The sequence below is a fragment of the Lutimonas vermicola genome (assembly GCF_038433205.1).
Taxonomy (GTDB): Bacteria; Bacteroidota; Bacteroidia; order Flavobacteriales; family Flavobacteriaceae; genus Lutimonas; species Lutimonas vermicola.
The window spans coordinates 57,672-115,342 of sequence record NZ_JBCDNA010000003.1; the positions used below are offsets into that span (position 1 = coordinate 57,672).

The 57,671-nt window shown below is 36.8% G+C and carries 54 protein-coding genes and 1 other RNA gene (1 of these 55 only partly in view); 38 read left to right on the forward strand and 17 right to left on the reverse strand.

Features of this window, described 5'->3' with window-relative positions; genetic code table 11:
• Positions 1-224 carry the end of a thioredoxin-like domain-containing protein gene (locus tag AABB81_RS12190; protein ID WP_342160826.1) on the forward strand. 1,123 nt of this gene lie to the left of the window's left edge, so only the last 224 of its 1,347 coding nucleotides appear in the window; the start codon falls outside the window, past its left edge; it ends in the stop codon at positions 222-224.
• A gap of 41 nt (positions 225-265) precedes the next feature.
• Here the strand turns inward: AABB81_RS12190 and AABB81_RS12195 are convergent, their stop codons facing one another.
• Both AABB81_RS12195 and AABB81_RS12200 read right to left on the reverse strand, forming a co-directional pair.
• Positions 266-625 carry a YraN family protein gene (locus tag AABB81_RS12195; protein WP_342160827.1) on the reverse strand — a complete coding sequence of 120 codons (360 nt, stop codon included), beginning with the start codon at positions 623-625 and terminating at the stop codon, positions 266-268.
• A 3-nt stretch (positions 626-628) separates the two neighbouring features.
• Positions 629-1,642 carry a S66 peptidase family protein gene (locus AABB81_RS12200; RefSeq protein ID WP_342160828.1) on the reverse strand — a complete coding sequence of 338 codons (1,014 nt, stop codon included), beginning with the start codon at positions 1,640-1,642 and terminating at the stop codon, positions 629-631.
• A 141-nt stretch (positions 1,643-1,783) separates the two neighbouring features.
• Between AABB81_RS12200 and metG the strand changes: the two genes are divergently transcribed.
• The 5 genes from metG to AABB81_RS12225 all read left to right on the forward strand — a co-directional run bounded on the left by metG (position 1,784) and on the right by AABB81_RS12225 (position 8,546).
• On the forward strand, positions 1,784-3,841 hold the full coding sequence (metG, locus tag AABB81_RS12205; protein ID WP_342160829.1) for a methionine--tRNA ligase: 2,058 nt from the start codon (positions 1,784-1,786) through the stop codon (positions 3,839-3,841).
• Between the two features lie 144 nt (positions 3,842-3,985).
• On the forward strand, positions 3,986-4,549 hold the full coding sequence (locus AABB81_RS12210; RefSeq protein WP_342160830.1) for an RNA polymerase sigma factor: 564 nt from the start codon (positions 3,986-3,988) through the stop codon (positions 4,547-4,549).
• Entirely contained in the window at positions 4,536-5,237 is a 702-nt protein-coding gene (locus tag AABB81_RS12215) for a hypothetical protein (RefSeq protein ID WP_342160831.1), read from the forward strand. Before AABB81_RS12210 ends, AABB81_RS12215 begins: the two co-directional genes overlap by 14 nt.
• A gap of 18 nt (positions 5,238-5,255) precedes the next feature.
• Positions 5,256-6,314 carry a porin family protein gene (locus AABB81_RS12220; protein ID WP_342160832.1) on the forward strand — a complete coding sequence of 353 codons (1,059 nt, stop codon included), beginning with the start codon at positions 5,256-5,258 and terminating at the stop codon, positions 6,312-6,314.
• Positions 6,315-6,419: 105 nt separating this feature from the next.
• Complete coding sequence (locus AABB81_RS12225; RefSeq protein ID WP_342160833.1) at positions 6,420-8,546, forward strand: Tex family protein; 2,127 nt, start codon at positions 6,420-6,422, stop codon at positions 8,544-8,546.
• A 7-nt stretch (positions 8,547-8,553) separates the two neighbouring features.
• Here the strand turns inward: AABB81_RS12225 and AABB81_RS12230 are convergent, their stop codons facing one another.
• The gene (locus AABB81_RS12230) at positions 8,554-9,249 is read right to left on the reverse strand and encodes an aspartate/glutamate racemase family protein (RefSeq protein ID WP_342160834.1); all 696 of its coding nucleotides are present in this window, start codon (positions 9,247-9,249) and stop codon (positions 8,554-8,556) included.
• Between the two features lie 22 nt (positions 9,250-9,271).
• Positions 9,272-10,342, reverse strand: a complete 1,071-nt coding sequence (locus tag AABB81_RS12235) for an alkane 1-monooxygenase (protein WP_342160835.1) — start codon at positions 10,340-10,342, stop codon at positions 9,272-9,274.
• Between the two features lie 142 nt (positions 10,343-10,484).
• Here AABB81_RS12235 and AABB81_RS12240 point away from each other — a divergent pair, with 142 nt between their 5' ends.
• The gene (locus AABB81_RS12240; RefSeq protein ID WP_342160836.1) at positions 10,485-10,973 is read left to right on the forward strand and encodes a transposase; all 489 of its coding nucleotides are present in this window, start codon (positions 10,485-10,487) and stop codon (positions 10,971-10,973) included.
• 17 nt (positions 10,974-10,990) lie between these two features.
• Here AABB81_RS12240 and AABB81_RS12245 read toward each other — a convergent pair whose 3' ends face one another.
• The 3 genes from AABB81_RS12245 to AABB81_RS12255 all read right to left on the reverse strand — a co-directional run bounded on the left by AABB81_RS12245 (position 10,991) and on the right by AABB81_RS12255 (position 12,446).
• Entirely contained in the window at positions 10,991-11,413 is a 423-nt protein-coding gene (locus AABB81_RS12245; protein ID WP_342160837.1) for a secondary thiamine-phosphate synthase enzyme YjbQ, read from the reverse strand.
• Positions 11,414-11,677: 264 nt separating this feature from the next.
• The gene (locus tag AABB81_RS12250) at positions 11,678-12,052 is read right to left on the reverse strand and encodes a four helix bundle protein (protein ID WP_342160838.1); all 375 of its coding nucleotides are present in this window, start codon (positions 12,050-12,052) and stop codon (positions 11,678-11,680) included.
• 55 nt (positions 12,053-12,107) lie between these two features.
• Positions 12,108-12,446 (reverse strand): single-stranded DNA-binding protein, encoded by a 339-nt coding sequence (locus tag AABB81_RS12255; RefSeq protein WP_342160839.1) that lies wholly within the window; start codon positions 12,444-12,446, stop codon positions 12,108-12,110.
• Positions 12,447-12,642: 196 nt separating this feature from the next.
• Between AABB81_RS12255 and AABB81_RS12260 the strand changes: the two genes are divergently transcribed.
• The 5 genes from AABB81_RS12260 to AABB81_RS12280 all read left to right on the forward strand — a co-directional run bounded on the left by AABB81_RS12260 (position 12,643) and on the right by AABB81_RS12280 (position 18,240).
• Positions 12,643-12,993 carry a hypothetical protein gene (locus AABB81_RS12260; RefSeq protein ID WP_342160840.1) on the forward strand — a complete coding sequence of 117 codons (351 nt, stop codon included), beginning with the start codon at positions 12,643-12,645 and terminating at the stop codon, positions 12,991-12,993.
• Between the two features lie 78 nt (positions 12,994-13,071).
• Positions 13,072-14,331, forward strand: coding sequence for a carboxypeptidase-like regulatory domain-containing protein (locus AABB81_RS12265; RefSeq protein ID WP_342160841.1), 1,260 nt, complete (start codon positions 13,072-13,074; stop codon positions 14,329-14,331).
• Between the two features lie 212 nt (positions 14,332-14,543).
• Positions 14,544-15,731: a phosphoglycerate kinase gene (locus AABB81_RS12270; RefSeq protein ID WP_342160842.1), complete on the forward strand. Its 1,188-nt coding sequence runs from the start codon at positions 14,544-14,546 to the stop codon at positions 15,729-15,731.
• 95 nt (positions 15,732-15,826) lie between these two features.
• A complete protein-coding gene (locus AABB81_RS12275) occupies positions 15,827-16,864 on the forward strand; it encodes an aldo/keto reductase (protein WP_342160843.1) in 1,038 nt (345 codons plus the stop codon).
• Between the two features lie 38 nt (positions 16,865-16,902).
• Positions 16,903-18,240: an alpha-L-fucosidase gene (locus AABB81_RS12280; protein WP_342160844.1), complete on the forward strand. Its 1,338-nt coding sequence runs from the start codon at positions 16,903-16,905 to the stop codon at positions 18,238-18,240.
• 1 nt (position 18,241) lies between these two features.
• On the opposite strand, the gene AABB81_RS12285 is transcribed toward AABB81_RS12280, so the two are convergent.
• From AABB81_RS12285 to AABB81_RS12295, 3 genes are all read right to left on the reverse strand, one after another.
• Positions 18,242-18,625: a RidA family protein gene (locus AABB81_RS12285; RefSeq protein WP_342160845.1), complete on the reverse strand. Its 384-nt coding sequence runs from the start codon at positions 18,623-18,625 to the stop codon at positions 18,242-18,244.
• A 35-nt stretch (positions 18,626-18,660) separates the two neighbouring features.
• Positions 18,661-19,629, reverse strand: coding sequence for a tryptophan--tRNA ligase (gene trpS, locus AABB81_RS12290; RefSeq protein WP_342160846.1), 969 nt, complete (start codon positions 19,627-19,629; stop codon positions 18,661-18,663).
• 116 nt (positions 19,630-19,745) lie between these two features.
• Entirely contained in the window at positions 19,746-19,991 is a 246-nt protein-coding gene (locus tag AABB81_RS12295; RefSeq protein ID WP_342160847.1) for a GlsB/YeaQ/YmgE family stress response membrane protein, read from the reverse strand.
• Between the two features lie 114 nt (positions 19,992-20,105).
• Between AABB81_RS12295 and trhA the strand changes: the two genes are divergently transcribed.
• Complete coding sequence (gene trhA / locus AABB81_RS12300) at positions 20,106-20,756, forward strand: PAQR family membrane homeostasis protein TrhA (RefSeq protein WP_342160848.1); 651 nt, start codon at positions 20,106-20,108, stop codon at positions 20,754-20,756.
• 1 nt (position 20,757) lies between these two features.
• Here the strand turns inward: trhA and AABB81_RS12305 are convergent, their stop codons facing one another.
• The gene (locus tag AABB81_RS12305) at positions 20,758-21,915 is read right to left on the reverse strand and encodes a DNA polymerase III subunit (protein WP_342160849.1); all 1,158 of its coding nucleotides are present in this window, start codon (positions 21,913-21,915) and stop codon (positions 20,758-20,760) included.
• 174 nt (positions 21,916-22,089) lie between these two features.
• Between AABB81_RS12305 and AABB81_RS12310 the strand changes: the two genes are divergently transcribed.
• The 6 genes from AABB81_RS12310 to AABB81_RS12335 all read left to right on the forward strand — a co-directional run bounded on the left by AABB81_RS12310 (position 22,090) and on the right by AABB81_RS12335 (position 29,217).
• Positions 22,090-22,320: a ferredoxin gene (locus tag AABB81_RS12310; RefSeq protein ID WP_342160850.1), complete on the forward strand. Its 231-nt coding sequence runs from the start codon at positions 22,090-22,092 to the stop codon at positions 22,318-22,320.
• 187 nt (positions 22,321-22,507) lie between these two features.
• Positions 22,508-23,686 (forward strand): PSP1 domain-containing protein, encoded by a 1,179-nt coding sequence (locus tag AABB81_RS12315; RefSeq protein ID WP_342160851.1) that lies wholly within the window; start codon positions 22,508-22,510, stop codon positions 23,684-23,686.
• Between the two features lie 17 nt (positions 23,687-23,703).
• Positions 23,704-24,204 (forward strand): gliding motility lipoprotein GldH, encoded by a 501-nt coding sequence (locus tag AABB81_RS12320; protein WP_342160852.1) that lies wholly within the window; start codon positions 23,704-23,706, stop codon positions 24,202-24,204.
• Positions 24,204-26,501 (forward strand): penicillin-binding protein 1A, encoded by a 2,298-nt coding sequence (locus tag AABB81_RS12325; protein ID WP_342160853.1) that lies wholly within the window; start codon positions 24,204-24,206, stop codon positions 26,499-26,501. Before AABB81_RS12320 ends, AABB81_RS12325 begins: the two co-directional genes overlap by 1 nt.
• Positions 26,502-26,503: 2 nt before the next feature.
• On the forward strand, positions 26,504-28,321 hold the full coding sequence (locus tag AABB81_RS12330; protein ID WP_342160854.1) for an AMP-binding protein: 1,818 nt from the start codon (positions 26,504-26,506) through the stop codon (positions 28,319-28,321).
• Positions 28,322-28,452: 131 nt separating this feature from the next.
• The gene (locus AABB81_RS12335; RefSeq protein WP_342160855.1) at positions 28,453-29,217 is read left to right on the forward strand and encodes an exodeoxyribonuclease III; all 765 of its coding nucleotides are present in this window, start codon (positions 28,453-28,455) and stop codon (positions 29,215-29,217) included.
• Here AABB81_RS12335 and rlmN read toward each other — a convergent pair.
• The gene (gene rlmN, locus AABB81_RS12340) at positions 29,214-30,257 is read right to left on the reverse strand and encodes a dual-specificity RNA methyltransferase RlmN (protein WP_342160856.1); all 1,044 of its coding nucleotides are present in this window, start codon (positions 30,255-30,257) and stop codon (positions 29,214-29,216) included. The genes AABB81_RS12335 and rlmN overlap by 4 nt on opposite strands.
• Before the next feature lie 70 nt (positions 30,258-30,327).
• Complete coding sequence (gene queA / locus AABB81_RS12345) at positions 30,328-31,377, reverse strand: tRNA preQ1(34) S-adenosylmethionine ribosyltransferase-isomerase QueA (protein ID WP_342160857.1); 1,050 nt, start codon at positions 31,375-31,377, stop codon at positions 30,328-30,330.
• A 138-nt stretch (positions 31,378-31,515) separates the two neighbouring features.
• Here queA and ubiE point away from each other — a divergent pair, with 138 nt between their 5' ends.
• Together ubiE and porT are read left to right on the forward strand one after the other, a co-directional pair.
• Positions 31,516-32,244, forward strand: a complete 729-nt coding sequence (ubiE, locus tag AABB81_RS12350; protein ID WP_342160858.1) for a bifunctional demethylmenaquinone methyltransferase/2-methoxy-6-polyprenyl-1,4-benzoquinol methylase UbiE — start codon at positions 31,516-31,518, stop codon at positions 32,242-32,244.
• Positions 32,231-33,043 carry a type IX secretion/gliding motility protein PorT/SprT gene (gene porT / locus AABB81_RS12355; protein ID WP_342160859.1) on the forward strand — a complete coding sequence of 271 codons (813 nt, stop codon included), beginning with the start codon at positions 32,231-32,233 and terminating at the stop codon, positions 33,041-33,043. The genes ubiE and porT overlap by 14 nt, the downstream gene beginning before the upstream one ends.
• An 82-nt stretch (positions 33,044-33,125) precedes the next feature.
• Here porT and AABB81_RS12360 read toward each other — a convergent pair whose 3' ends face one another.
• Positions 33,126-35,672 carry an adenosylcobalamin-dependent ribonucleoside-diphosphate reductase gene (locus AABB81_RS12360; RefSeq protein WP_342160860.1) on the reverse strand — a complete coding sequence of 849 codons (2,547 nt, stop codon included), beginning with the start codon at positions 35,670-35,672 and terminating at the stop codon, positions 33,126-33,128.
• Positions 35,673-35,896: 224 nt separating this feature from the next.
• Between AABB81_RS12360 and AABB81_RS12365 the strand changes: the two genes are divergently transcribed.
• Entirely contained in the window at positions 35,897-36,433 is a 537-nt protein-coding gene (locus AABB81_RS12365; protein ID WP_342160861.1) for a hypothetical protein, read from the forward strand.
• A gap of 44 nt (positions 36,434-36,477) precedes the next feature.
• On the opposite strand, the gene AABB81_RS12370 is transcribed toward AABB81_RS12365, so the two are convergent.
• Positions 36,478-37,683 carry an NAD(P)-dependent oxidoreductase gene (locus AABB81_RS12370; RefSeq protein WP_342160862.1) on the reverse strand — a complete coding sequence of 402 codons (1,206 nt, stop codon included), beginning with the start codon at positions 37,681-37,683 and terminating at the stop codon, positions 36,478-36,480.
• 146 nt (positions 37,684-37,829) lie between these two features.
• Between AABB81_RS12370 and ssrA the strand changes: the two genes are divergently transcribed.
• The 12 genes from ssrA to AABB81_RS12430 all read left to right on the forward strand — a co-directional run bounded on the left by ssrA (position 37,830) and on the right by AABB81_RS12430 (position 51,300).
• Positions 37,830-38,225: a transfer-messenger RNA gene (gene ssrA / locus AABB81_RS12375) on the forward strand.
• A 263-nt stretch (positions 38,226-38,488) separates the two neighbouring features.
• On the forward strand, positions 38,489-39,742 hold the full coding sequence (locus AABB81_RS12380) for a site-specific integrase (protein WP_342160863.1): 1,254 nt from the start codon (positions 38,489-38,491) through the stop codon (positions 39,740-39,742).
• A 211-nt stretch (positions 39,743-39,953) separates the two neighbouring features.
• A complete protein-coding gene (locus tag AABB81_RS12385; RefSeq protein ID WP_342160864.1) occupies positions 39,954-40,214 on the forward strand; it encodes a helix-turn-helix domain-containing protein in 261 nt (86 codons plus the stop codon).
• Between the two features lie 44 nt (positions 40,215-40,258).
• Positions 40,259-41,551, forward strand: coding sequence for a hypothetical protein (locus tag AABB81_RS12390; protein ID WP_342160865.1), 1,293 nt, complete (start codon positions 40,259-40,261; stop codon positions 41,549-41,551).
• Between the two features lie 6 nt (positions 41,552-41,557).
• Entirely contained in the window at positions 41,558-42,172 is a 615-nt protein-coding gene (locus AABB81_RS12395; RefSeq protein ID WP_342160866.1) for a hypothetical protein, read from the forward strand.
• Between the two features lie 50 nt (positions 42,173-42,222).
• A complete protein-coding gene (locus AABB81_RS12400) occupies positions 42,223-43,098 on the forward strand; it encodes an Abi family protein (RefSeq protein ID WP_342160867.1) in 876 nt (291 codons plus the stop codon).
• Between the two features lie 295 nt (positions 43,099-43,393).
• Positions 43,394-44,962 (forward strand): type I restriction-modification system subunit M, encoded by a 1,569-nt coding sequence (locus tag AABB81_RS12405; protein ID WP_342160868.1) that lies wholly within the window; start codon positions 43,394-43,396, stop codon positions 44,960-44,962.
• A complete protein-coding gene (locus AABB81_RS12410) occupies positions 44,946-46,184 on the forward strand; it encodes a restriction endonuclease subunit S (protein WP_342160869.1) in 1,239 nt (412 codons plus the stop codon). The genes AABB81_RS12405 and AABB81_RS12410 overlap by 17 nt, the downstream gene beginning before the upstream one ends.
• A complete protein-coding gene (locus tag AABB81_RS12415; protein WP_342160870.1) occupies positions 46,181-49,324 on the forward strand; it encodes a type I restriction endonuclease subunit R in 3,144 nt (1,047 codons plus the stop codon). Before AABB81_RS12410 ends, AABB81_RS12415 begins: the two co-directional genes overlap by 4 nt.
• A 113-nt stretch (positions 49,325-49,437) precedes the next feature.
• Positions 49,438-49,878 carry a hypothetical protein gene (locus AABB81_RS12420; RefSeq protein WP_342160871.1) on the forward strand — a complete coding sequence of 147 codons (441 nt, stop codon included), beginning with the start codon at positions 49,438-49,440 and terminating at the stop codon, positions 49,876-49,878.
• 1 nt (position 49,879) lies between these two features.
• Positions 49,880-50,296 (forward strand): hypothetical protein, encoded by a 417-nt coding sequence (locus tag AABB81_RS12425; RefSeq protein ID WP_342160872.1) that lies wholly within the window; start codon positions 49,880-49,882, stop codon positions 50,294-50,296.
• Between the two features lie 575 nt (positions 50,297-50,871).
• Positions 50,872-51,300, forward strand: coding sequence for a JAB domain-containing protein (locus tag AABB81_RS12430; protein WP_342160873.1), 429 nt, complete (start codon positions 50,872-50,874; stop codon positions 51,298-51,300).
• A 124-nt stretch (positions 51,301-51,424) separates the two neighbouring features.
• On the opposite strand, the gene AABB81_RS12435 is transcribed toward AABB81_RS12430, so the two are convergent.
• Positions 51,425-51,964 carry a hypothetical protein gene (locus AABB81_RS12435; RefSeq protein ID WP_342160874.1) on the reverse strand — a complete coding sequence of 180 codons (540 nt, stop codon included), beginning with the start codon at positions 51,962-51,964 and terminating at the stop codon, positions 51,425-51,427.
• Between the two features lie 48 nt (positions 51,965-52,012).
• Entirely contained in the window at positions 52,013-52,504 is a 492-nt protein-coding gene (locus AABB81_RS12440; protein WP_342160875.1) for a hypothetical protein, read from the reverse strand.
• Positions 52,505-52,810: 306 nt separating this feature from the next.
• Here AABB81_RS12440 and AABB81_RS12445 point away from each other — a divergent pair, with 306 nt between their 5' ends.
• The 4 genes from AABB81_RS12445 (at position 52,811) to AABB81_RS12460 (ending at position 57,243) form a co-directional block, all read left to right on the forward strand.
• Entirely contained in the window at positions 52,811-53,512 is a 702-nt protein-coding gene (locus AABB81_RS12445) for a hypothetical protein (RefSeq protein WP_342160876.1), read from the forward strand.
• Positions 53,513-53,524: 12 nt separating this feature from the next.
• Positions 53,525-53,860 (forward strand): hypothetical protein, encoded by a 336-nt coding sequence (locus tag AABB81_RS12450; protein WP_342160877.1) that lies wholly within the window; start codon positions 53,525-53,527, stop codon positions 53,858-53,860.
• A gap of 61 nt (positions 53,861-53,921) precedes the next feature.
• Positions 53,922-55,523, forward strand: coding sequence for a hypothetical protein (locus AABB81_RS12455; protein WP_342160878.1), 1,602 nt, complete (start codon positions 53,922-53,924; stop codon positions 55,521-55,523).
• Positions 55,524-56,016: 493 nt separating this feature from the next.
• The gene (locus tag AABB81_RS12460) at positions 56,017-57,243 is read left to right on the forward strand and encodes a S8 family peptidase (RefSeq protein WP_342160879.1); all 1,227 of its coding nucleotides are present in this window, start codon (positions 56,017-56,019) and stop codon (positions 57,241-57,243) included.
• Positions 57,244-57,671 lie beyond the last annotated feature (428 nt).

The window sequence follows — 57,671 nt, forward strand, 5'->3', positions numbered from 1 at the left end:
TTGTTGCTGTCGGCCTTGAAGATGAAAAGGGAAGTTGGGAAGCCATGACCGGGAATTATAATGAATTTATCAATATTCTTGATCTTGACAAATGGTCGAGCCAAAAAGTAAAAGATTATGGTGTTACGGCAATTCCTACTTATTTTGTTTTGGATATAGATAAAAAGATTCTCGCTAAACCCCTTGATTTTGAGGAATTAAAATCAATGTTCGAAACAAGATAGAATAAGTCTGGCGTTTCAAGTTTATTCGTCTAAAGAGAAAGTCAGAAATGATAGAATGCATCTTCCAAATGAATGATGCTGGTATCCAGGTCTTTTTTCACAATACCTATGACATCAAATCGCACTTCCACATCCAGATCTTCGGTTTGCACATAATGGTCTATGGCCTTTGTTAGCAATTTTATCTTGTGATCCCGAACAAAATCCTGAGGTTCACCAAAGAAATTACTGGATCTGGTCTTCACCTCCACAACTGCCAGAATATCATCCTTTTGCGCAATAATATCCACTTCAGCCTTTTGAAACCGCCAGTTTTTTTCTCTTATCGAAAAACCTTTTTTAACAAGGTAATCCAGGGCCAATTGCTCCCCCAGTATACCCAATTCATTATGAGAAGCCATATTTTACCTAAATCTAATTCTGGCCTTTGTTTTGGTTACCTTCATATCGACATAACTTCCCAATAACAAAGATCTGTTATCATCCACGTGACCTGCAGGAAAATCGAATACAATGGGAAAATCGGTTCCTTCAGCAGCTTCAAGAACAATTTCTTCAAGGGATTTTCCAAAAGGGTTGCCCTTATTCGGTTTTAGTTTGAATTGCCCTACTATGATACCTGCACAGTTCTCAAAATAACCGGCTCTTTTTAAACTGATCATCATGCGGTCTATATGATACAGAGCCTCTCCAACGTCTTCAATAAACAATATCTTTCTGTTCATGTTCAGATTAGTGTCAGAAGCCAGCATACTGTAAACAATTGACAGGTTACCTCCTACTAATTGTCCTGAACTTTCACCCTGTCTGTTAAACTTTGACGAGTTTAATTTGTAACGCAATTTCTTTCCGAATAATGTTTGATAAAGGCTTTGAATGGATTCCTTTTGAACAGGGTCCTCCAGGTCAAGTGTCAAAGGCATCTGAGCATGAATTGACTGATATCCTAATTCGTGCAGTTTGTTATGCAAGACAGTAATATCAGAATATCCTATCACCCATTTTGGATGCTGCATGAATTTTGAAAAGTCCAGGTCGTCAACTATTCTGACCGAACCATAACCTCCCCTGGCAGCCCAAATAGCCTTGATACTTGGGTCGTCCAATGCCTTTTGGAGATCTTCCAGCCTTTCTTCATCTGTCCCCGCAAAACTGTTGTCCTGCGACAGCAAATGATTCCCGAAAAAAACAACCAAACCCCAATGATTTGCCAACTCTATCCCGGGATCAACTGCCGATCTCTCCCTTATTTTTCCGGCAGGGGAGAGAATAATAATTGTATCTCCCTTTTTTAGATATGCCGGTCTTATAAGATCTCTTGTAATGATTTCCTGTTCATCATTTTGAGCCTGAGAATTATAACTAAATATCAAAAATATGAGCAGGAAAACCAAGTGTGTATTTAATTTGAAAAGCATCTTGAATTTTTTGTTAAAAATAGAATTTAAATTCTATTTTTTGCTCGTCAGGTTTCAAGTATAGTGTAAAGCCCTGATAAATGAAAATAAAGGATGACATGTTTTCCCTTTTTCTTACTTTTGTGGTCTTAATTACTATACATGCAAGATCCTAAGAGATATACAATAACTGCCGCTTTACCCTATACAAACGGACCTGTTCACATAGGTCATTTGGCAGGTGTATATGTGCCCGCCGACATCTATGCCAGATACCTTCGCCTTAACGGAAAGGATGTAGCATTTGTTTGCGGATCTGATGAACATGGAGTGCCGATCACCCTTAAGGCTAAAGCCGAAGGGATTTCACCACAACAGGTTGTGGATAAGTACCATAAAATCATCAAAACATCGTTTAAGGAATTTGGAATTAGTTTTGATAATTACTCCCGGACTTCGGCTCCGGTGCATCATGAGACAGCTTCTGACTTTTTTAAAGACCTCTACGATCACGGGAAGTTTATCGAAGAGACTTCAGCACAACTTTATGATGAAGACGCCAAACAGTTTTTGGCGGACAGGTTTATCATTGGGACCTGCCCAAAATGTGGTTATGAAGAAAGTTACGGGGATCAATGTGAAAATTGCGGAACAAGTCACAATGCCCAGGACCTGATCAATCCCAAATCTGTCATTACCGGAAATGTCCCTTCCCTTAAAGAAACAAAACACTGGTATCTACCTTTGAATGAATATCAAGACTGGTTAGGTGAATGGATCTTAAAAGGACATAAAAATGATTGGAAAACCAATGTCCTCGGCCAGGTGAAATCATGGCTTGATGATGGCCTGAAGCCAAGAGCTGTAACGAGAGATCTTGACTGGGGAATTCCGGTTCCTTTAAAAGGTGCAGAAGGAAAGGTTTTATACGTTTGGTTTGACGCTCCCATCGGCTATATTTCATCGACCAAGGAATGGGCAGAAAGAACCGGGAAAAACTGGGAACCCTACTGGAAAGATAAAGACACACAACTCATCCATTTTATAGGTAAAGACAATATCGTTTTTCACTGTATCATCTTTCCTGCCATGTTAAAGGCACAGGGGAGTTATATTCTTCCTGAAAATGTTCCGGCGAATGAATTTTTAAACCTCGAAGGAAATAAAATCTCCACCTCCAAAAATTGGGCGGTTTGGCTACATGAATACCTTGAAGACTTTCCCGAAAAACAGGATGTTTTGAGATACGTGCTTACGGCAAACGCTCCCGAAACAAAGGATAATGACTTTACCTGGAAGGATTTTCAGGCAAGGAACAATAATGAACTCGTGGCCATCTTTGGTAATTTTATCAATAGGGTGGTCGTGTTGACCAATAAATATTTTGAGGGAGTCATTCCTTCTCCCCGCAGTTTTTCAGAAATAGATCAGCAAACGCTTGAACTAACCTCTGAGTATCCAAGTATCATAGAAAAGTCAATCAAAAGGTACCGGTTTAGAGAAGCACTGACTGAACTTATGAATCTGGCGAGGCTTGGGAACAAGTATCTCGCAGACGAAGAACCCTGGAAACAGATCAAAACGGATCCTGAAAGAGTGGAAACCATTATGTTTGTAGCGCTGCAGATCGCCGGAGCGCTTGCTGTGCTTTGTGAACCCTTTTTGCCCTTTACAAGTAATAAATTAAAAGGGATTTTAAACATGAAAGATCCTGAATCCTTAAACTGGAATTCTATTGGAAGCGCAAAGGAGTTATTGTTGCCAAAGCAACATATCGGCAAAGCAGAATTGCTTTTTGCGAAGATTGAAGATACAGACATTCAACAACAGATCGACAAGCTGGAAGCCACGAAATTAAGTAATGCAGAAGTGGTGTTTGAACCTCAAAAGGAAACCATATCATTTGAGGATTTTACTAAACTTGATATCAGAATAGGAACAATTCTCGAAGCCGAAAAAATACCTAAAACCAAAAAACTTTTAAAACTTACAGTAGATGTCGGCATTGACATCAGAACCATTGTAAGCGGTATTGCCGAAAGCTTTGACCCTGAAAAGATCATTGGACAAAAGGTTACGGTTCTTGTAAATTTAGCACCTCGAAAACTCCGAGGCGTCGAAAGTCAGGGAATGATCCTGATGAGCGACACTCCTGATGGGAAACTAACCTTTATAGAACCTGAAGGAAATACGGTGGTTAATGGAGAAAAAGTGAGCTAATATCATTAGCGAATCCTTTAAAAACATGAAATAATTTCAATTTGTTTCATGTTTTTTTATGCCCTAAATTGAACTGTCTGAAAAATTCTTGTCAACCTTTACCATAATTATTGCGTCTTTATATATGTAAGGCCTATTAGAAGCATGTCAAAAGTTATTAAAATAAATAAGGAATCATATTTAATCAAGCAGTCGCTTCTAAAAGACAGAAAGGCCCAAAAATGTCTGTTTGATACCTATTCGCCAAAAATGTTGGGTTTGTGCACATATTATATCAAAGACTTGCAGCAATCTGAAGAGGTCATGTTGAATGGTTTTTTTAAAGTATTCACAAAACTAAATCAGTATTCAAATAAAGGGAGCTTCGAAGGCTGGATACGGAAAATAATGGTGTTTGAGTGCATATCCTATTTGCGTAAAAAGAAACAAATCATTTTTACCGACAACATTGAACAATTTGACACTGTTGTTGAAAATGATATTGAATTGTCGATTGCTGTTGAAGATCTGCAAAACTATATCAATGAATTGCCTGAAAGTTGCAGGATGGTCTTCAATATGTATGTCATTGAGGGCTACAAGCATACTGAAATAGCTGAGATTTTAGAGGTTACCGTCGGAACAACAAAGACCCAGTTGTACAGAGCGAGGAAGGCTTTAAAAGAAATGATCTCATTACATCAAAAAAAGTATTATGAAACAACATAATTTAAGAGAAGAACTTAAAAACAGAAATATCAACCCATCTTTGGATTCCTGGGAAAAATTAAACAGCCGATTAACTGCCCATGACGATAAAGAAAAAAAGGGAAGCTGGAGGTTTTATAAAGTGGCGTCGGTGATATTGATTTTTATCTCAGTCGGATTTTATTTTTTAAAACCCCTTGACAGTAACATCAATACCCCGGAAATTGCTGCTCCTTCTTTAAAAGATAACCTGAACACTATTAAAGGTATAAATGATGTTACTGAAACTGACCTTACTGAAACACCAGGCATTTCTCAGATCAAAAAAAAACCTCTTCCTGATTCGCAACTGAGTGAACCAAATAAAACAAAGGTTGCTTTATCCGAAAGCTTGAATAAAAGCAAAGATTCCGCAAACAAACTCATTGAATTCCCCATTAACAACGCAATAACAGGAGCATTGGTAATGAAGGATGACCCCTATGCTGAAGTCCTGTTTATTGATGACGAGGTTGAGCAATTATTAAATAAATCTAAAATAAAATTAACTGATCATGGCCAGGTTTCCCCACATAAATTAGTTAGCGCCAATGCGCTGCTGAATTCAGTTGAGGAGGATTTGTATAAAGATCTAAAACAAAAACTGATCGAGAAAATTACAACCAAGCTTAAAAACCCCAAGGAAGTGGTCACCTCACGAGAAAATTGATTAAATGACAACCCCATTATGAAAAAAATACTTTTTATAGCATTGATTTTTAGCCATGTCGTTTTATGTGAGCATATTTCTGCTCAGGAAACAAAAGACCCTGTTTTAGAACAGAAGAAAGAAAAAGTAATTCTTGAAGAAAAAGAGGCCCTTAAAGAAGAGGTCATCTCTATAAACTCAAGGTTCAACAAAGGCGACATATCGTCTGATGAAGCAAATAAATTAAAAGAAGATGCTGCTGAAATTCACGCCTTGAATATTGAAAACAGAATAGCTATCCTCGAAAATGAAGCAGCCTTATTTGAGAGAGCAGCGAGTACCAAAAAGGCAATGGATACCATTAAAGACGATCAGGAAGAAATATCCCGGATCGAAATCAAGGTTTTTGATGATGAAGACCCTTTGGTAGACATAAATTTTGGTACACCAAAAAAGTACGACAACAGGACTCGTTCTAATTTACTGGTCGCATTTGGTTTTAATAATGCCCTGATAGAGGGTCAGTCAATAAATAAATCGCCCTACAAAATGGGGAAAAGCAAATTTTTTGAAATCGGTTGGACCTGGTCTACAAGGGTTCTTGAGACATCCAATGCCATTCGCTTTAGGTATGGGTTTGCCTTCCAGTTTAATGGCCTGAATCCAACTGACAATATGTACTTTGTGCAAGATGGGGAATTAACTTATTTGGAAGAATTCCCGGGGAGTTTGACCAAATCAAAACTGAGAATGGATAATTTGGTAGTGCCCATTCATTTCGAATTCGGACCTTCCAAAAAAATTGACAGAGGAAATTATGTCAGGTATTCTACTCGTAAAAAATTCAAATTTGGTATTGGAAGCTATTTCGGGTTTAATATGAGAACACGCCAAAAATTAAAATATTCTCTAAATGGGTCGAAACAAAAAGACAAGATTACGCAAAGTTATAACACCAGTAATCTGATATACGGTTTAAGCAGTTATATTGGTGTTGATGATTTTTCTTTCTATGTGAAATATGATTTGAACAAGATTTTTAATGAACCAAATCGCAACGAAAACAATATCTCTTTAGGATTGCGATTCGATTTGTAAAAACTACAAGGTAAAGGCCCAATGATTAATTTATTATTGGGTTTTTAAATTTCACGCATATTTTATCTCTGTGAAACAATACCTTTGTGTTTTCAAATTTGATGCATGCACTTACTAAGTTTTATCACTTCAAAAACGACCCTTCCGCCTAAAGGAGTTGAAAATACCATTCAACTATTAAATCAAGATTGTACCGTTCCGTTTATTTCCCGGTACCGAAAAGAGCATACAGGAAATTTGGATGAAGTTCAAATAGGTGAAATAGTAAAATACAAACAACTTTTTGAAGAGTTAGAAAAACGCAGGACCTCTATTCTAAAAACACTTAAAGATCAGGAAGTCTTAACTGATGAACTTAAGGATAAAATTCAGGCAACAGTTGATTTAAATGCCTTGGAAGATCTTTATCTTCCTTTTAAAAGAAAGACAAAAACAAAAGCAGAAAAGGCACGTATCAACGGTTTGGAACCCTTGGCGAAGATCATCATGAGTCAAAAACCCATACAGTTGCAACAAATTGTAGAAAAATACACCTCACAGGACATCGACAGTTCCTCTGCCCTTGAAGGAGCAAGGCATATCATCGCAGAATGGATCAATGAAAGAACTAGTGTAAGGAACCGAATTCGTTGGCATTTAGAAAGGTTTGCCAAGATCCGTACCAAAATTGTACCATCAAAAGCAGAGAACGACAAAGCCTTAAAATTCAGAGATTATTTTAATTGGGAAGAATCATTAAAGTCTTGCCCTTCTCATCGGTTACTAGCCATTTTAAGAGCAGAAAGAGAGGGTTTTATAAGATTGTATATTGACCTTGACAAAGACCGGGTAGTGGATGAAATAAAGAAAAGGATCATCACTAATCATAGCGAAAGTACCAATCATATTTCCCTGGCCATAGAAGATGCTTACAAAAGATTACTTTTTCCTTCCCTGTCGAATGAAATTCTCCAGATGGCAAAAGAAAAGGCAGATGAGAACGCAATCAAGGTGTTTTCAAAAAACCTCAGACAGCTATTGCTGGGCGCTCCTTTGGGTGAAAAAAGGATTCTCGCAATCGATCCTGGTTACCGGTCTGGCTGCAAATTGGTTTGTTTGAGTGCTCAGGGAGCACTTGAGTATAATGAAAATATCTACCCTCATGCTCCGGTAAATGACAGCAAAGGGGCTATCAAAAAATTGAACTCCCTGGTTGATGCATATAAAATTGACGCCATAGCCATCGGAAACGGTACGGCTTCTCGCGAAACTGAAAGTCTGGTCAAAAGGATTCGTTTTAACAAAGATGTGGAAGTCTTTGTGGTCAATGAGGCCGGGGCCTCTATCTATTCAGCTTCAAAAATTGCCCGGGACGAATTCCCTAATTATGACGTTACTGTTAGAGGTGCCGTTTCTATTGGAAGGCGGCTATCTGACCCCTTGGCCGAATTGGTTAAAATCGATCCCAAATCAATAGGAGTTGGTCAATACCAGTATGATGTGGATCAAAATAAATTGAAGACCAGTTTAGACATGGTTGTGGAAAGCTGCGTCAATACCATTGGCGTGAATATCAATACGGCGAGTGTTTCTTTATTAAGCCATGTTTCAGGGATTGGTGAAAAATTGGCCGAAAATATTATTTCATACAGAGAAAAGCAGGGACCGTTTATGTCTCGTTCTGACATTAAAAAAGTCGCCAGGCTTGGTGACAAGGCATTTGAACAAAGTGCAGGCTTCTTAAGGATCAAAAATGCAAAGAACCCCCTCGACGACTCCGCTGTTCATCCCGAAATTTATGCACTTGTCGGGCAAATGGCACGAGACTCGAAAAAAAGCATCACTGAACTTATTGGAAACAAAATTATCCTACAGCAGATTGAGCTTGAAAAATATACAACAGAAGAGATTGGCTTACCTACCTTAATGGATATTATAGCTGAACTTGAGAAACCCGGCCTGGATCCGAGAGAAAAAGCAAGAATATTCAGTTTTGATCAAAGTCTAAAAACGATAGATGATCTTAGAGAGGGGCAGTTGCTCCCGGGAATAATCAATAATATTACTAATTTTGGTTGTTTTGTTGACATCGGGATAAAAGAAAATGGTTTGATCCATGTCTCGAATTTATCCGACACCTTTGTAAAGGACGTAAATGAAATCGTGAACCTTAATCAACAGGTGATTGTTAAGGTTTTGGAAGTTGATAAAAATCGAAAACGAATCCAGTTGTCATTGCATGCAAAAAGATAATCACTTTTTAGCCATTGCTCAAAGAGAGTTCTACAGCTTTTTCAGCATGAATTTTGGTCGTATTAAAAATAGGCAGTTCAACATCTTCCGGATAGATCAACAAAGGAATTTCTGTACATCCTAAAATCACACCCTGAGCTCCCCTCTTTCTAAGATCCTCTATAACACCTAAATAAATTTCTTTAGATTCAGGTTTTAAAACTCCCCTGACCAATTCCTTATAGATTATGTCATTAACGAGTTTCCGATCATTCTGTTCCGGCACTATTACATCTATTTGATGATCCTTGAGTATGTCTTTATAAAAATCCCTTTCCATCGTAAATCTGGTCCCCAGCAGGGCCACTTTATCAAGTTGGCTTTTTTTGATCTCGTCGGCTGTGACTTTAGCAATATGAAGTACTGGAATGTCGATGCTTTCTTCAATGGCTGTTACACATAAATGCATGGTGTTGGCACAAATCAATATCATTTCTGCCCCTGAAGATTCCAACGCCCGGGCCCTTGTTTTCATAAGCTCGTCCAAAGCATCCCAATCATCTATCGCTTGGAGAGCGGCTATTTCAGCAAAGTCAACCGACTCAATCACACAATTCGAAGAATGTAAACCTCCAAGTATTGCTTTCACTTTTTTATTGATCAGCTCATAATACAGCAGGGTCGATTCCCAACTCATCCCTCCAATTAATCCAATTTTTTTCATCCTTGTACTTTTTCTTTATCTTCTAAATCAAAAATGCTTTGGCTTTATTTGCCGGCCTTTTATCAAATACCTTAAGTTTCGGATTCATAACCCTGAACCATAAGGGGGGTATCAAAGACAGCATCATCATTCCGGGATATCCTGTTGGCATTTGTGGGCTTTCGGGAAGTGATTCCAAAACCTGGTATTTTTTACTAGCCTTATAATGATGATCTGAATGCCTGGAAAGATTAAAAAGCATCAATCTCCCAATTTGGTGATCTGAATTCCAGGAATGCTCATGCTTTACACGTTCATAACGTCCGCTGTTATTTTTTTCTCTAAGTAAGCCGTAATGCTCAATATAATTTACAGTTTCAAGCAATAATATCCCGATCACAGAAGCCAGGACAAATGCTAAAAGCACCTTGACATCAAAAAAGTAATAAATTCCGAAAAGCAAAATAATATTCGCCAAGGAATAAGAGATCATCCGATTAGAAAATGAAAGAATCGATTTACCACTGCGCTTCATTCTATTGTTTTCAATTTTCCAGGCCTTGGCATAGCTTCCAAAATGTGATGTGATCCAAAAGGAAAAAAGTGACTGCCCCTTTTTTGCTGTAGCAGCATCCTCAGGTGTTGCAACTTCCCTGTGATGACCTTCATTGTGATAAGGAAGAAAATGCGTATTAAGAGAGGTCAATAATAATATCTCGCCTAAAAACTGCTCCATTCTGGATGATCGGTGCCCTAATTCATGCCCAATATTAATGCCAAGAACACCGCATAACAAGCCCATGGCAAAAACCTTACCAACAAAGCTTACCGAATTCATTGGCGTAAGTTCGATGACAAACAGGAATGAAGTCAGCATTAATAATTGCAACGGAACCGAGAGATATAATATCCAGTCATAGATCCTGCTTTTTTTTTCTTTGAGTACTGTCTCCTGATCAAAATTGCTCTTGTCAGGCTTTAAAAAAAGTTCGATCAGAGGAATAAGGACAAATGTAAAGATGATGGGAGTAAAAGTTCTCCAGCCATTTCTGTTAAAGGCAAAATACACACCCAAAGGAAGGATATAAACAAATAAGTATTTAAGTTTTCTCATTATATCTTGAAAAATGGCTGAAACTCATAATCCATAGGCTAAGGTAAAAATAAAAATTCAATGAATTCTTATTGGAATTTCTACCTGGTTTATGATGGCATAACAATGTAAATTTTTTTAGCATCTTGTTTTTCAAACGGATATGTCGTACCTTAGAAAGGTGAAAAGTTATAAAAACATCAATGATCCTCAACGCAGTTTTGTAGCACCTTTCGTGGATAAACACAGCGGGAAAAATGAGTTTTTTGCTCAATTAAACAAACTGGTCAATTGGAAGCCAATTTCTGCAAAACTCAAACTAATTTATACCAAAGGACTTACTGACAGAGGAGCCAAAGCCTATTCACCGCTTTTACTTTTTAAAATGCATTTGATCTCCAAATGGTATCGGCTATCCGATACCCAAACAGAGGTCATGGTCTATGACAGTATTTCGGCGCTCAGGTTCTGTGGTTTGACCATTGAAGACAATGTTCCGGGACACAGCACTTTGAGCAGGTTTAAAAAGGAATTAACAGATCACGGAGCGTTGAAAGGTCTGGAAAAGGAAGTTGAAGCACAGTTAAAATCACATGATTTTAAAATTCATCCTGGAAAAGGACGTGTCGATGCAAAGCTAATAACGCATTAGTCTAATTAGGCAAGGAATTAATTTCCTAAAATAGTGACGACCACGCTTCTCGAACCTCCTCGATTTCTGTGTTCACAAAGATATATACCCTGCCAGATTCCCATATTCAACTGTCCGTTTGTAATAGGTATTTGTAACGAAGCTCCCATCAATGAAGCCTTGATATGAGCAGGCATATCATCGGCACCCTCATAATTGTGTTCATAATAAGGGGCGTTTTCCGGTACCATTTTATTCATATGGCTTTCAAAATCAGTTCTCACCGTTGAATCTGCATTCTCATTAATCGTCAAACTCGCTGATGTATGTTTGATAAACAGCTGTATCCAGCCAATATTGATATCCTTGATTTCGGGTACATCTTCCAAAATTTTTCCCGTGATTAAATGATATCCTCTAGGATATGGATTTAAACTAATCTCTTTTTGAAATGATTTCATGGAATTTTGTCAATCATGTTTGTCAAAGTGAATTTAGGTAAAAGATTTGTTATTTTTACTATAATGCTGAAATGCTACAATGCTACAATGCTTAAATAATTATACTTTCAACTTTTGCTTTCATAAATTGAATTCCTGGCTGAAGACATGATTTTAGTGATCTCGTTCCTTTCCTTATTCAACTTTATTTAAAAACGCAGACTTGTTAGACAAATTTGCTTCTAAATAATGCTGAAATGCTACAATGCTTAAATAATTACACTTTCAACTTTTGCTTTCATAAATTGAATTCCTGGCTGAAGACATGATTTTAGTGATCTCGTTCGCTTCATTATGCAACTTATTTAAAAACGCAGACTTGTTAGATAAATTTGCTTCTAAAATAACTTCTAACCAATATTTGGTTTCGTCTGCCTCCTCAACTACGATACACAATTTACTGAAAAACTCCTTCTTGGAACGAGCTTTGCAAGCTGCTCTATAATTAGCTCCGGTCGAAGTTGCTGACCGAATTATTTGATGTGATACAACGCTCGACGCTCTGCTTGATTTTAGTGAATTACAAAAGGAGATCACTTCGACCGCAAAGGTCTTTGTTTTATGCTTCATCCTTTCAATAAACTCCTGTTTTTCAGTCATTTTAACGTATTTTTATTATCACTTTTTTTCATTGTAGCATTGTAGCATTGTAGCATTACCCCTTCGATCCTAAAAACAAAATCTCGCTGCATACAACTTCGGTAATATATTTTTTGTTACCGTTCTCGTCATCCCAGGACCTTGTGGTAAGTTTTCCTTCCAGGGCTACCTCCTTTCCTTTTTCAAGATACGATTCTACCAAATCAGCTGTCTTATTCCATGCAATGACATTGTGCCATTCAGTCTCCTCTATTTTGTCGCCATTTGCATTTGTGTAACTATCATTTGTAGCTAATGAAAATTTGGCCAGCTTTTTACCTGAGTCAAGAGTCTTTACCTCAGGGTTCATTCCTAAATGTCCGATCAACTGTACTCTGTTTCTTAATTTATTCATCTTATAAATTTTTGTGCCCCTAATCTTGGGCGGTTAAACTTTCTGCAAACCAGAACTGATCCGCTTCTGCAAATTTGTGACTAGAAAATCAAAAGGTTTGCCTGATAAACATATACTTTCGTATGTAATTGAATGTAGTCGTTTGTAAATGGTTGACATTTTGTAATTTTAACAATTAAGGTTTTAATTCTAAAACATGGAAAACAAAATTTGTTTGGAATGCGGAGAGCGTATTCAAGGAAGAAGTGATAAGAAATTTTGCAGTGACTATTGTCGAAATACATACAATAATAGGGTCAATAAAGACAGCAAAAACCTCATCAGAAACACAAACAATCGATTGAGGAAAAACTACAAGATCCTTTCAGGTCTCAATACAAAAGGAAAGACCAAAATAGTCCGTAACACTTTAAATAATCACAATTTTGATTTTACACTGTTTACCTCCATCTATACGACCAAAACAGGTAACGTTTATTACTATGTTTACGATCAGGGCTATCTTCCGTTGGAAAATGATTATTTTCTATTGATCAAAAGAGAATGATTTTCAAAAACTTTTCTCCTTTCAATATTCATGTTGTAACAATACACCTATGCATTCGTCGAATAAAAAAATGATTTTATGAGAGTGTCTTTTATATTTATGCTTACATTATTGCTGTTCATGACTAAAATGAGTGCACAAGACAATAGCATAATCACCGGAAAGGTCATAAACGGAGAAGATAAGGAGCCGTTACCGTTCGCTTCGATAAGGCTAAAGAACCATCCCATAGGAACCATCAGTAATGAAAATGGAGACTTCGATTTTTATATCCCAAAATCGAAAAGAACTGACACCTTAAGTATTAGTTTTATTGGTTTCAACAGCTATGAAGTACCTTTGATTAATATCAATCGCAAGCTTGAAATCTTACTAACACCAAGTTCAAATGTTCTGGATGAAGTGATCCTTACTGAGAAAGACCCCTTAGATTATATCAAAAAGGTATTGGAAAGACTTCCTGAAAATTACCCTCAGGAAAAGTATGAAACCCTTGCCTATTACAGGGAAAAATTCATAGAAAACGGCGCTATCATCAACAAGGAAGAAGCTGTTTTTAAAACCTATTATCCCAGCCAGGGGGATTCTTCCAAAAATCAACACTTGCTGCTTCTTTACAAACCTGAGGAAAATCCGCAGCAATTTCAATTCATGAGGGAATGGTTTGAAGCAAAACAGGAAAAAAGAAAAAGGAAAGCCATTAAAAAAGGAAAGGAATTTGATAAGGAAGAATACGACAGTGATATGGATATAAATCTTGGTGGTCCCGAATCAGTGATCAATCTTGATATCAATAACGAGCGAGATAATTATCTCAATCCTGAACATTTCAATAAATATGAATACAGCTTTGGTGAAGAGACCTCCTTAAATGGAGAGCGTTTGGTGACCATAAATTTCAAAGCCAAAAGAACGATTGATCACAAAAAAGATTCGGGTAAAATTCTAATCAACACCGAGGATTATGCAATTGTATCAATAGAACAAATCGGAAAATTCAGTGTTCCTTTTGTTGTAAAACCCATTCTGTTTGTCATAGGCCTTAAAATTGAAAACCCGACTTTCAACACGGTAATCAACTATCAGAAATATAGAGATAATTGGTATCCTCAGCTGTTCAGATGGGATGCTAAAATAAATCTTACAAAGCGCCATACATTTGATACCAATGAAATTTCTGATATCAACATTGGCCAGGTTTTCTTCATTAATAAGGTTGATTCTATCGCAAATCCAATTGATGAATCCCATCGCTTCGATGAAAGAGAGGATATGGCAGATCAGGTTTATAACGATCTAAATCTGTCATGGGGACAATTGAATGTCATCAAGGATTAGCTTTAATCCGGTGCCTTTTTTATTCTTTGCTTAATCCCTAAAATATTAGCCAAATTATTGCATATAATTGGGTCAGAAAGGATATACTTTTTAGTATATTTGTGATCCCTTTAAAAAAGGAAATACGTTATTCTCGAAAATAAGTTTACACATTTGGGAATGATCATTTTGAACGTTCCTTTATACCCATGAAAAACAACTGAAATAAACAGATGAAAACAATAAACGATTTTAATTTCGAAAACAAAAAGGCTCTGATCAGAGTAGATTTTAACGTGCCCCTTAACGAAGCATTAGAGGTAACAGACACTACTAGAATAGAAGCAGCAAAGCCTACTATTCTTAAAGTCCTGGAAGATGGCGGGAGTGCCGTATTGATGTCTCACTTAGGACGACCAAAGGGCGTTGAACAAAAATTCTCTTTAAAGAATATTGCTGATACAGTAAGCGACATTATAGGGGTTCAGGTAAAATTCGTCGACAACTGTGTGGGAGACGAGGTTGAAAAAGCCGTTGCAGAATTGCAAAATGGAGAAGTTTTATTATTGGAAAATTTAAGATTCTACAATGAAGAAAAGGCCGGAGATAAAGCATTTGCAGAAAAACTGGCTAAGAATGGAGATATCTATATAAACGACGCCTTTGGCACGGCTCACAGAGCACATGCTTCAACCGCAATTATTGCAGAATTCTTCCCAGACGACAAATGTTTTGGTCTGCTCCTTGCCAAGGAAATTGAAAGTCTTGAAAAAGTACTGGGTTCAAGTGAAAAACCTGTAACAGCAATTTTGGGGGGATCAAAAGTTTCTTCAAAGATTACTGTTATTGAAAATATCCTTGATAAAATAGATCATCTGATCATTGGAGGAGGTATGAGTTTTACCTTTATCAAGGCTTTGGGAGGGCAAATAGGTAATTCTATTTGTGAGGATGATAAACAGGAGCTTGCACTTAGTATTTTAAAGCAAGCTGAGGAGAAAGGTGTAAAAGTTCATTTGCCCGTAGACGTCGTGGCAGCTGATGCTTTTAGCAATGATGCCAATACTCAGGTTGTGGATATTTATCATATTCCTGACGGTTGGGAAGGTCTTGATGCCGGTCCTAAAACCAATGTCGGTTTTTCATTCGTTATCGCTCAATCAAAGACTATACTTTGGAATGGTCCTGTAGGAGTGTTTGAAATGAAAGCTTTTTCAAAGGGAACCATTGAATTGGGTAATGCAATTGCCGAAGCCACTGCAGATGGAGCATTCTCTCTTGTAGGAGGTGGTGACTCAGTTGCTGCGGTAAAACAATTTGGATTCGCCGATAAAGTGAGTTATGTATCTACCGGAGGTGGAGCCATGCTTGAGATGCTTGAGGGTAAAACGCTCCCGGGGATCGAAGCTATATTGAACTAAGAAATACAATTTAATTTTATAAATTTAAGGGCCAAAAATCAAACCGATATTTTGGCCCTTTTTTCTTTTAAAACTTCTTTAATTCTAACATTTTTATGAAATACACAAAGATTCCTCAAACTGATATAAAAGTTAGTAAAATCTGTCTGGGCACCATGACCTATGGACAGCAAAACACTGAATTGGAAGCGCATGAACAATTGAATTATGCGATTGACAAAGGCATTAATTTTATTGACACCGCCGAAATGTATTCCATCCCCGGCAAAAAAGAAACCCAGGGCAGTACCGAGCTATATATAGGGAGCTGGCTAAAAGATCAAAAAAGGGAGGAATTGGTCGTGGCGACCAAAATAACGGGACCAATGCCCTATTTCAATTATATCCGGCCTAATTTGGGTTTTAAAAAGGAAGTCGTTCACGATGCATTGAATAAAAGCTTACAACGCCTGCAAACCGATTATGTTGACATCTATCAACTGCATTGGCCCGAAAGAAGCGTGAATTTCTTTGGGCAAAGAAACTACAAGCATAATCCGGATGAAAAGTGGGAAGATAATTTTAAAGAAATTATTCATACCATGGATGGTTTGGTCAAAGAAGGCAAGATCAGGCATTACGGGGTCTCCAATGAGACTTCATGGGGAGTTATGAGGCAGGTTAGTGAAAGTAAAATTAACGGCTTGACAACCTGTAAAACCATTCAAAATCCTTATTCATTGCTGAACAGAACCTTTGAAATCAATCTTGCCGAAGTATCACTTAGGGAAAAGGTAGGATTGCTCGCTTATTCACCATTGGCGTTTGGGGTCCTCTCCGGTAAATACCTCAATGGGCAAATGCCTGAGCAGTCAAGATTAAAACTTTTTCCGGCATATTCGAGATATAGCAATCCTCAAGCGATGAAACTGACGGCTGCTTATGCGGAGCTGGCTGAGAAAAACAACCTGAGCCTTACTGAATTGAGCCTTGCCTTTGTAAATCAGCGCCCCTTTGTGACCAGCAACATTATAGGAGCTACCAGTATGGATCAGCTAAAAGAGAATATTGGAAGTATTGAAGTCAACTTGTCTGAAGAGCTGCTCAATGAGATAGACAAAATCCAGGATTTACAGCCGAATCCGGCTCCCTGATGATACATTGATTTTGTAAAAAACCAATTATTAAGATCATGAGAAAAGCCTTTTATATTTTACTCTTCTTTATGAGTCCCGCCTTTTTGTTGGCGCAAAAGAAATATGTTCCGTCCAAAGAAAATCTTGAAGCCCGCGGATGGTTTGAAGACGCCAAATTCGGTTTATTTATTCACTGGGGTGTTTACAGCGTTTTAGGGGATGGTGAATGGGTCATGAACAATCAAAATATTTCAATAGACAGTTATGAAAAACTTCCTGCCTTTTTTAACCCGGTTGATTACAAACCGGAGGAGTGGGTAAAAATGGCTAAGGAAGCGGGGATGAAATATATCACCATCACCAGCAGGCACCATGATGGGTTTTCGATGTTCGATACCAAAGTCTCAGATTATAATATTGTCGACAAGACGCCCTATAAAAAAGATGTATTGAGAGCATTGGCCGATGCCTGCAGAAAAGAAAACATCAAATTGTTTTTTTACTATTCCCTGCTCGATTGGCGACATGATGACTATTTCCCGCGCGGACGGACCGGAAACGGTATTGAGGGAAGAGCTGCAACCGGTGACTGGAACAGGTATATTGATTTTATGAAAGGTCAACTTACTGAGTTGCTTTCAAACTATGGAGATATTGCAGGAATCTGGTTCGACGGTCACTGGGATCAAAAGGAATGGGATGGTAAAAACTACGGAGCCCTAAAGGCAGACTGGCATTATGATGACATATATGAATTGATCCACAGCTTGCAACCTCAATGCCTTATTGGTAACAATCATCATCTTGCACCCATTGAAGGAGAAGATTTCCAAATGTTCGAAAAGGACCTGCCCGGTAAAAATACTACGGGCTGGGGAACAAACTCTTCAGATATTGGAGCCCTTCCTAAAGAGGTTTGTGAAACCATAAATGGCTCGTGGGGATTTAATTTACAAGACAAAAAACATAAATCTGATAAGGAATTAATTCAGTACCTGATCAATGCAGCAGGTTATGGAAGTAATTTATTACTCAATGTCGGTCCCATGCCGAATGGAGAAATTCAACCGGAACATATAGCTTCCCTGAAACAGATGGGTAAATGGTTAGAGAAATACGGAAATACGATATATGGTTCCCGACAAGGACCCGTTGCTCCAAGTTCTTCTATGGTCTCAACGCAAAAAGACGGTGTAGTATACCTGCATCTGCTGGATGAACAACAGGATACCTATCTGATTCCTGAATTTAAAGGAAAAATCAAAAAAATGATGTTCTTTGACAAAGGAAAAAAAGTGCGGTACAAGGTGGATGAATTCGGACTCACGTTTAGGGTTCCCAAGGAGCATAGAAACAACATTGATACCATTATCCGAATAGAGCTTGAAGAATAGGCTACTGTGTTATAATGGCAGTTGCCTCAATTTCAATTTTCATTTGTTCGTTGGCAAGGCCGGCTGAAATCATCGTGGCTGCGGGCTTGACCTTTCCGAAATATTTTTTCAACACAGGCCAGCATTTCTCAAATTGTGTTCCGTCAGGCAGTATATATGTCAATCGCACAATATCAGCCAATGAGGAATCCGCTTCCCGTAAGGCTTTTTCTATATTTTTGATGCACTGTTCGGTCTGTTCGCTAATGTCTTCTGAAATGGTCATGGATTGATAATCATACCCGGTTGTACCGGACACAAAAATCATGTTTCCTGCCACAACAGCTCTTGAATAACCTACTTGCTCTTCAAAAGATGATCCGGAACTTATCAATTTTCTTTTCATTTTGGCACAGTATTATAACCTGTTATTTGTGCTAATTAATATCCAAGTTTGTTACGGACTCTTTTTAAAACAGCATCTGCCACCACATGTGCCTTTTCTGCCCCTTTCAAAAGAACTCTGTCAACCTCGTCAAGGTGATTCATGTAATAGTGATACTTTTCCCGTTCAATTTTAAAGGTATCAACAAGCAATTCGTAAAAGGCTTGTTTGGCATGTCCGTATCCATAATTCCCTCCGACATAATTTGCCCTCATTTCTTCTAATTGAGATTTATTTGCCACTAATTTATACAAGGCAAATAAATTACAGCTATCAGGATCCTTAGGTTCCTCCATCGGGGTAGAATCTGTCTTGATCTTCATAATTTGTTTTCGCAATTGTTTGTCGGGCAAAAATATATCAATAATATTCCCTTTTGATTTACTCATTTTTTCACCATCCGTCCCTGGAACGTACATGGTGTTTTCCTGTATTTTAGCCTTAGGAGGAACGAGTGTATCCCCCATTTGATGGTTAAATCTGTTGGCAACATCCCTTGACATTTCAAGATGCTGCAATTGATCTTTCCCAACCGGAACCACATCAGCATCATACAATAAAATATCAGCCGCCATAAGCATTGGATATGAAAAAAGTCCGCAGTTCACGTCTTCCAGTCGATCGGCTTTATCTTTAAAGCTATGTGCCAGGGTGAGCCTCTGGTAAGGGTAAAAGCAACTCAGATACCACGCAAGTTCTGTTACTTGTGGCACATCACTCTGTCTGTAAAAAACAGTTTTTTCCACATCCACTCCAAAAGCGAGCCAAGTAGCTGCTGTACTGTATGTGTTTTGTCCCAACTCTTTGGCGTCCTTGATCTGGGTCAATGAATGCAGGTTTGCAATAAACAAGAAAGATTCTTCATTAGATTCCTTTGACATTCGTATGGCAGGCATGATGGCACCCAATATATTCCCTAAATGAGGAGTCCCCGTACTTTGAACTCCTGTTAATATTCTCGACATGTGGTTTTCTTAAAAAAATTCAAAAGCAAAAATAAGGAAATATGCCTTAATTCATAAGGATACCGCCAGAACTTCTTGATGACATCTGCAAGATCGAAAGCCTGAAAAATCTCAGGTCACTTTTTGATCAATCTGCCAACATAAAGAATGAGTACGGCACCTACTAAAGAGGTGACCAATGATCCCAGTGTACTGTTGCTGGCACTGATCCCCAGAAAGCTGAATAACCAGCCTCCGACAACGCTACCAATAATACCCAGAACGATATTCATCACCAGGCCAAAGCCTCCCCCTGTCATAATCTTTCCGGCAAGCCATCCTGCAATTGCACCAATAATAATGAAATAAATAAAGACCATCATAAAAAACAGTTTAATCAGTTAACAATGAATAAATTTAAAGAAAAAAATCACCTTGGGACCAATTAAAAAATTATTAAATCCCCGAATTGACCAATTTTAGTAATTTTGAACACGATGAAAAATAAAACCACTTTCTACGATTCTAAAGAAGAAACTATAAATATAATTACCCATGGCATAGGGTTTATCCTAAGCATTGCCGCTTTAGTAATTCTGGTTGTAGCGGCCTCAAAATACGGCAATGCAAGGCATATCATAAGTTTTGCCATTTTTGGCGCCAGCCTGATCGTTTTGTATGCAGCTTCCACACTGTATCACTACGCTAAAAACCCTGAATTAAGGCATAAGTTGAATATACTTGATCACTCGGCCATCTATGTTTTAATTGCAGGGACCTATACTCCGTTTTCTCTGGTCGTTCTAAAAGGTTGGGTGGGATGGACAATTTTCGCAATCTCATGGGGCCTGGCCCTGACAGGGATCATTTTTAAAGTCTTTTATTTTGGAAAGTACGATAAAATTTCAACCCTTACCTATGTATTGATGGGTTGGGTTATCATACTGGCAATCAAACCATTGATAGATAATTTTTCTACGAATGGATTGATTTGGCTCTTTGCCGGGGGCATGGCCTACAGCATTGGGGCAGTTTTATACAGCATAAAAAGTATTAGATTCAATCATGCCATTTTCCATGTCTTCGTACTCCTGGGCAGCTTTTGCCATTTTATGGCCGTCTTTTTGTATGTCCTCCCTCAGAGATAAATTAATGTTCCTCCTTTTGATGTAAAAACCTTGTCAGTTGCATAGACAGGTCAAGAAGGATGATCTTGGCGTTCCCGTTTCTTTCAATGTGGTATATGGCATCTTCGATGGCCAGGTTGATATCTTCAATATTGGCTCCATGAATAAATGGCGCAAATTTTTCCAGATCAAAATTGTTTTCATACGATTCAAAGAAAACCAATGAAGAGGCATTGTAATTTGTAAGCAAGGCCTGCCTGAAAAAATGCGAGCAATATTTTAAAAATCTTTTTTGAGTTTCCCTGCCTGTTTTGGCGATTTCTTCACTCCAGGTAATGAGATCCTGAACAACACTGGCATTTCCTTTGGCCCTGAATGCTGCTCTAACCCATGTAATAAACCACCTTTCAAAGGCCAGTTCATTATCGTCATGATGCAAAAGATGCAGTGCCTTGTTCCAGTTACCGTTACTTTGCTGGGCAATTTTTATGGCCTGATTTTCTTCAACCTGGTGTTTTTTGACAAGTGTATCAATAATATTATACTCGGTAAGAGGTTGAAAATGCAGTACCTGACACCTCGATAATATGGTTTTAATGATCCGCTCCTCATTTTCAGCAATCAATATAAACAAGGTTCGCTCGGGCGGTTCCTCAATTAATTTTAATAATTTATTCGAAGCAGAGGCATTCATTTTATCGGCCATCCAGATGATCATCACTTTATACCCTCCTTCATATGGCTTCAGGATCAATTTCTTAACGATCTCCTCTGCCTCATCAACTCCTATTTGACCCTGTTTATTCTCAATACCCAGTAACTGATACCAGTTAAACAAGCTTCCATAAGGCGTCTCTTTCACAAACTGCCTCCATTCTTGCATAAAGTCATTACTCGTCGGATGCTTTTTAATCTTTTCGTTGGTCGTCACGGGAAAGGCAAAATGAAGGTCAGGATGCCCCAATTTTTCAAATTTCAGATTACAGGATGCATTACCATTGTTATTCTCTCCATTTGAATTCTTACAAAGAATATATTGGGCATATGCTATGGCCATAGGTAGCACACCACTTCCTGTAGGGGCAATAAATAACTGGGCGTGAGGAATTCTGGAATTCTCAACAGTTTTTATCAAGTGGTGCTTGATATGTTCTTGCCCGATGATGTCTGAAAATAGCATCCGATTTTATCTTAATGTACAAAGAAAACAAAAAGTTAGGATTTACACCGACAAAGCAGCACTAATTTCAAAGTCAATGATAGTTTGAAAAAACCTATTTTTGCAAAAAATAACCAGAATCAGATTCATAGTAGTGATCTGAAGGTTTAACATTTATGAATCGCAAAACAGCTCATGGTCATCATTACCTTACAAAGAAAAAAATGCATCGGTTGCAACTATTGCGTTGAACTGGCCCCCAAGCAATTTCAGATGTCGAAAAAAGACGGAAAATCTGTATTGTTGCATTCCAATGATAAAAAGGGCTTTTTTACCATAAAATCTCCCGATATGTCTATTTTGGAAAACGTAACAAAGGCCAAAGAGGCATGCCCTGTAAATATCATCAGTGTAAAAGAAAAATAAGCTCCTGTCTGATTAATCCTCGCTGATGTTTTTAGTTTGTCATTATTGAGTATATTTACCTAAATTTTTTCGAACCTATATTGAGAAGTTGCCTAATGGAAGTTTGTATGGAGCAAACGAAAAATGATGATTGAAATAGTTAAATATCAGGCAATTACTGATCTCAATTCAAAAATATTAACATATTATGAGCTGTACTTCTTGCTCATCCTCTATAGATGGATTGCCTCTGGGCTGTAAAAACAACGGTGCCTGTGCCTCAGGCAGTTGTGATAAAATGAACGTTTTTGACTGGCTGGCCAATATGTCTTTGCCCGACGGCCAAAAACCTTTTGATATTGCCGAAATCAGGTTTAAAAACGGACGAAAGGGCTTTTACAGAAACACAAAGGAACTTCAGTTATGCATCGGCGATGTAGTAGCGGTTGAAACCTCCCCGGGACATGATATTGGCGTGGTTTCCCTAACAGGCGAACTTGTAAAGGTTCAGATGCGCAAGAAAAAAGTTTCATCAGATAACGAGGACATAAAGCAGATTTACAGAAAAGCTTCTGAAAAAGACATAGAAATATGGACAACGGCTCGAAATAAAGAAAAAGAAGTTCAGAAAAAATCAAGGCTTATTATCAGCAGGCTTGGTTTAAAAATGAAGCTGTCTGATGTTGAATTTCAGGGTGATGGCAACAAGGCTACTTTTTATTATACAGCGGATGACAGGGTTGATTTCAGGCAGCTGATAAGAGAACTTGCCGGTACCTTTAGTCTTCGTGTTGAAATGAAGCAGGTCGGTTTAAGACAGGAGGCTTCGCGCCTGGGAGGAATTGGTTCGTGCGGGAGAGAACTTTGTTGTTCAACCTGGTTAACCGATTTTAGGTCTGTAAGTACTTCTGCCGCCCGTTACCAGCAATTATCACTGAATCCGCAAAAACTGGCCGGTCAGTGTGGAAAGCTCAAATGTTGTCTTAATTATGAGCTGGATTCTTATATGGACGCATTAAAGTCATTCCCAAAACCAAATATCTGGTTACAAACTGAAAAGGGACCTGCCATTTTTCAAAAAATGGATATTTTTAAAGGATGGATGTGGTATGCCTATAAAGAAAACCCTATTACATGGCATAAACTAACGGTAGAACAAACCAATGAGATTATCAAACTAAATAAGGGAAATACCAAAGTGAGCAGTTTGGAGGAATATTCACTGGAACTGGAATTTGACGCTATCGAAGCATCGAACTTCACGGATGTTGTAGGACAGGACAGCCTTACCAGATTTGACAAGCCAAAATTCAAAAAGAAGCGGAATCGAAAAAACAACCGGAATTTTAGAAATAATAAAAAAAATCTTCAAAAAAAGAATAAGTGAGAATGAACTTTCATAGGATGAAGAAAGCTATGGTCTTCGGAAGAATATTTTTAGTTTTTATCGTTATAACTTATATGACATCTTGTAACAGCGATACTATCTATAACCAATACGTACCGATTGAAAACAGTCAATGGCACAAGGATTCCATTATTAATTTTAAGGTTAGTTCGATCGATACGGTATCGAAAAATAATCTGTATGTTACACTTCGAAACAACAAGGATTATGAATTCAGTAACCTGTTTCTGATTGTTGGGATCAGGTTTCCTAATAATTATCAGGTCGTCGATACTTTGGAGTACGAAATGACAAGTCCGGAAGGCCGTTTTCTTGGAACGGGAATAACCGATATCAAGGAAAACAAATTGGAATATAAAACCAATGTGACCTTTACGTTAATAGGAGAATATGATGTTTCGGTACAGCAAGCCATGAGAAAAACAAGGGATATTGAAGGGCTTGAGACACTTAACGGCATCACTGATGTTGGATTACAAATTGAAAAACTAAACTAATGGCTCAGAAAAGTCAAAAGTCAGGTGTAAGCGGATACACCAAATGGATTTGGAGATTATTCCTTGGGGGATTGGTATTTTTGTTTATCCTCTTTTTACTCGCCGCGCTCGACGTATTCGGAAAACTACCCACTTTTGAAGAATTAGAAAACCCGGAGAATAACCTTGCCACCGAAGTTATTTCGATCGATGGGGAAACCTTGGGTAAATATTACAGGGAGAATAGAACTCCTGTTAAGTTTAGCGAATTACCCGAAAACCTTATTGAAGCCCTGATTGCCACTGAAGATGAGCGGTTTTACGAACACTCGGGAATTGATTTTCAAAGTACTGCAAGAGCAGCGGCAAAATTTGGAAAAGATGGCGGGGCAAGTACCATTACCCAACAACTTGCAAAAATGTTGTTTACAAAAAAAGCTTCCGGTAACATCGCTAAAAGGTTGATCCAAAAAGTTAAAGAATGGGTGATTGCCATCAGGCTGGAGAAGCAATATACCAAGAACGAGATCATCACCATGTATTTCAATAAATATGATTTCGGCCATAATGCAGTAGGAATAAGATCTGCCAGCAGGATTCACTTTGGCAGGGAGCCAAACGAACTAAGCATTGAACAATCTGCAATGCTTGTGGGTATGCTTAAGAATTCTTCGCTCTACAATCCAATGAGACGTCCTGAAATGGTGACTCAGAGGAGAAACGTAGTGCTGGGTCAAATGCTGAGAAATGAATTTATCAGCGAAAAGGAAAAAGATTCCCTCCAAAAGCTGCCTCTTGAACTGGATATTAATCTTGAAGGCCATAGTGACGGAACGGCCACTTATTTCAGAGAATATGTTCGTGAATTCATGAGAAGCTGGATGAAAGAACATCCAAAACCCAATGGAGAAAGCTATAATATTTACCGTGACGGCCTCAAAATCTATGTCACGCTCGATTCGAGATTGCAAAAGAATGCAGAAGAAGCAATGGCCGAGCACCTGACAAATTTGCAACAAATCTTCTTTAAGCAACAGAAGAATAATAAAACTGCCCCGTTTTATGACCTCGAAGAGGAACAGATTGAAAGCACGATGCTTTCGTCCATGAAAAGGAGCGAACGATGGAGAAAAATGAAAAAGAATGATGTTCCCGAAAAGGACATCAAGGCATCGTTTTTTGTAGAAACACCGATGAAAGTGTTTTCCTGGAAAGGAGAAATCGATACCGTACTCACGCCTTATGATTCTATCAGGTACAATAAATCTATTCTCCAATCGGGTTTATTGTCGACCGATCCCACCACGGGACACGTAAAAGCTTGGGTAGGCGGCATTGATTATAAATATTTTCAATACGACCACGTAAAGCAGGGTAAAAGACAGGTAGGCTCAACGTTCAAACCTTTTGTTTATGCCACCGCCATCAATCAGTTAGGGCTTTCTCCCTGTGATGAATTCCCAAATACACCTTATACCATTCCTGCCGGAAAATACCACCTTGAAGAAGACTGGACACCAAGAAATTCGGGAGATGAATACGGAGGTTTACGGTCGTTAAAAAATGCCCTGGCAAATTCTATCAATGTGATCTCCGCGAACCTGATCGATCAGACCACACCTCAAAACGTTGTCAGAATGGCAAAAAACCTCGGGGTTGAAACCGAAATACCCGCTGTACCTTCTGTAGCTTTGGGCACGGTTGATCTTAGCCTTTATGAAATGGTTGGAGCCCTGAATACTTTTGCGAACAAAGGTATGTATGTAAAGCCTATGATGATCTTGAGGATAGAAGATAAAAATGGCACCATCCTTGAAGAATTTACACCGGAAACCCGTGAAGTACTCAGTGAAAGCATCGCTTATACCACGATTAATTTAATGGAAGGGGTAACCCGCTATGGCTCCGGGATCCGTCTGAGAACTTCAGGCGCAAAATATCCCGACAATGTTGCAACAGGATATCCCTATCAATTTGATAATCCAATTGCCGGTAAAACAGGTACTACTCAAAATCAATCAGATGGTTGGTTTATCGGGTTGGTTCCGAATTTATCGACAGGAGTATGGGTAGGAGCCGAAGACCGCTCTGTTCATTTCGTGGATTTGACCAGAGGACAAGGCGCCTCCATGGCCTTGCCTATATGGGCCTTGTATATGAAGCGGAATTACGCCGATGAGGATTTAAATATCAGCAAGGAAGAATTTGAAAAACCTGAAACACTGACAATCAATGTTGATTGCGATCAGGAAAAGGATGAAGATGAAAAAGAAGACGATCAGAAGAAGCCGAAACTGAGTGATGAAATAGATTTCTAAATATGATGAATACTTCCTGGTATCCAGAAGATGATGTATTGGAAAACAGCAATATCTATAAGATGATGCTGAAGAATAATTTTGAGTCATATATAGATTTCTGGAAATGGTCAGCTTCAGAGAAAGAAGCCTTTTGGGGACAAACCATAGAAAATCTCCAGATACACTTCCATAAGAAGTATAAGGTCCTTCTTGATGTGTCAAAAGGAGTTGAACAAGCGTCCTGGCTCAAGGGGGCAAAATTGAATATTGTTGATTCCTGCTTTCAGAATTCTGATAAATCCATAGCACTGATCTACCAGGAAGAAGGGGGGGATCTCATTGAGATGAGCCAGTCGTCTCTGCTTGCATACCTTAACAGAATTGCCAATGGCCTCAGGGATGCCGGTCTGAAGCCAGGCGACCGTATCGCAATCGATATGTCAATGACCATGGAGGCAGTGGCCATCTATCTTGCGGGAATTAAAGCCGGTCTTACTGTTGTTACAATTGCAGACAGCTTTAGTTCAAATGAAATCGCTACCAGAATTAAGATCACAGATCCGAAGCTCATTTTTACACAGGATGTATTGAAAAGGGCCGGAAAATCATTGCCTTTGTACCAAAAGGTATTAAAGGCTGATGCTCCGAAAACAATAGTTATAGCAAACGATCCAGATAACATAAGCCTCAGGCCCGGAGATCAAATTTTTAGCGATTTTATTTCTGGCAATGAACAGTTTGAGTCATGTATTCAACATCCTGAAGACAGTATCACGATACTTTTTTCTTCAGGGACCACAGGAGCTCCCAAGGCAATTCCATGGACGCATATCACCCCTATAAAAAGTGCCTCAGACGGCTATTACCATCACAATATACAAAGTGGAGACGTAGTGTGCTGGCCTACAAATCTCGGTTGGATGATGGGCCCCTGGCTTATATTTGCCAGTTTGATCAATAAAGCAACTATCGCATTAAACTATGGCGCACCAATGGGAGCGTCATTTGGTTCGTTTGTACAAGACGCAAAAGTGAGTATGCTGGGGGTTGTTCCCAGTATCGTAAGGCAATGGAAGAATACGGGTACAATGGAGCAGTTTGACTGGTCGGCAATCAAATGCTTTAGTTCTACCGGGGAAGCTTCGAATCCTGAAGAAATGACATACCTGATGCAGCTTGCCAATAATAAACCTGTTATCGAATATTGTGGAGGAACCGAAATCGGCGGGGGTTATGTTACCAGTACCGTAGTTCAGCCAAATATTGCGAGTACCTTTTCAACACAGGCGCTAGGAGGTGAATTTATCCTCCTTGACGAAAATAACCAGCCTTCAAAACAAGGTGAAATGTTTTTGATTCCGCCTATATTGGGATTGTCAAATTCCCTGATCAACAGGGACCATTATGAGGTCTACTATAAAGGAAATCCAACTTATAAGGGCAAGGTATTGCGAAGGCATGGTGATGAATTGGTGCAATTGGAAAACGGGTATTACAAGGCCCAGGGCAGGGCCGATGACGCCATGAACCTTGGAGGAATAAAAGTCAGTTCAATTCAGATAGAAGAATTGATTAACCAACTTGAATTTGTCAAAGAAAGTGCTGCTATAGCAGTTTCACCAGCTGATGGAGGTCCAGGTCAACTGTTCATCTTTGCTGTATTGCTCCCCTCAAACCTGAACAATGAGCAACAACTAAAAGAAGCCAGATCAATCATCAAAGAAAATCTGAACCCTTTGTTTAAAGTCGAAAAATTATTGGGTGTTGATATGCTTCCGCGCACCGCTTCGGGTAAAGTCATGCGCAGAAAGCTGCGTGATATGCTGCCAGGGCGTTAACTGTTTAACTCAGTACCCTCTTAGTTTTTATCGAAATTCAAAGCCCCTTATACGATCAACTTCAATCCTGGAATAGTTGGTTGAACATCTTCCTTTTTTTTACGATATTTGCCGCGATCTAAACAATGCTTATGAAAGTACTTTCCTATAATGTAAATGGTATACGTGCCGCGATAAAAAAAGGGTTTTTAGACTGGCTTAGTGCCGCAAATCCTGACGTAATCTGTATACAAGAAACAAAAGCACAGAAAGATCAGCTGGATCTTGCAGCTTTTGAAAAGCTGGGGTATCCCTATCATTATTGGTTCTCAGCCGAAAAAAAAGGCTATAGCGGCGTGGCCGTTTTATCAAAACTGGAACCCAATAAAGTGGTATATGGGACAGGGATTGAAACTATGGACTTTGAAGGCCGAAACCTAAGGCTCGATTTTGACCATGTGTCGGTAATGAGCCTGTACCTTCCTTCAGGCACTAATGATGCAAGACTTGATTTTAAGCTCAATTATATGGCAGAATTCCAGGGCTATGTAGACGATTTAAAAAAAGAAATCCCAAAATTATTGATCTGTGGAGACTATAATATCTGTCACGAGGAGATCGATATACACAACCCGAAACAAAATAAAAACACCTCAGGATTTCTCCCTGTGGAAAGAAAATGGATTGGTAATTTTATCAGTACAGGATTTATAGACACCTTCAGGCATCTTAACAAGGAGCCTCATCATTACAGTTGGTGGAGTTACAGGGCAAATGCAAGAAACAACAACAAGGGCTGGAGAATTGACTATTGTATGGCCAGTCATCCTTTAAAAGATCATATTGAAAGGGCTTTTATCCTGCCTGAAGCGAAACACAGCGACCATTGCCCCGTCGGTGTGGTGCTTAATTTCTAATCGCTGCTCTTGTTGGCCAGCTGGCCGCAGGCTGCATCAATATCTTTACCCCGGCTGTGCCTTATATTGACCGTTATGTTATTTCTTTCCAGTTCTCTTTGATAATAAGCGATTGCTGCTTCATCAGCCTGGACGAAACCGTCTTCTTCAATAGCGTTATATTCGATGATATTTACTTTCGATGGGACTTTTTTACAATAAGCCACTAAAGCATCAATATCTTTTTTCTTATCATTGATGCCTTTCCACACCACATATTCGAAAGTGACCACCCTGTTGGTCTTGGCATACCAATATTGAAGCGACTGCAACAAGTCTGCAAGTGTCGACTTATCATTGATGGGCATCATTTTTGAGCGCACTTCATCTATGGCTGAATGAAGGGAAACAGCTAAATTGAATTTGACCTCATCATCAGCCAGTTTTATGATCATTTTGTGTAATCCGACCGTTGAAAGTGTAATTCTTCTGGGTGACATCCCCAACCCTTCATCAGAAGTAATCATCTCAATTGATTTGAGAACATTTTTATAATTGAGCAAGGGTTCTCCCATACCCATAAATACGATGTTGTTTAATTTATGCCCTTTATAGGCCCTGCTCTGACGGTCGATGGCAACTACCTGATCGTAGATTTCATCAGGATTCAGATTTCGCATTTTCTTTAACCTGGCCGTAGCACAAAAGGTACAGTTCAGACTACAACCAACCTGACTCGAAACACAAGCAGTGGTTCTTGTAGTTGTTGGTATAAAAACAGATTCCACCACAAGGCCGTCGTGCAATCGGATGGCATTTTTGATCGTCCCGTCAGAAGATTGCTGCATGTCATCTACTTCGATGTGATTGATCACAAAATGATCCAGTAAGAACTGTCTTGTTTCCTTAGAAATATTAGTCATACCATCAAAGTCATGAGCTCCTTTGTGCCAAAGCCATTCATATACCTGATTGCCTCTAAAGGCCTTCATGCCGTGTTCGGTAAAGAAGCTTCTCAGTTCTTCTTTAGTCAAGGATCTTATGTCTTTTTTTTTCGTCATAACTATAAAAAAAACGCCCGACAACCAGCCTGCTGACAGTTGAACGGACGTTTAGATTTTATCCGGGTTTTTAAATAATCAACATGGCATCGCCATATGAATAGAATTTATAACCTTTTTCAATGGCCTCCTGATACGCTTTTTTCAACAGATCATGTCCTGCAAAAGCAGAGGTCATCATCATAAGGGTAGATTTTGGCGTATGGAAATTTGTGATCATGCAATTTGCTATACTGAAATCGTAGGGAGGGAAAATAAATTTATTGGTCCATCCTTCAAAAGGTTTTAAATGAGCATCTGCTGATACAGAACTTTCCATAGAACGCATCACAGTAGTTCCCACAGCACAAACTCTTTTCTTATTATCGATGGCCTTGTTCACAGCTTCAGCGGTGTTTTCAGGAATGAAAACTTCTTCAGAATCCATTCTGTGCTTGGAAAGGTCTTCTACCTCAACCGGGTTAAAAGTGCCCAATCCGACGTGAAGGGTTAATTCTTTTAAATTAACGCCTTTGATCTCCAAACGCTTTAACAAATGCTTCGAAAAATGGAGTCCTGCAGTTGGAGCTGCCACGGCACCTTCATGCTTGGCATAAATGGTTTGGTATCTTTCCTCATCAGAAGCTTCCACTTCTCTTTTGATGTATTTCGGCAGAGGTGTTTGTCCCATTTCATTCAATTTCTTACGGAACTCTTCGTAAGAACCATCATAAAGAAACCTGAGTGTTCTTCCTCTGGAAGTGGTGTTATCAATCACTTCAGCAACCAAACCACTATCTTCCCCGAAAAATAATTTATTTCCAATCCTGATCTTCCTGGCCGGATCGACCAACACGTCCCACAACCTGCTCTCAGCATTCAATTCTCTCAATAAAAATACTTCGATTCTTGCCCCGGTCTTTTCTTTGTTACCGTAAAGTCTTGCGGGAAATACTTTGGTATTGTTAAATACCAATATATCTCCTTCGTCAAAATAGTCTACCAGGTCTTTAAACGTTTTGTGTTCGATGCTGCCTTCTTTTCTGTTAAGTACCATTAATTTGGCTTCATCTCTAAGCTCAGAAGGGTATTCGGCCAATAATCCTTCAGGAAGGGTATATTGGAAATTAGATAACTTCATAGTTCTTTTTTAATTAAAATGCTTGCAAATATACAACCTCAAACTACCCTTTGTCAAGTGTTTTGCCATTTAAATTGCTTTTTTACAGCAATGGTGCAAAATGATTTTTGAATCGCTATCTTTACGCAAAATTTTCAGATGTCAAAAAAAGTGACACCATACAAGGATTCTGAGCTTGGAAAAAAAGCACAGGTAACCGAAATGTTTGACAATGTTTCGGCTAATTACGACCTCTTGAACAGGGTCCTGACCTTTGGGATCGATATCAGCTGGAGAAAAAATGTTGTAGCATTAGTCAAGGAGGGCAAGGCCAAAAAAGTACTTGATATCGCAACAGGAACCGGTGACCTTGCCATTATGATGGCTAAAGCTGATATTCATGATGTGACCGGGCTTGATATCTCACCCGGCATGTTAAACATCGGTATACAAAAAGTAAAAGACCAGGGCTTGAGTGAAAAAGTTGACATGGTGATCGGAGATTCCGAAGAGCTGCCCTTTGACGAAGGAACTTTTGATGCCATAACAGTTGCTTTTGGTGTTAGAAATTTTGAAAACCTCGAGTTGGGGCTCAAGGAGATCCACAGGGTTTTAAAACCAGAGGGGTCATTAATAGTGCTTGAAACCTCTCAACCCACTAAATTCCCGGTAAAACAGGGCTTTCAATTTTATTCAAAGTATGTCATTCCAACTATTGGAAAAATTCTTTCAAAAGATAAGAGTGCTTATGATTATTTACCTGAATCTGCAGCGGCTTTTCCGTTTGGTGAAAAGTTCAACAATATTTTATTGAAAACAGGGTTTAATAGTTCTGAAGTTTACCCTCAGACCCTCGGCGTAGCAACAATTTATCATGCAATTAAATAAAACCATGAACAGGCGATTCGTTTTATTCAGTCTTATACTCTCCTTAACCATCCCATCCGTTTTTGCTCAAAAGGAAAGGATAGAGTATTTGCCTAATTTTGATAAAAGGGCCCTTCATTTTGGGTACTATTTAGGCATCAACAACAACAGCTTTGAAATCAATTATTTTGATCAGAGCGGTTTGGACACCAATTCACCGGTAAACCCCACTCCTGAGCAGGATATGTTTGTTTCAGTCGATGCCTCCCTGGGCTTTAATATTGGTTTTGTGATTGACTACCGTTTACACAACAATATCAATCTGCGTTTTGAGCCGGGTCTGATGTCGAATGCCAAAACCATTACTTTTATCGATCCGAATTTGGATGCAGCACCGAACGGTATTCCCATTTACGGAAACTCCACCACTGATCCGGTAAGAGAAGTAGCCGGTACCTACCTTCACTTGCCCCTCCTCCTTAAATTAAGTACGAACAGGTTGAATAATATCAGGCCTTATGTCATTGGAGGCGTGTCGTATGATTACAATTTTTCGAGCAACGAAAAAAACGGGAAAGATAATTTTGAAAGAGAGTTTAGGATGACTGCCCATAATTTTATGTATGAAGTAGGTATAGGCGTTGATTTTTATATGTACTTCTTTAAGTTTACACCTTCTATCAGGGGCATTTTTGCCATAAACAATGAATTGGTCAATGACAGGAACCCGGTTGATTATCCTCAATATTCCAGTCCTTGGACGGGCCCGATAGATTTTCTTGGAACCCGCGGAATTTTTCTGAATCTGACTTTTGAATAAGGCGTAAGGAGAAAATAGTTTAATCGCTGGAAATTAAACTATTTTCTTAAATTCCCTACCCATTAATTTTTGAGTTTTGACATCATCCGCATTTAGAATGACCACAGCTCACGCATTTTAAACAACCTTCTGAATAAATAACGCCTTCGGGATCGCCGCATTCACCGCATTTTTTATCAACGGCAGCCGTACCATCCTTAACATAGCGTTTTAGCGCCCTGGCAACACCATTTTTCCAGGTATTGATATGGTCATCATACATGTTTAAATTCTGAATAAGATCGACTACGTAATGCATTGGCATTTTGTGACGGAGAATGCCTGAAATGAGTTTTGCATAATTCCAGAACTCCTTATCAAAAGATCTTGAAAGCCCTTCAATAGTGATCTTATACCCTTCTTTATCCAGATATTGAAAATCATATCTCGCTTCTCCATTCTCATCTCTGTTTTTGATGACCCAACCCTTTTCGAGCCATTGCGGCAGGTTAAATGCATCTTTCATCTTACCGGTAAATATTTCATAGGGTCGTTCATCGATCAGGCCAACAACTGCAAGCCATTTTTCAGATTCGTTGTGAAACCTTACAATATCGGCCTCGATCTTCCTTGGCCTTTTTGGGAATTGCCCTTCATTCTTGTATCCTAAATCTTTAGATTCTTTTTTATCATCTGCAATCAGGATTCCGCTTCTTGATCCGTCTCTGTATACTGTAATACCTTTAAGGCCCTTCTTCCACGAATCCATGTAAATGTCTCCAACCAGATCTTCCGTCACATCCGCTGCCAGATTAATAGTCGAGCTGATTGAATGTGTTGTGTACTTTTGAACCAATGCCTGTAACTCAACTCTTTTTTTCCAGTCGATTTCAGAAGCCGTTGCTCCTGCATACGGGCTTTTTTTCATATCGGTTTCACCGGTAACCTTCATCCATTCTTCCACTTTTTTATGGTATACGGTAAATTCTTCAAAGGCATCTCCGAGATCGTCAACGAAATCGACCCTTGCATTTTTATCATCCTGATTGATTTTTCTCCTTCTCTTATAAGAAGTCATAAATACCGGTTCAATACCCGAAGAGACTTGCGCAAGCATGCTTAATGACCCCGTCGGAGCCACTGTGCTGATCGAAATATTTCGGCGTCCGTAAATCATCATACGGGCATAGAGTTCGGGAAATTCATCCCTGAGCATTTGTACGAATTCGGATGTGTCTTCAATGTTTCGATTAAAAACTTCAAACTGACCTCTTTCAATGGCCATATCAATGCTGCTGTCAAATTCTGCAGTCATTTTACTTTTCATAATACCGTCAACCTCCTGAATGGCCTCGGCAGAATCGAATTTTAAGCCAAGAGCTCCCATGGCATCCGCCAGGGCTGTAAAACCAAGGCCTGTTCTACGTCCTTTTTTTCCTGTTTCCTGAAGCAGTTTCCAGGTTTCGATCTCATTCTGCTTGATCTTGTCAGGCTCAGGGTCACCTTCTATTTTATCGAGGATCTTATCTACTGCCTCAAGTTCAAGATCTACCAGATCATCCATCAGGCGCTGGCTCTCATATACTACTTCATATAATTTCTTATGATTGAATTTTGCTTTTTCAGTAAAAGGATGGTCAACAAAACTAAATAAGTTTACGGCAATCAGCCTGCAGCTGTCTCCACCCTGCATGGCAATCTCAGAACAAGGATTGGTGGATGAATTTTTAAAACCGGGATACAGGGAGGACGTCGAATAATGGTGTTGCCTGTCCCAAAAGATAAGGCCGGGTTCGGCAGTATTATGGGCGCTCTTAATAATCGTTTTCCATAACTCTTTGGCATCAACTTCTTTGGTATATTTAGGATCCTTTGATTCTATGGGCCATCTCAGGGTAAACGTGTCTTCGTTTTCCACAGCTTTCATAAATTCATCCGACAGTCGTACAGAAATATTTGCACCGGTAACTTTGGTTAAGTCCTGCTTGATGGTGATAAATTCTTCGATATCGGGATGGGCGATATCCATGGTAAGCATCAAGGCCCCGCGTCGACCATTTTGAGCCACTTCTCTGGTTGTGGCAGAAAAGCGGTTCATAAAAGAGACTGCACCCGTCGTGCTTCCGGCTGCATTGGATACTTTGGCGTCTTTTGGACGTAATTCTGAAAGGTCGACACCAACGCCACATCTTCTTTTAAAAAGTTGGGCCATCTGCTGATCCGTATAAAAAATTCCACCATATGAATCATAAACAGGTGGAATCACAACACAATTTGACAAAGAGGCAATGATCTCATTATTTCCGAGACCAAACATCACACTCCCCTGCGGGATGACATATTTAAAATCTTTAAATAAATTATAAATGAATTTTTCGGTTGATTTCTTTCTTTTGCGACCATAAACTGAAAGTCCTTCTACCGGAGATTCAACCTTATTGTATTTTGCCTCAATACGACCAAACTCTTTCGCCATTCTTTGATGCATGTCATCTGGTGTAAGCTCTGTATACGTTCCGTCACTCTTTTTTAGGGCATACTTGTTAATCCAGGTTGTTGCTGCCAACTCATCACCCTTAAAGTATGATAATGAGCAATTTAGAACTTCTTCATACGTATAACTTCCTTTTGTAATTTTTTCTTCCACCATGATTTTAATTAAATTTTGTATTTGAATCGCGACCTAAAATTAACATAAATGCCAAGCTATTGGAAAAGGAATTTTATTAATTATTAACAAATCATGGTTAACATTTTTTAACATTTTGGAAGTCAAGTCAGTTGGTCATTTACAGAACATTTGTCGAAAACAAAATATAATTTATAGAAAAATTGAATAATATTTCTTATTTTCTTGGCAGGAAAATAGCTTGTATGAACTATCGGTCTAAAATCTTTCTGTTATCGGGTATTTATGCCCTGGTAGCGATCTATTTCACGAAAATATTATTCTTTAACTACTACTTTAGCGAAGAAGGAAGTAATCTTTTACCAATAAGCTTCTTTGAGATAGTCATTTTTTCAATTGCCCTTGTCACCTTCGTGATAACGGTGATTACCATTTCAATCCTTGTTAAAAGAAACACCAACCCTGTAAGTTTTAAAAAAAGATTCAATTTTTTGATTCCAAGCTTGCTGGGCTGGATCATCATATTTCTTCTACTTCAGCAAAACATGAGTACCATTATTGTTCCTGTATCAATTATCATCTATGGATTGATCATACTAAATCTCAACAGGTTTGTGACCAGCAGGTTGGTCTATTTTGGAATTGCCGTTATGCTGTTGGGCATCATTTCTTATTTTATACCAGGCCATAACTGGCTATTTTTAACCCTTGGTTTTGGCGTTTTCCCAATTGTTTTTGGGCTAATCCTTTTGTGGAAACCGAAAGCACAGGCAGCAGCATAAAAAATTCATGCATTTACCCATTGACGCATTGAAGCATTTGAAATCTACTCCAATCCCTTAACATACCCCTCAAGATACTGATAACGTGGCGTGAGTTTCCCCTCCCGGGTCATCCTTGCCCGCTCCAAAATACCATCCTTATCCCCATTAAAAAAAGCAGGAATAACATGGGTAACAAAGTTTTTACTAAAGCCCTGAGAAGCATCCCTGGGCAATTCATTGGGCAGGTTGTCAACAGCCATTACAGCAATGGCATCAGCATCCATAAAATCAGTTTCCTTTTCCTGTTCTCTATCATAACCGTAAATCGGATCTGCTATGGTGGAAGCCCTGAGTGTAGAGGCAACGGGACCATCGATGTCACAACTGATATCTGCGACTACTCTTATCTTAAAATCGCTTGATTTCGCATCCTTTCTCGTAAATATGTAAGGAGCACCTGTAGCGTAAAAATGACCCGCTATATACACATCGCTCACTTTAGCAAAACGAAGAAAATCACTTTTATAGGATTCAGGATGATCAAAAAAGTCATACATGTCAATGACTTTACCATCGGTTCTTTTATTATAATCCAGCACGTCTATCTGGCAATAAACGGCTTCTTCATATGTTTTGTTCAAATAGTCATCAACGGTCACTTCCTTCAAGCCCATGCCATCTAGCATTTCTTTTGCCCCGTTGCTCACCCTTCCCTTTCCGGTAAGCACTATTTTTATATTGGGCAAACTGATTTTCTTTAATTCTTCAATACACTGGGCCTGATCAGCAAGTTCTTGCGCCTTCGGCAATAAAAAGCTGTTGTTTTTTATACCAAAGGTCCTGATCGCATTGTAGGCTCCAACGATTCCGGCATAACGGCCAAAAGCCACCAGCCTGATTTCCTTTTGGTCTGTAATCACTTCATGATCATAGAGCTCAATATTTTTATCCAAAATAGCCCTGAGCAAATCGCGGTTATAGGGCTGTTTTTTAATGGTGTGTGAAAACATAAAATATTTCTTGCCACTGACAAGCGCATCAACAGGAACTTCCTTAACCCCCAGCAATACCTCAGCAGAGGAGACATCATCGATGACTTCAATTCCATGATCAATATATTCCTGATCTGTAAATGTCCTGTTCTCACTTTTCTCGACAATAATCTCAAACTCGCTGAATGCTTGTTTTAACTGCTTGCAGCCAAGTGGCGTAAGCACAACTCTTTTATCAGGCGGGTTCTTCCGCTCTTTAATAATTCCGAATTTCATAATGTTTGTTTTAAATAAAAGCTGACAATATTTCCTGAATGACAGATTTGGAACAGTCTTTGCGCTAAGATATTTTGAATTGAACAAATGCACAAGGATTCATCTTGAATTTTATACATTTGCACTCTTAATGTTCTTTACAATTTGGGGATGACTGGTTTTGACAGCAAGATCAGTTAAAATATAAGCATGCCGAGCCATGAAATAGCACTCGTAAAAATCGATTTCAACTTTTTTAAACGGCGAAGATAATTACGCTTTAGCTGCTTAATCCGAATTATAGTAGGATCGAGCCTAGTCCCGTTAGACGGGAAAGCTAAATGTCTCTTGAAAGCCTTGGTTAACGGCGTTCAGTTTTGAGGCATCGTAAAAGTAAACCTAGAAAGATCATTGTTTCGCTGGTCTTTCGAAACTAAAGGAACTAAGCTTGAAGTAGGTCGTTTTTAGTCGGCTTCAGGCCTACAACCAAATAAAAACTAAGCATGTAGAAAGTATTTTAGTTGCTTGTTTGGACGAGGGTTCGAGTCCCTCCATCTCCACTTCTTTTATATCAAATCGTACTAAAATCCTGTAAATTGAATGTTTACAGGATTTTTTTATGCTTTTTAGTGTCAAAATTCACATAATTAAACATTTTATAGGTGTCCTATTCGGTGACCTTTTCTAGAACGATCAAATGGGTCACCAAAAGAGATGTAAATTATTGTTTTTTAATTGCTTATATCTTTATTTTCTCGATTCATATTGGTATTATTTAGTTAGGAATAAGTCTTTTTATTCCGTTTTAATTTTAATGATTAATAATATGACAAAGAATTTAAATCTTTTGTTTTACCTCAAGAAAAGTAAGGTAAATGCAAACAATGAAGCGCCTATTTATTTACGGATTACAGTGGGCGGGAAAAGGGCAGAAACCAGTACTAGCCGTCGAATAGATATCAAAAAATGGAGCAAATCGGGTCACAAAGGAATTGGAAGATCTGAATCAATTAGAAGCCTCAATGAATACCTAAATTTACTTACTTCTAAGGTTTATAAGATTCATAAAGATCTTATTGAAGAGGAAATAGATTTCGATGCCAATTCAATAAAGAATATATTATCCGGTGCCAACAAGAAGAGTAAAACCATTATTGAGGTCTTTCAGGCTCATAACAAACAACTTAAACAATTAGAAGGAAAGCAATATACCAAAGCTACTGTAAAGCGCTATGAAACCGCCTTAAAACACGTTCACAGTTTTATTATCTACAATTACAGTATTAATGATTTACCATTGAATAAAATCAATCACAAGTTTATCACAGATTTTCAATTTTACTTGATGAATGTGAAGGATCAGAGTCACAATACTGCGTTGAAATACATCAAAAATTTTAAAAAGATTGTTAAGATTGCTCTTGACAATGATTGGATCAATAAAGATCCTTTTTCAAGATTCAAAAGAAGTTTTAAGAAGGTTGACAGAGAAATTTTGACACAGGAAGAAATTGATTTAATAATCGGCAAAGATTTAAAAATCCCAAGGCTCGACTTGGTTAGAGATATTTTCCTTTTTAGTTGTTATACTGGATTAGCCTATGTGGATGTTAAATTATTATCTGAAAATGATATTGTCATTGGTATGAATGGTGAAAAGGCTATCCATATTAAGAGGAAGAAAACAAATACTGTTTCAAAGATTCCATTACTACCTTATGCTGAAACAATTATTAATAAATACCAGAATAATCCAACAGTGTTGAATTCTGGAACACTGCTGCCTGTTAAAAGCAATCAGAAGTTAAACGCATATTTAAAGGAGCTAACCGATTTATGCGGTATAATTAAAAACATCACATTTCATACCGCGAGGCATACCTTTGCTACTACAATTACTATGGCGAATGGGGTTTCTACAGAATCTATTTCTAAGATGCTTGGACACAAATCTTTGAGAACCACGCAGCATTATGCTAAAATATTAGACATTACTGTTTCTCAGGATATGGCTAAACTAAAGATGAAGCTTTCTGTTAAAAGTGAAGATTCAGAAAACAGTTTGACAGAGGCAATCTGATTAACATGAACTAACAAAATAGCCCCGATAGTTTTTTGGGGCTTTTTATTCATAAAGCTATGTTTAACTTTCGTATCGCAGATAACAATTAATCAATTCTAAATAATATTCACTTTTTTTTATCATCCAGAAACATTCTTAATTCTAGTTAGTGTATTATTTAAATAGCTCATAATAGATATGGGATTAATTAACACATAAAATAATTGAGATGAAAGTAGAATTTATTACTAAAGAAGATTTTGAGCAATTTAAAAGTGACATTACAAGTATGCTAACAACTTTAACAAACAATTCTAAACCAAAAACATGGCTTCGATCATCAGAAGTTCGCGAAATGTTAGGAATCAGTCCAGGAACATTGCAAAATATGAGAATTCATAGATATATACCTTATAGCAAAGTTGGAGGGAGTCTTTTTTACGATTTAAAAGATATAGAAGACGTTTTAGAAAAAAATAAAACAAGATAATAATAATTGGCCAGGAACAAACTGGCCATTTGAACTTTATATGTATGAAATACAGCGAATTAGAAAAAGTTTTCGTAAAAGAAAAATTAGACTTAAAAGACTCCAATATTGATATAAAAATATATGACCAAATCATGGGTTCTGGGAAAACTAGGGATGCAATAGAAAGAATGAGGCAATATGAAAAGGACGATCAAAAGTTTATTTATGTAACACCTTTTTTAGACGAAATTGAAAGGGTATCAGAAGAATTAAATCATGTCCATGCCCCTAAAAACTACATGAAACATGTAGGGTTTGAATCACAAATTAATGATGATGGACATTTTGATATTTTAAACTACTTCAACAAATTATATAAACTCCAGAATAAAGGAAATCATCTTTCAGATTTAATTAAACAAGGTAAAAACATAGTTACTACTCATCAGCTTTATAGTTCTTTTAATTCCTTTGATATTCCAAATCTTAAAGATTATATATTAATCATTGACGAAGCAATAAATCCTGTTTTTGTATTTAATATTGGATCAAGGGATTTAGAGATATTAAACAATGAAAATTTAATTCAAATAGAAGATAAAACATCTAGAGTTGCAAAAGTTGATAACGATTACACTGATGATTCCTTTAAAAGTGTTTTGAACTTTTGTAAACAAGAAAATACATTTCTCCAGAACAATGCTTTTATCTCTATATCTCCAATAGATCTATTCCTGTCCTTTAAAGAAATTCAAATTTTAACCTATTTATTTGAGGGTTCAATTATGTCAGCATATTTTAGATTGTTTAATTTGGAGTATACATTTATCAACAAATGCAGCCAAAGAACCATTAAGAATAAAATTAAATACAATTTAACCATATATGAAGGAGATAGAAATCAGAACAGTAAAAGACATCAATGTAATTTAAGTAAATCGTCTATTGCAAGAAAAAACAGATCTGAGATTCAGAAATTAAATTTAGATACTGCTTATGTATTCAAACGTCAATTCAAAACTAAATCTGATGATAACGCATTCACAACTTTTAAAGATTTTGAGGGAAAATTATCTGGCAATGGATATAAAAAAGGGTTCATCGCCATTAATGCTAGAGCTACCAATAGCCATGCGCATAAAAAATCAATGGCCTACTTAGGAAACAGATTTCTGAATCCTGAGTTAAAAAACTTTTTCATAAGCAATGGATCGCCCATAGATGAGGATCAATGGGCATTATCCGAAATGATTCAATGGATATGGAGAGGATGTATTCGAAATAATGAACCTATGAATCTATATATACCGAGTTACAGAATGAGATATTTACTTTATACATGGCTAAAAGCTTAACTCTTGATGAGAAAACTATTTGACATATCTGGACTTTTTTACAAGATTGGTGAATTTAAATTCAGAAAATACCTAAACATCAAACTGAAGAATTCTTTTAAGCAAAGGCCAGATCTTATGGTTATAATGATGAACCCTGGAGCCTCCAAACCCATAGATGAAATCGACAACAACGATTCAGAATCAGAGGCAATTCCTGATAGAACCCAAAATCAGATCATGAAGGTAATGATAGCTTGTAAGCTAGAATTTGCAAGGGTTTTAAACCTCACAGACATACGTGAACCTAAATCTAACAGGATGTTCTTAAAAGCCAAGGAAATTGATCAAAAGGGCATACCACATTCCATATTTGATCCACGAAGAAAAAAGGAATTTACCTCCTTGTTTATAAAAGGTATTCCAGTAATATTTGCCTGGGGAGTTGGTAAAGAATTAAAAGATCTAGCTGAAATGGCTATTGAAGCCATTGGTAATGATAATCGAATTGGCCTGAACAAAAAAGATTTTGATTGGGCTTATTATCATCCCTTACCTCAGGCATATAAAAAGCAAATTGAATGGGTTGATAAAATAACTAAATCCTTATTATTTAATTCCAAAAATGAAGATCCTTTATGAAATGATTGATACTTTTGACTATCTCAAAAATTGACCAATTATTCTCAAAAATGGCAAACAAAGCTACAAGTATTGATAATCAAATTATTAAACTACGAAATCGCGGAATGATATTAGACTTTGAAGAAGCCAAACTCAAAGAAATTCTTTTAGATATTGGCTATTATCGTTTAGGTTTTTATTGGCATCCATTCGAAGTTGATGAAGATCACAATTTCCAAAAGAATACCAGATTTTCAAATATTCTGAATTTATATTATCTCGATGTCGACTTGAGGTATCTTCTCATAAAGTATATAAATAGATTTGAATTAAACTTTAGAACCAACCTCATCTATTGGCCCTCCATGAAATATGAAAACAACTGTTTTTGGTATACCGATCCAAAAATTATGTCGAAAGAGTATATTAGAAACTTAAAAAGATATTATAATTTTAACTTCATAAATAAAAATTTCCAAATTAAGCGTCACCACGAGAATTATCCAGATCATAAATATGCTCCATGTTGGAAAACATTCGAATACTATACTTTCGGATCAATTTCGAGGATTTATGAAAGCATTTTAGATGAGGAATTAAAGAAAGAAATTTCATCAAAGTATCAGATTAAAAAGTTTCAAAAGTTTCAGAATTTTCTTGATACATTAGTATTTGTTCGTAATAGTTGTGCCCATAGTGGAGTTATTTATGATCTAAATATTGTCTTTGGGGTTAATGAATTGCCTAATATTAAATTTAATAATGGAAACAGTCATCAATTGGACGCTGCGATTAAAGTTTTGCTGTTTTTACTTGATGAAATTTCCTTAAATAGGAAAAATGAGTTACAGGATTCTTTAAATAATTTGTTTTCAAAGCATGCTGAAAATGAGCAAATTAAAGATGTAATCACAAAAAAAATCGGATACTCATTTCCTAGTTGATTTAATATTGATTATATTTGCCCTTACTTAAGTGTCCTGTTCTTCATTTGCATTAATGGTGCACTATAAAAGAATAAATAACCTCAGATTCGTCTGAGGTTTTTTATTTATAATCATCTATACTACGGATGATTAAATGGATAAATTTATTTCTTAGTTAAACAGCCCGTAAAACCTAATTTTTAACGTTTTTAAATTACGTGTTTCCTCATGGTGATTTAAACCGATATGACTAATTTAGTCGTTTATCAGAATTGAAAACTAGAGTACATTAAATAAGAGATATAAAATGTCTATGGCAAAAAAAGCAACAGTAAAAAAAACAAAATCAATGGAAGAAACCCTATGGGATTCCGCCAACAAACTGAGAGGAACTGTAGAATCCTCAGAATATAAACATGTTGTACTTGGGTTGATCTTCCTAAAGTTTGCTAGCGACAAGTTTGAAGAACGCAGACAGGAGCTAAAAGATGCAGATCAAGATCAATTTTTAGAAATGGTGGAGTTCTACACCATGAAGAATGTCTTTTTCTTACCAGAAGAATCTCGATGGAGTCACATTATTAAAAACTCTAAGCAAGACAACATTGCTCTGATAATTGATACTGCTCTTCATACCACCGAAAAGAATAATCCATCACTAAAAGGAGCTTTACCAGACAATTACTTCTCTCGTTTAAATATGGACGTGAGCAAGTTGGCTGCTTTACTTGATACTATTAACAATATTGACACCCTTAAGGACAAACAACAAGACATTGTAGGACGTGTTTATGAATATTTCTTAGCAAAATTTGCAATTGCAGAGGGAAAAGGAAAAGGAGAATTCTATACACCTAAAAGTATTGTAAATCTTATCACCGAAATGATTGAACCATATAAGGGAAAAATATATGATCCTGCTTGTGGCTCGGGTGGAATGTTTGTACAATCCATGAAGTTTATTGATAGTCATAATGGAAATAAAAAGGATGTTTCTATTTACGGACAAGAATACACTTCTACTACCTATAAACTGGCTAAAATGAACTTAGCCATTAGAGGAATCTCAGCCAATTTAGGTGCTGTACCAGCCGATACATTTTCGAAGGATCAACACAAAGACTTAAAAGCCGATTACATTATGGCGAATCCTCCTTTTAACCAAAAGGATTGGAGAGCTGACAATGAATTATTAGATGATCCTAGATGGAGAGGATATGAAGTGCCACAAACAGGAAATGCGAATTATGCTTGGATTTTGAATATGGTTTCCAAATTGTCTGACAATGGAGTTGCTGGATTTATACTGGCTAATGGTGCTCTATCTGGCGGAAGTGAAGAGTATAAGATCCGAAAGAAACTGATTGAGAACGGATTGGTAGAGGCGATTGTAATTCTGCCCAATAAAATGTTCTATACCACCGATATTAGTGTAACACTTTGGATTGTCAACAACAATAAGAAAAAAAGAACCGTCAAACTGAATAATATTGAAAGGAATTACCGAGATAGAAAAGATGAAGTTTTATTCATGGACTTACGTGAAAAAGGTGTCCCATTTGAGAAAAAGTACATTCAATTTACGACAGAGGTTACTGAAGAAATAGCTGAAACATATCATAAATGGCAGCAAAAGGATAAAGGATATGAAAACATTCCTGAATATTGTTATTCTGGATCTCTGGATGATATTAGAAGCAAAGACTATGCCCTTGCTGCTAGCAAGTATATTGAATTCATCAATAGAGATGAGAATATCAATTTTGATGAAAAAATGGCGGCTTTACAAAGTGAGTTTTCAGAGTTATTAAAAGAAGAAGAACAATCAAAAAAGGATTTCCTCAACGTATTTAAAGAAATTGGATATGAAATCGAGCTATAAAAGATTAGGAGATTTCATACATAAAATTGATGTGAGAAATAAAAATTCTCAAAACATCAAACTTTTAGGCCTAAGCATGACCAAGAAATTTAGGCCTCATGCTTCCAATATTATTGGTACTGATTTATCCAGATATAAAATCGTTGATCATTGGCAATTTGCTTGTGATTTTATGTCTACTATTCGTGTTAGAAAATTACCTGTTGTACTTCAAAAGAATGATGAACAAATAATTGTTTCTCCAGCCTATACCGCTTTTGAGGTTATAGATTCGAACGAGCTTCATCCAGAATATTTAATGATGTGGTTTAGACGTGAGGAGTTTGATAGATATGCTTACTTCTGTTGTGATAGTGCAGTACGAGGCGGTTTTAATTGGGATGAATTATGTGATGTGAAATTACCCGTCCCATCAATCGATAAACAACGAGAAATTGTAAAAGAATACAACACTATTGTTAATCGCATAAAGCTGATTGAGGAGATCAATCAAAAATTAGAAGAAACGGCTCAAGCGCTTTATAAGCATTGGTTCGTAGATTTTGAATTTCCTAACGAAAACGGTCAGCCTTATAAATCTTCTGGTGGGAAAATGGTTTATAATAATGAATTGGATAAAAATATTCCTGAGGTGTGGGAAGTTAAGGCATATACGGAGGTGGTAGAACTAAAAGGAGGAGGAACTCCTAGGACAACCGAACCAACTTTCTGGGGTGGTAATATTCCTTTTTTCACTCCAAAAGATATTGATGATTCCTACTACTGTTTAATTACTGAAAAATATATTACTGGTGCTGGATTAGACAATTGTAGTAGTAAACTATATCCTAAAAACACTGTATTTGTAACAGCTCGGGGCACTGTTGGTGCTATTTCGTTAGCAGGTTCGCCTATGGCAATGAACCAAAGTTGTTATGCAATTTTAGGAAATGACATAATTGGAGCCTATTACATTCATCAACTAACTCTAGAAACTATCAAGTCTTTAAAAAAAGAAGCTGTAGGTGCGGTTTTTAAAGCATTAGTAACTAAAGATTTTGAAGGTAAAAAAGTTTTGGATCCAGGTAAAGTATTATCTAAAGCATATGATTCTAAAATTACTCCTATCTACGATACTCTTTTAAATAATTCAAAACAAATCAATGCTTTAAAAAAACTTACAGATTTAGTACTTCAAAAAATCTCTAAAGTAGAATCCATTCAAACTACTGAAACCACATGAAATTCACGGAAGCACAATTAGAACAGGCTTTTATTGAGCTATTGGGACAAGAAGACATTCCTCATATGTTGGGTGGAGATATAGTTCGTTTAGAAGAAGAAGTTTTAATCAAAGAAGATCTAAAAGTATTTTTACTCGACCAATACAAAGCAGACAACTTAACTGAATCCGAAGCCCACCAAATCATTAAACGATTAGAAAAAATTTCGTCTTCTGATTTGTATGAGAGTAACAAAAAATTCATGAAATTGGTGTCAGATGGTTTTGCTTTAAAGCGTGAAGACCGTTCTCAAAAAGACATTTGGATTTATCTCATTGATTATTACGAGAGCAATAACAACACTTATAAAATTGTTAATCAGTTAGAAATTGTAGGCTATCAAAGACGTATTCCAGATGGTATTTTGTACATCAATGGTTTGCCTTTAGTAGTATTTGAATTTAAGAGTGCTATTCGAGAAAATGCAACGGTTCATGATGCGTATGTGCAGTTAACCACTCGCTATCAAAGAGACATTCCAGAGCTTTTTAAATACAATGCGTTTTGTGTCATCAGTGATGGTGTAAACAACAAAGCAGGTTCGTTTTTTGCACCTTATGAGTTCTACTACGCCTGGCGTAAAGTGGAAGGATTAGATAATGAAGTAGATGGCATTGATTCCATGTACACTCTTATTCAAGGTATGTTTAACCTCAATCGTTTACGAGACATTATTCGCAACTTCATTTACATACCAGACGCTTCTAAGAAAGATGAAAAAATAGTATGTCGATATCCGCAGTATTATGCAGCAAATAAACTAGCAGAAAATATCAAGCTCCACCAAAAACCATACGGTGATGGAAAAGGTGGAACTTATTTTGGGGCAACAGGATGTGGTAAGAGTTTCACCATGCTTTTTCTCGCTCGTATATTAATGAAAAGTGTACATTTTTCAAGCCCTACAATTATCCTAATTACTGATAGAACGGATTTGGATGATCAGCTTTCAGGAACATTTACTAATGCCAAAGGATTTATTGGAGATAATAACATAATAAGTGTTGAAACAAGATCAGAACTAAGAGACAGACTTCAAGGAATAAAAAGCGGGGGAGTTTATTTAACAACTATTCATAAGTTCACTGAAGACACTGAACTTCTCACTGATAGATCAAATGTAATTTGTATTTCTGATGAAGCCCATCGAAGCCAGCTGAACCTTGATCAAAAAGTAAAGGTGACTAAAACAGGGGTTAAGAAAACCTATGGATTTGCAAAATATTTACATGATTCTTTACCTAATGCAACGTACGTTGGTTTTACAGGAACTCCGATTGATGCCACTATAGACGTATTTGGTGAAGTCATTGACTCGTACACTATGACCGAATCTGTAGTAGATGAAATTACGGTTCGTATCGTTTACGAAGGTCGGGCAGCAAGGGTGTTATTAAATAATAAAAAACTTAAAGAAATTGAAGCCTATTATGCTAAATGTGCTGAAGATGGAGCTAATGAATACCAGGTAGAAGAAAGTAAAAAGGCGATGGCTCAAATGAATGCTATTATAGGTGATCCTGATCGATTAAAAACTGTAGCAGATGATTTTATTAAGCATTATGAAAATAGAATTACGGAAGGTGCAACTGTAAAGGGGAAAGCAATGATTGTTTGTAGTAGCCGCCCCATTGCCTTTGAATTATACAAATATATAGTAGCGTCACGTCCAGAGTGGGCAAAGGTCAAAGCATTTGAAGAGGGAGCTGAGCTTTCAGATAATGAGAAGAAACAAATTAAACCGATTGAGAGGATTAAAATGATTATGACACGTCATAAAGATGATCCGAAAGAAATGTATGATGCCCTTGGAACTAAGGACTACCGTAAAGAATTAGATCGTCAGTTTAAAAATGAGAAATCCAATTTTAAAATTGCTATTGTTGTAGATATGTGGCTGACTGGTTTTGATGTTCCATTTCTTGATACCATGTATATTGACAAACCCATTCAACAACATAGTTTAATTCAAACCATTTCTAGAGTAAATCGCAAATTTGGAACTAAGAAAAAAGGATTAATTGTTGACTACATTGGTATAAAGAGTCAAATGAATAAAGCGTTAAAAAAGTATTCAAAAATTGATGGGAAAAATTTTGAAGAGATAGCTAGTTCTATTGTTGTTGTAAAAGATCATTTAAACTTATTAGCAATGCTTTTTCATCAATTTGATACTCTCCCATACTTTACTGGAGAACCTTTAAAACAGCTCGATTGCTTAAAGAGGGCTGCTGAATTTGCGCAACTTACAGAAAAACAAGAATTGCGTTTCATAGGATTGGTAAAACGTTTGAAATCTGCATATGACATCTGTTGTGGAAGTGAAGAATTTAATCAATCTGAAAAGGATCATATTCATTTCTATTTGGCTATTCGTTCAATAGTTGTAAAATTAACAACAGGAGGTGCTCCAGACACTGCTCAAATGAATGCAAAAGTTCGAGAAATGATAAAAGAGGCAATTCAAAGTGAAGGAGTTGAAGAAATCATCAAATTAGGAGATGATTCTGAAACTAAAATAGACATTTTTGATCCTGATTATTTGGAGAAGATTAATAAAATAAAACTGCCCAATACTAAAATCAAGCTATTGCAACAGCTTTTAGGGAAAGCTATAAATGAGTTTAAAAAAGTCAATAAAATAAAGGCTGTCAATTTTTCTAAAAAGATGAATAAATTGGTAGACGCATACAATGATAGAAAAGCAGATGTGCTACAAAGTGAAGTTTTGGAAGACTTTACAGATGAGATCATCAATCTGTATCATGAACTTGTAAAGGAAAAAGATTCATTTGCTGATTTAGGGATTGATTTTGAAGAAAAAGCCTTTTACGATATCCTTAAATCCCTTTGCATAAAGTATGACTTTGACTATCCAGAAGATAAACTTTTGAATTTAGCTAAGAAAGTAAAAATAGTGGTTGATGATAAAGCTAAATATACTGACTGGAATCGCAGAACAGATATTAAAGCAGAATTGAAAGTGGATTTGATTATCCTTTTAGCTGAAAATGGCTATCCTCCAGTTGACAAAGATGAGGTATATAAAGAGATTTTTGAGCAAGCTGAGAATTTTAAGAAATATAATAATGCCTCTTGATTAATATGTGAATTATTGGTTTTCTTTTGTTTATCAGAAATTAATATGCACCTTGTTATTTTAAGAAAGATTGTTATCCCTCCAATTAATTCTACAAACATTAATAATATAATATGATTAAGAGAAAAGACCTATACGATTGCTGGTACCACGGGACTGACAGAAAGGCGGCTAAGCTCATTTATAAAGGAAACATAAACGTTAATCTTGGAGTAGGAGAACTCGGTCAAGGATTTTACATGGGAAATTTTTTACATGAAGCCAAAGCATGGGCGTTTCATAAAAATGGCAAGAATAATATTCAAAATTCTGTTATTCAATTCACTATTAAACCATTTTTATCTTTAAAGTATAGATATATAGGTACCAAAAGGGCCAGAGCTTTATATAAAAAGAATAAAATCAATAATGGTCATCGAACATTTAAGTTCAATAAAGATCTAATCCATTCTAAAGTTTTTATGGTGGAACGTTATGATTTTCAACAACTAAAATGGGAAAGTTTAAAGGGAGAAAAAACTGTGAATACGATTTCTAAAGCACTATTGAAATAATATGGATTTACTAAAAAGTGTCCTTTTTTTGGGATATTCTTCGTCAAATGATGGTTTGCTTTTTCCTGATGAGATTGATCCTAATGAATATTGTAATTCAATATTTATTGTAACTCGATCAAAATATGAGAGTCTAAATTCAAATTTCCTATTTAAAATATGTGACGGACAAGACATTTATGAATTAGATCTTATTCAAGATGAACAAAACGCAGACTTATACACTGTTAATATTAGAAATTATAATATTAGTTTTCTAGTGAAAAGAATATCCTTTTTCTACATAGGAAACAAATCAGGTCTTTTTGATAACAAGATTTTGTATCAATTAATTCCCATTGAAACTCATCTTTTGGAATTTTTAGTAGCAAGTGAAAATATATTTTTTGTAGGGGATACTCCTTCTGTAGAGCCATAACCTCTTAATCGATAACACACCGCTTATTTATAATTTTATGTTTAAATCAAAGTTAATTTCTCGAGAAACAAATACTATTCTTTTTCAACTTTCTTTTGCTATCCTAAGCTATTCATCATAATGAGCAGTTATAATTGCATTCATTCATTTTCTGAATTATAACGCCACTATATTAAATAGCCGCTTCCCATCGCTTCACCCTCGCCTGCCCTATCCTTCAACGTCGATATTTCTAATATTCTAAACTGTTTATACAGAAGTACTAATCACTTTATGATAAACTCCTGAATCAACTAAGTTTTGCTAGAAAGATCATTAAGGTTTACTGATTGTGATATGACTCCCTATATCATTTACCCCTAATTCTCAATTGTGACTACTTACTATGGGTATAGGCCCCGGCTTAGTGATACGGGGAAAACCGTTTCTCACTCAAAACTTGGGTAGGGGCAACTTTCTTTTGTCTTTTTAATTCCAGGTGTGTAGGGTCACAAGGATTCTACCTTAACGATTCAGGAGGTTAGTTCTATCCTCTTGAACTAATTCCTCTTTCTATGAAAACATTTAAGTCAAAATTGCGCGAAGTATCCGCTGTTTACAAAACAAGTGATGTTGTTCCTAACGTGAAGATCAGTCAATCTAGAAATGTAGCTGATTACATTCGTCAGGTTTATCCTGTTGAAATCAACATACGAGAGGCTATGGTTGTTTTATTTTTATCCAATTCAAATAAAACTCTTGGCTGGAGTATTGCGAGTATCGGTGGAATAACAGGAACGCTGGTCGATGTTAGACTCGTTCTAAGAGATGCTTTACTCACTCAGGCCACAAGTATCATTTTGGTCCATAATCATCCCTCGAATTCGCTTGAACCCTCACAGGCCGATCTAACTATCACACAGAAAGTAAAGAAGGCAGCGGAGTTAATGGACATCAAATTACTGGATCATTTAATTCTTACTGAGGATGCTTACTATAGCTTTACTGATGAAGGAAAATTGTAATAAGAAGTTTTGATTAGGCTGGATAAAAAAACTAATAGGTTCGAAACCCAGGGGTCCACAGCAAAGAAGTACAAGAAAGCTCTCCAAGAAATTGGGGAGTTTTATTATTTAAATGATTTTTAAATTACTCATACTTTTTAACGACATCATTGCAAAAAGTTTCTATTAACTTTCCCTCCTTGGAGTATCTTTCAAATGAACTATCACTATAAGAAAGAACTCCTTCTTCCTTCATCTGGCCATTATCGTAAAACATCTGATAGCTTCCTGTTACACCATCCTCTTCATCGATCACATACCTAAACCTGAATTTAGGTTGTTCATCTTCGTAGAAAAGCTCGAAATTTTCAACTCCACTATGCCAAGAGTGCATATTCTCAGATTCAAAGGTGTATTCGAACTTTAAAACTCCACTTTGATAAAACGACTTGGCTTTATAAACAAGATGCTCTTTATTATTTGTTTTCTCATAGAAAAACTCATCGTCGCTGAGGAGTTCTTGAAAGCCTAATTCACATAGAAATTCATCTAGTCGATTAAAGTCTTCTTTTATCTTATAAAGAAAGTCTCCCGACTTATATCCATCAAATACCCTCCAATAAAAAAGTCCATACGTTTCAACTGGTTTGTTGATTTGGTTATGTTCTATATTGTCTTTCTCCATTGCTGAAATATATAATTAATTTGCTGCCATCCAAGCTTCAAAATCAATCTATTCAAAGGTCGAGAAATCCAGCTCCCCTTCCATATAACCGACATATTCAATTTCGTCCGAATCATCCGTGATCATTTTCATGATCAAAACTACTCCTTGTGTTTCAAAGACCTCTATTACAGATACTTTAGCTATACCTGTTTTCTGGTCATAATCATTCGTATAATGCCAATCAAAGGAATAATAATCCGCTTTATAACCTTCATAAGTGTCTTTCTTGTATTCAATACTGAACGAAGATACTGAACCGTAACTCTGAGAGTTCTTTTTAGGCCAGACATTAGCCATATGCAATCCTTCTTCATTTTCATACATATAGAAAACGGTGAAAGCTTCTGCTTCTAATATCTCTTGAGTTACGTCAACACCGTTCATTTTGGCATCTGTAATAATATACTTACCAAGGGCCACCTCTTGACGGTCTTGACCTAAAGAAATATTGTAAACCAGACATGATAGAATAAATAGAGAAAAAAGAGATTTATTCATAGCTTGATCAATTAAGCAGAGAACTAAATTACTTATTAATATATTATTTTTATGTACCCTGTAAAGGGTATTTTTATGACTAAATGATGATTATCATTAATTATGAGATATTATGTTTTAACTTTATATAAATAAAATCCATAAAAATTGCTAAGTTTCCTAAAGAGAAATTACTATTTACCCTTAATCATTTTATTTTTTTTAGCTTCTAATAGTATTCGAGCTTGTCAAAAAACTGATTCGATAACGTCCGCCAAATTGGTCCAGGATGATGACACTCTTGTGTCTGAATTTCATCAATATTTAGTGAGTGAGACAGATTTAGCCTGGCAGAAAAAATTTGTGACGATTACCTATAAAGGTTTAATCGATAATTTTTCTATTAGAATTCTTTGGATCCCGAGAGAGGAGGCACCATTGGGTCATATATCCGGACCAGGAATAATGGAATTTACAGACCTTGCTAGATCTACTCGTTTTACTATAAAGTCTATGGATCTAGCTATTTCCATGGACAGAATAGGAATAGATTCGGAAGAACAAAGACAGAGCCCATTAGATAAATCTTTTGAGCTGCAATTTGATTGGACTTCTAATAAAGATGGGCTTAATGGTAATATCACTGAGCCATTCTTTTTCTATGATGTTGATTTTGATGGTAAGGTTGAATTAGTAGTTACTCAATACAGCTATGGAGTACAAAATAGCAACACATATAAGGCGTATAAACTGAATGAGTCTACATTAGAAAATGACTCTAAACAAATAACTAATGAGGAACCATTTTCTCTACTGAATGATTTTACGGAATTTAATAAAGTAAATAAGAGCATTTCAATTGGAAGTTTCTTTGGAGGAGGAAATACGCAAACTTCTATTTATAAAAAAGTCAATCCAAGTGAATTTAAATTGATTTCAATTGTAAAATACACTTTTGAGGATAAGATCACGTTTGAGTTAGTGGATGGTGAAATGGTTGAGGTTAAAAGAGAAAATATGGACAAATAAAACACAACTGTGATGTTTAACATGTTTCGATCAAATGATTCAATTAGAAAAAACTATGTCGAAAGTCAAAATCTTTTTTATAATCAATCTGGATATAAAGCCACGGCAAGTACTTATGATAAAGTTTTCATAGTGACCTGGGATTTATATTTTACTGCTAAGCAAAGCGGACTGAATTACGAAGAATTAAAAGCCGATCTAAAAACTTCTCAGTCTGTTTTTCCCGACTCACAGGAAGATTGGGCTTTGAGAAAAATACTTATAGATAATCAATTCGATACTTATGAGCTATGTTATAAATGCATTGATGGTGAAGTAATAAGAGCTCATAAAACTAGTTTGTTGTGAATATAGGATATCGTAAAGAAACAGAAAAGTTAGTCCTTTAAAATATTTAAATTGTGCCGATATGTATGACTTTGAAAAGAAAATTGAAGATTTTAAAAAACGCTACATATACCAAGTTGGAGAGCAAAAGTATAGTCAACTAGATTTTAAAGTCAAAAATTCTAAATATTTAAAAAAGGCTATCGAATCATCATTGAATAATAACCACCCATTGGGCGAAGGTGATTTTTATGTGATCAGCAATAAAATAGTTCGATATATATCAGGTGCAACAAAAGCTATAATGGTACAATTATTAGCATTCGAACTTTGGAACTCAACATGTAATAGAAACTTTAAATATTTTAGTAAATATGAGCTATCCAATATGGTGAGTAAAATGCTTGGAAGTTATGGAAAAATGGGGCATCTCAAACAAGTTTCAACTTTAGATAAACATATTACCATTACTCAATCAGAAGTCAGAAGAATTAATCAAGATAATGGAGTTAATCGTAAGCCAAATAACAAAATAAAGGAACTGGAAGAGGAAATACAAATATTACAAGCTACCATTCAAAAATATATTGATAAAACTGAAGAACAACAATTAGTAATTGATAATGAAAAGAGTTTTAATTTGAAGTGCAAACTGAAGTATTCCGAAAAGAATAAATTGGTGAAATCGCTAGAATCTAAAATCTCCAACCTAGAGAAAGAAAATACAAGTAAAAATCATGATATTAGGCTGAAAAACAACAAGATAGAAAATTTAAAATGGCAACATTCTCGTGAAATTGAGAGTAATACCCTTTACTATAAAGGCGTTCTAAATAAATATCATTTGGACAACATGGTCCAGGAAAGGCTATTTCAACTTAATTCAATCTATGATGGACACATGTATTTGAATACTTTTAGCGATCTATTCTTAGATAATGAAAATTTAAGAGTTAGTGAAAATGATGAGTTTGTTCTTCATTCCTATATTGGGAAAAATAAGACTCCCTGCGGAGAAACAGCTTTAGATTGGTATGACAATAGGTTTGGTTTTGAGAATCATGTATTTCGCTATATGAGTGACAAAGGTGAATTTGCAGATATTCCAATTTATTCTTTGATCAGTTGTAAAAACTCAAAAGGTATTAGGTTTAGAGATTTATTGTTAGCTAGAAAGGATGGTCAAGTGGAATTTGTTGATATTATGTTATCTAAAAAGGATAGTCAGGTGGAATTTGTTGATATAATTTTACCTCTATATTTTAAAATTATTAAAATTGATGACCTAAAAGTAAATGGAGAAAAAATACATCCATATTATTGCTATGAACAATTTCAGAACAAGATATCTAAGTTTAAATCTAGCAATGAATTATCCAACTTATTGACTGATAATAATTTCTTCAAAAATCTTATTGGAAGTAAATTAGACAATAAATATGAAACTGAAACATTATCTATTAAATCTTATCATTTGGATTTTGGATTTTCTGTAGAGGAGCGTAATTACAGAAAGGGAAGTCCTGAAGATTATGTTCTAGTTCATCGGTATCCGATTAATAATTGCGGGAATATTAATTCGCAAATTCACCAAGATCTTGAATATTTGAAGATGACCAATGGCAGGGTTCTTAAATCTGGTTTTGGAAGTGCAACAAATTGGAATTACAAACTTGATTTTTAAAATTCATTTAAAAATTCACTAAATTGTAACTGTATTAGAAAAGTGACCTATTCGGTTACCTCAATGATTTACAGAATTTAATATGTTGATTTACAGACGCTTGAGATCTAGGTGATAGACCCTCCATCTCCACGATCAAATAGAATCTGCGAAGACAGATTCGAAACAAAAAAAGACGCCAAGCTTGCTTGAGCGTCTTTTTTTGTGAGAAGATGTAAAATTGCTGCTAAGCAATTTGAAGATCCTATTTGCAGAATGGGAGTCACTAGGGACCAGCGCAGCTAATCCCTCCTAAAAAGAACAAAAAATGACGCCGAGTTCACTTGAGCGTTTTTTTTTGTGAGAAAATGTAAAATTGCTGTCAGGTGATTTGCAGATTCTATTTGAAGGGCTCGATTTTTTAGGTTGACAAACGTAAACTTTTCCACAAAAATTCTTTTTTAGTATATTTTCATATATTTACCTTCAAGGTATTAACGAAAACTAGATGATTATGAGGAAATTTGACATGTATTTTAAAACGGTGATGGGCATATTTTTTATGGCCTTTTTGTTAATTTCGAGTTGCAGTCCGGGTGAAGAGGCGCTAGAAATTGGAGCATCCGAAGCTTTGGTAGGTTTTGAATCTGAACCCATAGAAGGGCAATATATTATTACCTTGGCGGGTGAATCTGTTGCAAGAAAATCAAATTTGAAATATAAAGAGGCCAGAGTACAGATGAAAAAGGAGATTTTATCAAAATTTTCAAATATTGAATTATCTGAGGAAAAATTACTTCATACTTACGGATACGCAATAAACGGTTTTGCAGCCAAACTTGATAAAAGCCAGCTGGAAGTTTTGAAAAATGACAAAAGGATTCTAAGAATCGAACAGGATCAAATCATTACACTGGGTAAACCATCCTGGGCAGGAGGTGGAGGAAATGACCCGGCTGCAGGACAAGAAATTCCCTGGGGAATTTCAAGAGTAAATGGCGGCGCAACCTCAAACTTGAATAATACAGCCTGGATCATTGATTCAGGAATAGATCTTGACCATCCTGATCTCAATGTAAATGTAGGAAGAAGCAGGTCATTTTTGGGAGGAAAAGATGCCGAGGATCCTGATGATGCAAATGGACACGGAACCCATGTAGCGGGAACCATTGCTGCCATTGATAATTCAGAAGGAGTAATTGGTGTGGCGCCCGGAGCAGAGGTTGTCTCTATTCGTGTGTTAAACAGACGAGGAAGTGGAACTGTTTCAGGTGTTATTGAAGGAGTGGATTATGTTGGTCTATATGGAGTTTTGGGTGATGTTGCTAACATGAGCCTGGGCGGTGGTGCCTCTCAGAGTTTGGATGATGCCGTGATTGCGGCTTCAAAGAAAGTCATTTTTTGTGTAGCCGCCGGGAATGATTCCAAAGATGCAAATAATTATTCTCCTGCACGTGCTGGTGCGCAAAGTGCAAATATTATAACTGTTTCTGCGTCTGACATTAACGATAATTTTGCATATTTTTCAAATTATGGGAACCCGCCAATTTCTTGGTGTGCACCGGGAGTATCGATCAGATCGACATGGAAAAACGGTGAATATAATACAATTTCAGGCACATCAATGGCAACACCTCATGTTGCTGGAGTCATGCTGTTGGGTGGTCCTGATGGTTCCAGTCAAGATTATGTTGTAGGCGATCCTGACGGCAATGCAGATCCCATCATCAGGTTACAATAAATATCAGGAAATCATTTTAAGACAATCTAAAAAACCTGACACAGCATTTGTGTCAGGTTTTTTACTGGTACAATATTAGAATAGAAACATCCAATTAAAGTGTGTTTTGTTTAAAAGCCTGTATCATCCAGTCGCGATACGGCCAGAAAGTGCGATATCCATCTAATCATACTCCAAATGAGTCTGAATGATGGCCACAACCATCCATTTCTGGGTCATTCTTTCAGCTTAAGCATTGCGTCGTAAATGTCGATCCAAAACCTTTTCACCGGCATCTTCTGTATGATCATTCAAAAAGACTTAATCTTTGGCCATTGGATCTGATACCATTTATTTATTATGGTTAAAGTCTTTGATAAACTGTGTCTGAAGTACTAACCCTTTATTAGTGACATCAAAAGTATAAACCACTTTACAATTTATCGCTT

Excerpts from the sequence above, each read along its gene's own strand:
- AABB81_RS12325 (WP_342160853.1), top strand. The coding sequence starts at position 24,204 with ATGGCTCAGAAAAGTCAAAAGTCAGGTGTAAGCGGATACACCAAATGG.
- AABB81_RS12320 (WP_342160852.1), top strand. The coding sequence starts at position 23,704 with ATGAAGAAAGCTATGGTCTTCGGAAGAATATTTTTAGTTTTTATCGTT.
- AABB81_RS12265 (WP_342160841.1), top strand. The coding sequence starts at position 13,072 with ATGAGAGTGTCTTTTATATTTATGCTTACATTATTGCTGTTCATGACT.
- AABB81_RS12460 (WP_342160879.1), top strand. The coding sequence starts at position 56,017 with ATGAGGAAATTTGACATGTATTTTAAAACGGTGATGGGCATATTTTTT.
- AABB81_RS12420 (WP_342160871.1), top strand. The coding sequence starts at position 49,438 with ATGATTAAGAGAAAAGACCTATACGATTGCTGGTACCACGGGACTGAC.
- AABB81_RS12390 (WP_342160865.1), top strand. The coding sequence starts at position 40,259 with ATGAAATACAGCGAATTAGAAAAAGTTTTCGTAAAAGAAAAATTAGAC.
- metG (WP_342160829.1), top strand. The coding sequence starts at position 1,784 with ATGCAAGATCCTAAGAGATATACAATAACTGCCGCTTTACCCTATACA.
- AABB81_RS12415 (WP_342160870.1), top strand. The coding sequence starts at position 46,181 with ATGAAATTCACGGAAGCACAATTAGAACAGGCTTTTATTGAGCTATTG.
- AABB81_RS12230 (WP_342160834.1), bottom strand. The coding sequence starts at position 9,249 with ATGAAAAAAATTGGATTAATTGGAGGGATGAGTTGGGAATCGACCCTG.
- AABB81_RS12285 (WP_342160845.1), bottom strand. The coding sequence starts at position 18,625 with ATGAAAAGAAAATTGATAAGTTCCGGATCATCTTTTGAAGAGCAAGTA.
- AABB81_RS12455 (WP_342160878.1), top strand. The coding sequence starts at position 53,922 with ATGTATGACTTTGAAAAGAAAATTGAAGATTTTAAAAAACGCTACATA.
- AABB81_RS12225 (WP_342160833.1), top strand. The coding sequence starts at position 6,420 with ATGCACTTACTAAGTTTTATCACTTCAAAAACGACCCTTCCGCCTAAA.
- AABB81_RS12425 (WP_342160872.1), top strand. The coding sequence starts at position 49,880 with ATGGATTTACTAAAAAGTGTCCTTTTTTTGGGATATTCTTCGTCAAAT.
- AABB81_RS12305 (WP_342160849.1), bottom strand. The coding sequence starts at position 21,915 with ATGCTATTTTCAGACATCATCGGGCAAGAACATATCAAGCACCACTTG.
- AABB81_RS12385 (WP_342160864.1), top strand. The coding sequence starts at position 39,954 with ATGAAAGTAGAATTTATTACTAAAGAAGATTTTGAGCAATTTAAAAGT.
- porT (WP_342160859.1), top strand. The coding sequence starts at position 32,231 with ATGCAATTAAATAAAACCATGAACAGGCGATTCGTTTTATTCAGTCTT.
- AABB81_RS12435 (WP_342160874.1), bottom strand. The coding sequence starts at position 51,964 with ATGGAGAAAGACAATATAGAACATAACCAAATCAACAAACCAGTTGAA.
- AABB81_RS12405 (WP_342160868.1), top strand. The coding sequence starts at position 43,394 with ATGGCAAAAAAAGCAACAGTAAAAAAAACAAAATCAATGGAAGAAACC.
- rlmN (WP_342160856.1), bottom strand. The coding sequence starts at position 30,257 with ATGACGAAAAAAAAAGACATAAGATCCTTGACTAAAGAAGAACTGAGA.
- AABB81_RS12245 (WP_342160837.1), bottom strand. The coding sequence starts at position 11,413 with ATGAAATCATTTCAAAAAGAGATTAGTTTAAATCCATATCCTAGAGGA.
- ubiE (WP_342160858.1), top strand. The coding sequence starts at position 31,516 with ATGTCAAAAAAAGTGACACCATACAAGGATTCTGAGCTTGGAAAAAAA.
- AABB81_RS12335 (WP_342160855.1), top strand. The coding sequence starts at position 28,453 with ATGAAAGTACTTTCCTATAATGTAAATGGTATACGTGCCGCGATAAAA.
- AABB81_RS12240 (WP_342160836.1), top strand. The coding sequence starts at position 10,485 with ATGTCGTACCTTAGAAAGGTGAAAAGTTATAAAAACATCAATGATCCT.
- AABB81_RS12330 (WP_342160854.1), top strand. The coding sequence starts at position 26,504 with ATGATGAATACTTCCTGGTATCCAGAAGATGATGTATTGGAAAACAGC.
- trhA (WP_342160848.1), top strand. The coding sequence starts at position 20,106 with ATGAAAAATAAAACCACTTTCTACGATTCTAAAGAAGAAACTATAAAT.
- AABB81_RS12220 (WP_342160832.1), top strand. The coding sequence starts at position 5,256 with ATGAAAAAAATACTTTTTATAGCATTGATTTTTAGCCATGTCGTTTTA.
- AABB81_RS12365 (WP_342160861.1), top strand. The coding sequence starts at position 35,897 with ATGAACTATCGGTCTAAAATCTTTCTGTTATCGGGTATTTATGCCCTG.
- AABB81_RS12215 (WP_342160831.1), top strand. The coding sequence starts at position 4,536 with ATGAAACAACATAATTTAAGAGAAGAACTTAAAAACAGAAATATCAAC.
- AABB81_RS12255 (WP_342160839.1), bottom strand. The coding sequence starts at position 12,446 with ATGAATAAATTAAGAAACAGAGTACAGTTGATCGGACATTTAGGAATG.
- AABB81_RS12315 (WP_342160851.1), top strand. The coding sequence starts at position 22,508 with ATGAGCTGTACTTCTTGCTCATCCTCTATAGATGGATTGCCTCTGGGC.
- AABB81_RS12250 (WP_342160838.1), bottom strand. The coding sequence starts at position 12,052 with ATGACTGAAAAACAGGAGTTTATTGAAAGGATGAAGCATAAAACAAAG.
- AABB81_RS12260 (WP_342160840.1), top strand. The coding sequence starts at position 12,643 with ATGGAAAACAAAATTTGTTTGGAATGCGGAGAGCGTATTCAAGGAAGA.
- AABB81_RS12400 (WP_342160867.1), top strand. The coding sequence starts at position 42,223 with ATGGCAAACAAAGCTACAAGTATTGATAATCAAATTATTAAACTACGA.
- AABB81_RS12360 (WP_342160860.1), bottom strand. The coding sequence starts at position 35,672 with ATGGTGGAAGAAAAAATTACAAAAGGAAGTTATACGTATGAAGAAGTT.
- trpS (WP_342160846.1), bottom strand. The coding sequence starts at position 19,629 with ATGTCGAGAATATTAACAGGAGTTCAAAGTACGGGGACTCCTCATTTA.
- queA (WP_342160857.1), bottom strand. The coding sequence starts at position 31,377 with ATGAAGTTATCTAATTTCCAATATACCCTTCCTGAAGGATTATTGGCC.
- AABB81_RS12395 (WP_342160866.1), top strand. The coding sequence starts at position 41,558 with ATGAGAAAACTATTTGACATATCTGGACTTTTTTACAAGATTGGTGAA.
- AABB81_RS12440 (WP_342160875.1), bottom strand. The coding sequence starts at position 52,504 with ATGAATAAATCTCTTTTTTCTCTATTTATTCTATCATGTCTGGTTTAC.
- AABB81_RS12210 (WP_342160830.1), top strand. The coding sequence starts at position 3,986 with ATGTCAAAAGTTATTAAAATAAATAAGGAATCATATTTAATCAAGCAG.
- AABB81_RS12380 (WP_342160863.1), top strand. The coding sequence starts at position 38,489 with ATGACAAAGAATTTAAATCTTTTGTTTTACCTCAAGAAAAGTAAGGTA.
- AABB81_RS12270 (WP_342160842.1), top strand. The coding sequence starts at position 14,544 with ATGAAAACAATAAACGATTTTAATTTCGAAAACAAAAAGGCTCTGATC.
- AABB81_RS12275 (WP_342160843.1), top strand. The coding sequence starts at position 15,827 with ATGAAATACACAAAGATTCCTCAAACTGATATAAAAGTTAGTAAAATC.
- AABB81_RS12295 (WP_342160847.1), bottom strand. The coding sequence starts at position 19,991 with ATGATGGTCTTTATTTATTTCATTATTATTGGTGCAATTGCAGGATGG.
- AABB81_RS12310 (WP_342160850.1), top strand. The coding sequence starts at position 22,090 with ATGGTCATCATTACCTTACAAAGAAAAAAATGCATCGGTTGCAACTAT.
- AABB81_RS12410 (WP_342160869.1), top strand. The coding sequence starts at position 44,946 with ATGAAATCGAGCTATAAAAGATTAGGAGATTTCATACATAAAATTGAT.
- AABB81_RS12450 (WP_342160877.1), top strand. The coding sequence starts at position 53,525 with ATGTTTAACATGTTTCGATCAAATGATTCAATTAGAAAAAACTATGTC.
- AABB81_RS12280 (WP_342160844.1), top strand. The coding sequence starts at position 16,903 with ATGAGAAAAGCCTTTTATATTTTACTCTTCTTTATGAGTCCCGCCTTT.
- AABB81_RS12235 (WP_342160835.1), bottom strand. The coding sequence starts at position 10,342 with ATGAGAAAACTTAAATACTTATTTGTTTATATCCTTCCTTTGGGTGTG.
- AABB81_RS12195 (WP_342160827.1), bottom strand. The coding sequence starts at position 625 with ATGGCTTCTCATAATGAATTGGGTATACTGGGGGAGCAATTGGCCCTG.
- AABB81_RS12200 (WP_342160828.1), bottom strand. The coding sequence starts at position 1,642 with ATGCTTTTCAAATTAAATACACACTTGGTTTTCCTGCTCATATTTTTG.
- AABB81_RS12370 (WP_342160862.1), bottom strand. The coding sequence starts at position 37,683 with ATGAAATTCGGAATTATTAAAGAGCGGAAGAACCCGCCTGATAAAAGA.